The following is a 54,920-nucleotide window of genomic DNA, read 5'->3' as shown; positions in this document are numbered from 1 at the left end:
GAAAAGAAATTGCTCTCCGGCGCAGGCGCGCCGCGGCGCTGCTGTTGTTTCTGCGGCTGGCCGCCACCGAACAGGAGTTCGAAAAAATTCTGCGCGGACGCCGTCTGCGGCTGGAGCGCGACGAGGCTCATGGCCGTCAGCAGCACCAGGGGACGCACGACTCGCGACGATGTTCGATTATGACGCAACGCCAGCTCCGCGACCGCATGTCAGTGCCGGAGCGAGAACGCTCCGGTGCGGTGTCATGTTAGGGCGTCATGGTAAATGAATGGTAACCCGCGGGGCGGGCTAGATGAAAAACACCCACGTCATCACCAGGAAGACCGGGATCAGCACAGCACCCGACCACAGGATGTAACCGAAGAAGCTTGGCATTTTTATGCCCGCGTCGCGGGCTATGGCATAGACCATGAAGTTCGGCGCGTTGCCGATATAGCTGTTGGCGCCCATGAACACTGCACCTGCCGAAATCGCCGCCAGTGTCGCCGCGCCCGTCGTCATCAGCGTCTTGGCGTCGCCGCCAGCGAGTTCGAAGAACACGAGATAAGTCGGTGCGTTGTCGAGGAACGACGACAGGATGCCGGTCAGCCAGAAATAGGCGGCATTGTTCGGCGTGCCGTCGGCATGGCTAACGAGGGCTACCAACGGTGCGAACGGGCCATTGGCGCCGGCCTGCAGCATCGCCATCACAGGCACGATGCAGATGAAGATGCCGGCGAATAGCAGCGCGACTTCCTCGATCGGCCCCCATTTGAAATCGTTGGCCTTGCGGTGCTCGGACGTCGTCAGCCACAACGACGCAAACGTCACCAGCACGAAAATCACGTCGCGCAGTAGATCCTGCAGTTCGAGATCGGTGCCGAGGACCGTGAATTTGATGCCGGGCTTCCAGTTCGCGCTCATCAGGATCGCGCCGATGATGACAAGCAGCAGCAGGAGATTGATCTTGCCGTGCAAATGCAGCGGCGAATCCGGCGTCGGGTCCTTCTTCTTCGGAAAATTGCCTTCGCGATGATGCAGATAGACGTCCAGCACCATGAAGACTGCGAGCACGATGCCGGCCGCGAACAGCGTGTCCGGGAAAATATGCACGGTGGTCCAGAAGAAATCGACGCCGCGCAGGAAGCCGAGAAACAGCGGCGGGTCGCCGAGCGGCGTCAGCGAGCCGCCGATATTCGACACCAGGAAGATGAAGAACACGACGACGTGGACGTTGTAGTCGCGATCATCATTGGCGCGGATCAGTGGCCGGATCAGGATCATCGACGCGCCGGTGGTGCCGACGACACTGGCGATCAGCGTGCCGAAGCCGAGCAATGCGGTGTTGGTGAAGACACTGTCGTGAAGATTGCCTTCGACATAGATGCCGCCGGCTACGGTGAACAGCGCGAGCAGCAGCAGGATGAAGGGCAGATATTCGAGCAGCACCGTGTGGGAGAGCGTGTGCACCACCGTCGTGGCATCGGTGAAGATGAACAGCGGTACGATCACCAGCGCTGCCCAGAACGCAGCGAACTTGCCGTAGTGATGCTCCCACAGATGTGGATAGAGCACCGGTCCGGTGGCAATGCAGAGCAGGATGCCGGCGAAGGGGATCGCCCATAGCGGCGACAGTTTCGCGCCGTCGAGGCCGCCTTCGGCCGCATGCGCCATATCGGGCGCGATCATGAACGTGATGAGGCAGGCGGCGAGGGCGATGAAACGAACCAAAACGTGACCTTTCACAGCAGCTTCACGCATGAGCGGAAGTAACGGAAGGGTCAACCCTTCAGAAATTCGCCGGCCTTGTAAAGCGAGCGAAACGCCACGCCGGCCTTGGCGAAGGTCTCGGCAGCACCTTCGTCGCGGTCAACCATGGTGAACACCAGCACGACTTCGCCGCCGGCCTCGCGCACGGCGTCGAGCGCCTTCACGGCGGAGCCGCCGGTGGTGGTGACATCCTCGACAATGACGATGCGCTTGCCTTCCAGCGTCTCCCCCTCGGCGAGGCCTTCGACGGCGAGGCGCGCGCCATGCTCCTTCGGCTTCTTGCGAACGAAGAAGGCGGCGATCGGATGGTTCTTCAGCCAGGAGAGCTGTGCCAGCGCGCCGGCCAGCGGCACGGCGCCCATTTCCAGCCCGCCGACATAATCGAGATTGTCATCGCGCAGCGCGTCATAGGTCAGTTCGGCCAGCAGCGCCGCGCCTTCCGGGTCGCACATGGTGGGCTTCAGGTTGAAGTAGAAATTGCTCTTGCGGCCCGAGGCCAATGTGATCTCGCCGTAACCGAACGAACGGTCGCGAATGATCTCGAACAGGCGGGCGCGGGCGGCTGATTTGGTCAAAATGAATGTCTCTGTGCTGAACCGGGCGCAATCTATCGGCGCTTTTCGGCACATTCCAGACCGGAACGGGCGCCGTCAACACTCTCCGGGCCGTTTTACCGCCCATCGGCACGATGCTACAGACCTGACAACAAGATCGGGCAAGACCGGAAGAGGAATCGCATGACCATCGAACTGCACACCTGGAATACGCCGAACGGCCGCAAGATCTCCGTCGCGCTGGAGGAAATGGGCCTGCCTTACAAGGTTTTCCCGGTGCATATCGGCAAGGGCGAGCAGATGAAGCCCGAATTCCTGAAAATCAGCCCGAACAACAAGATCCCGGCCATCGTCGATCCGGACGGACCCGACGGCAAGCCGGTCAGCGTGTTCGAATCCGGCGCTATCCTGCTCTATCTCGGCGAAAAGACCGGCAAATTCCTGCCGAAATCCCTCGGCGAGCGGATTCCGGTGCTGGAATGGCTGATGTGGCAGATGGGGGGCTTCGGCCCGATGCCCGGCCAGGTGCATCATTTCATCGCGCTGGAGGACGAGAGCCAGCGCGCCTACGGGCTGAAGCGCTATTCGGATGAGACCCGTCGACTCTATGGTGTGCTGGATCGCCGGCTGGCCGATCATGAATTCGTGGCCGGCGCGCTGTCGGTGGCCGATTTCGCCATTCTCGGCTGGGCCTGGCGCCACGAGCGCCACAAGGTCTCGTTCGCCGATTTCCCGAATGTCGGCCGCTGGTACGATGCGTTGATGGCGCGGCCCGGCGTCAAGCGGGGCATGGACGCGAAGCTGGACTAGAGCGTTTTCGAGCGAAGTGGATACCGGTTCGCATCAAGAAAACGCGTCAAACAAAAAAGCTAGAGTCTGGGTTCTGCTTCCAGCAGAATCCAGACTCTAGGCCCGCTTCGTCTCCAGTGCCATCCGCACGGCGAGGCCGGCGAGCACCGTCCCCATCAGCCAGCGTTGCAGTTTGAGCCAGGTCGGTCGCTCGCCGAGAAACAGAGCGATCGACCCGGCGCCGAGCGCGATCAGGCCGTTGACGCCGACGCTGATGATCGTCTGCGTCGATCCGAGCACCAGCGACTGCGTCAGCACGCTGCCGACCGTGGGATCGATGAACTGCGGCAGCAGCGCCAGATAGAGCATGGCGATCTTCGGATTGAGGAGATTGGTGAGGAAGCCCATCGCGAACAGTTTGCGGGGGCTGTCGATCGCCAGCTTCTTGACCTGGAACGGCGAGCGTCCGTTCGGCTTCAGCGCCTGCCATGCCAGCCACAGCAGATAGGCGGCGCCGGCAAGGCGCAGCGCGTCATAGGCGTAGGGCACGGCGAACAGCAGCGCGGTGATGCCGAAGGCCGCGCACAGCATATAGAAGATGAATCCCAGCGCCACGCCGCCGAGCGACACCATGCCTGCCGCCGGCCCCTGCGTGATCGAGCGCGAGATCAGGTAGATCATGTTCGGCCCCGGCGTCAGCACCATGCCGAGCGAGACGAGAGCAAAACCGAGCAGGGATGTGAGGTGGGGCATGGGCGTCTCGTCAGGGAGAATACGCGGAACTTATCGCGTGCGGCGCAAGATCGCCACGTCGCAGAGGACATGGCTCGTAGTCGCATCAGTCAGCCGGGCAGGTTGCATCTTGTCACTCAATGCGAACGGCCGCTGGTCAGAGCAAACCAGATCGCAATACCGAACAGGGCGAGTGCCAGGCCGCGGCGAACCGTCCGGCGTCGGTCGGGCGTGGCGATGGTCTCCTGCAGGCTTCCGGCGAGCAGGACGATAGTCATATGGATCGCCGTGGCGATGCCGACATAGATCGCGCTCAGCATCAGCGTCTGCGTTACCACAGGGCCGCCATCGATCCGGACGAATTCCGGCAGCACTGCGACGTAGAAGATTGCCGCCTTGGGATTGAGCAGGTTGGTCACCAGCCCGCGCCGGAATGCGCGCCATGGCTGGCTGTCCTCGCCTTCACCCGCATCAGCGGTTTCGCTTTCGCTCGACCATGCATCCCAGGCGAGCCACACCAGATAGGCCACGCCGGCCCATCGCAGCATCTCATAGAACCAGCGCGAACTGTCGATCATCGCGGCTAATCCGAGCGCCGCGGCGATACCGTAGGTCATCAGGCCCAGGGCGATACCGGCAACAGCAGCGAAGCCGATCCGCAGCCCGTGCGTGAGCGACAGCGACGCGAGATAAGCCATGTTAGGCCCAGGCGTGATCTCGATGATCGTTGCGGTCAGCGCAAAGGCCAGCAGCGGGCTGATGCCTGTAAAACTCATATCCCCCCGCGACGGTTCAATCGGGTGCGGGAAGGGCCGCTGCTCAATGTGCCTCCTCCCAGTTATTCGCTGCCCGCGCGTCGACCTGCAACGGCACCGACAGCAGCACTGCCGGGAATGGCGCATCCTGCATGGTGTGCTGCACGATCGGCAGCGTGGCCGCTACTTCGTCATCGGGCACTTCGAAGATCAGTTCGTCATGCACCTGCAGCAGCATCTTGGCTGAGAGCTTCTTCTCCGCCAGCGCATCTTCCATGCGCGTCATGGCGCGGCGGATGATGTCGGCGGCGGTACCTTGCAGGCGGGCATTGATCGCGGCGCGTTCGTTGAAGGCGCGGATCGAGGCGTTCGAGGCCTTGATGTCCGGGTAATGACATTTACGCCCGAACAGTGTCTGCACATAGCCGTGTTCCCTGCAGAAATCGCGCGTCGCATCCATATAAGCGCGGATGCCGGGGAAGCGCTCGAAGTATTTCTTGATATAGGCGCCGGCTTCCTCGCGCGGGATGCCGAGCTGATTGGCGAGGCCGAAGGCCGAAATACCGTAGATGATGCCGAAATTGATCGCCTTGGCGCGGCGGCGGATTTCGGCCGGCATGTCCTTCACCGGCACCCCGAACATTTCCGACGCTGTCATGGCATGAATGTCGAGCCCGTCCTGGAAGGCCTGTTTCAGCACCGGGATGTCGGCGATCTCCGCGAGCAGCCGCAGTTCGATCTGTGAGTAATCGGCCGAGACCAGTTTGTGACCGGGCGCGGCAATGAAGGCACGGCGAATCTTGCGGCCATCCTCGGTCCGCACCGGGATGTTCTGCAGGTTCGGTTCGTTGGACGAGAGGCGTCCCGTGGTCGTTGCAGCCAGCGCGTAAGTGGTGTGAACGCGATGGGTCTGCGGATGCACGTAATTCGGCAGCGCATCCGTATAGGTCGAGCGCAGTTTCGAGACCTGCCGCCAGTCGAGGATCTTGCGCGGGAATTCGTGGCCTTGCTCGGCCAGTTCATCGAGCACCTGCGCCGAGGTCGACCATGCGCCGGTCTTGGTCTTCGAGCCGCCCGGCAATCCCATCTTGCCGAACAGGATGTCGCCGAGCTGCTTCGGGCTGCCGATATTGACCTCTTCGCCGGCAATCTCGCGGATCTCCGACTCGATGCGCGCAGCGGTCTGGGCGAAATCGGCGGAGAGTTTCGAGAGGACCTGACGGTCGATCGAGATGCCGCGACGCTCCATGCGCGCGAGCACGGAGATCAATGGACGCTCCAGCGTTTCATAGACGGTGGTCATGTGTTCGGCCGCAAGTCGCGGCTTCAGCACGTTCCACAGCCGCAGCAGCACGTCGGCGTCTTCGGCGGCGTAGGTCGTGGCGCGGTCGATCTTGACCTGCTCGAAGGTCAGCTTGCCCTTGCCGGAGCCGATGATCTCGCCATAGGTCAGCATGGCATGGCCGAGCCAGATGTCGGCGAGCGCATCGAGGCCATGGGCATTGCGCCCGGCGTCAAGGGCATAGGACATCAGCTGCACGTCGTCGGTGTTGCGCAGGGTGATGCCATGCTGCGCCAGTAACACCGCGGTGAACTTGATGTTGAAGCCGATCTTCAGGAGGCCGGCAGATTCCAGCACCGGCTTCAGCGCCTCGAGCGCGTCGGACGCCTTGATCTGGTCAGCTTCGAGATCGGCCGCGAACAGGCCGGAACCGTCGCCGGACTGGCGATGGGCCAGCGGCACGTAACAAGCATCATTCGGCCCGAGTGACAGCGCGATGCCGACCATATCGGCCTGCATCGGATCGATCGACGACGCCTTGCATTCGAACGCGACGTGGCCGGTATCGAGAATGCGCGCGATCCATTTTTGCAGTTCTGGCAGCGTGCGTACGGGCAGATAGGCGTCACGATTAACCGGCAGCTTTCGCGCGGCTTCGGCACGAGCCTTTGCCAGTGAAATCGGTGTGAGAGCCTCCTTGCCGCCGGGGCCGGTTGCGTGAGCGCTATTGCTCGTGGCGCCGGTCTTGCTCTTCGGGCTTGGCGGGGTCTCCGCGTCGCCGAACAGGTCGCCGCCCTGGCCGCCCGCTTCGCTGGTCTTGCGCGCGGACACTTTCGTCGCAGAACCGCCGTCTGCCTCCACATCAGCGATGTCGATCTGCGCATATTCAGCCACGCGCCGCGTCAGCGTCGAGAATTCCATGAACTTCAGGAACGCGATCAGCTTGCGCGCGTCGGGCTCATGCACCGCGAGGTCATCGAGCGGCACCTCAAGGGCGACCTTGTCATCGAGCAGCACCAGTTGCCGGGAGATGCGCGCCTTCTCGGCGTGCTCGATCAGCGATTCACGACGCTTCGGCTGCTTGATCTCGCCGGCGCGATTCAACAGGGTTTCGAGGTCGCCATATTCGGTGATGAGCTGCGCCGCCGTCTTGATGCCGATGCCGGGCACGCCGGGCACGTTGTCGACGCTGTCGCCGGCCAGTGCCTGCACTTCGACGACCTTGTTCGGCGGCACGCCGAATTTCTCGATCACCTCGGCGATCCCCAGGCGGCGATCCTTCATGGTATCGTACATGGTGACCTGTTCGGTCACGAGCTGCATCAGATCCTTGTCGGAGGATACGATGGTGGCGGTCGCGCCGCGTTCACCGGCTTCGCGGACATAGGTCGCAATCAGGTCGTCGGCCTCGAAGCCGCCTTGCTCGATGCTCGGCAGGTCGAAGGCGCGGACGGCGTCGCGGATCAGCGCGAATTGCGGGATCAGGTCGTCCGGCGCGGGCGGCCGATGCGCCTTGTATTCGGGATACAGCTTGTTGCGGAAGGTGACTTCGGACTTGTCGAAGATGATTGCCAGATGCGTCGGCCGGTTGTCCGGCGGCATGTCGCGGATCAGCTTCCACAGCATGTTGCAGAAGCCCAGCACCGCATTGACCTGCAGTCCGTCGGACTTGCGGTTCAGCGGCGGCAGCGCGTGATAGGCGCGAAAAATATAGGATGAGCCGTCGACCAGAAAGACATGGTCGCCCTTCGCGAGGGCCTTGACGGTGGCGGGCTTGGCGGCGGCTGTTTCTGAGGTTTTCGGCATGGCCGCAACTTAAGGATTTTCACCGGAAATGACAGTCTGTCGGCCGGTCATCCCGCCGGTTTTTGTCATGTGGTCCGGCTTGCGTCGCGCCCTGTTCCATGTGCCCTTGCGCCGGTCATTGCCAATCGAAGGATCATTCATGCCCGATCTCGCCGAACTGATGGACAAGATGAAAAGCGTCGAGGCCGAGATCGAGGCTGAGCTGACCCGCCGGCGGGAAGAGCTGCGATTTCATGTCGAGCGACGAAAGATCGTATTCGCCGAGGACATCGAGAAGCTGCAGCGCGCCATCAAGGTGAAGGCCTCAAAATACCTCTTCAGCGCCAATCCGCTGATCGTGCTGTCGGCACCGGTGATCTATTCGCTGATCATCCCCTTCATGCTGATCGACCTCTGGGTGATGGCCTATCAGGCGATCTGCTTTCCGATTTACGGCATTCCCAAAGTACGTCGTCGTGATTACCTGGTGTTCGACCGGCATCACCTGGCCTATCTCAACATCATCGAGAAGTTGAACTGCGCCTACTGCTCCTATTGCAACGGCGTAGCTGCCTTCGTGCGCGAAGTCGCCGCGCGCACCGAGGTCTATTGGTGTCCGATCAAGCATGCGCGCCGCGTGCTCGGTCCACATCCGCATTATGTCGGCTTCGCGGACTTCGGCGACGCGGAAGGCTTCCGCAAGAAGATCGAGGACATGAAGGACGGTGTGAAGCTGGACAATAGCTCGTCGCCAACGGCCGTGTGATTTTTACTCGGCCGCCTGCAGGGTCGCGCCTTTCTTCTTCGGCGCGATCCAGAAGGCGGCCGGACGCTCGAACAGGAAGTTCGCGCGAGCCATCAGCGCGAGCTTCCATATTACCAGCGCGCCGAGCACACCGCAGACGGTTACAAGCAGTGAAATCGTGCCGATATCCAAGGGACTGAACTTCAGCAGCAGCGCGCGCGACGTCGCCATCGGCAGGAAGAAGGCGAGATAGATCACGATCGAATGCTCGCCGAAGAAGCGAATGAAACCGAGCCACTGCATCTTTGCCAGCAGCGTGCCCATTACGATGATCGCCACCGCGCCGGCGAAGCCGAGCAACAGCGAGATCACAGGCCATTCGCTGCAGCCGTCGTAAACCAGCGCAGCATTGACCAGTGCCCAGGTGGCGAGACCGACCAGTGCCATGACCGGCCTGGCGCGGGCGCGATCCGACAGCGCGAAGACCTGCGTTGCGAACAGATAGCCCGAATAGAAGTAGACGAAGCGCGAGCAGAACTCATCGATCATGGTCCAGCCGGTGGTGATGTGCGCCATCTCCAGCGCCGCGGCGATGCTCCAGATCAGCAGCGGCGGCATGCGCCGCGCCAGCTTGGTGACGATGAAGAACACCGGCAGCATATAGATGAACCACAGCGTGCCGAATGGCTCGATATAAGAGAAGAGATAGAGGTTGGCGACATAGGCCCAGCCGTGTTCGGCAGCAAAGCCGGGCGCCTTGAAGCCGAACTGGATGGTGACCCACAGCACGTAGAAATACAGGAAGTGGACGACCTTGCGGTCCAGATAGGTCCGCCAGTCGCGGTCGATGACGACAGCCAGGAACAGCCCGGAGATCAGAAAGAAGTCCGGCATCCGGAACGGTTTGGCGAAGGCCACCAGCAGGTGCATGAAGCCGGTCTGACCGGCAGCCAGTTCGACGCCCAGCACCGAATGCATCATCACCACCATGATGATGCAGATGCCCTTGGCGTAATCGACCCAGTCGATTCGCTCCGTGCCTGACAGCGCTGCGCGATCGGCGAGGGCGAATGTGCCGCTGGTGGTCATTGGTATCCCCTGTTCGGCGCTTCTTTTGACGACATCATGAGGCGAGATCGGTTTCAATTGCCTTTCTCTGGACCCCAAATATGCCCCGCAAATGGTCGCGGCAGTGCGAGTTTGGTGGGGTAGTTAACGCCCGTTAAGGAATGTGGGATGGTCCGCCGCCCCGCTGCCGCGTATGACACCCGGGACCATTGCAGAGCCTGATTTGACCCGAACCTTCGATACATCCCTGCCCATCGACGCCGTGCTCGACGACCTGTCGGGCGCGCTGGAAGCCAGCAATGCCGCGGTGCTGGTAGCGCCGCCAGGCGCCGGCAAGACCACGCGCGTGCCGCTGGCTTTGCTCGATGCGCCGTGGCTGAAGGGCAAAAAGATCATCATGCTGGAGCCGCGGCGGATTGCGGCCCGTGCCAGCGCCGAGCGGATGGCCAAGACATTGGGCGAGCGCGTTGGCGAAACCGTCGGCTATCGGGTGCGCTTCGGCTCCAAGATCTCGCGCAGTACCCGGATCGAAGTGGTCACCGAAGGCATTTTCTCGCGGCAGATTCTCGATGATCCCGAGCTGAAGAATATCGGCGCCGTGCTGTTCGACGAATTCCACGAGCGCTCGCTCGATGCTGATATGGGCCTGGCGCTGGCGCGCGATGCGCAGACCGGATTGCGCGAGGATCTGCGCATCCTGGTGATGTCGGCGACCATTGATGGCGCGCGCATCGCGAAGCTTCTCGGCGACGCGCCGGTCATCGCCAGCGAGGGCCGCGCTTATCCGGTGGAGACGCGTTATCTTGGCCGCAAGCCCGATATCCAGCTCGAGCGGCAGATGGCCGACGCTATCGCCACGGCATTGCGCGCTGATCCGGGCTCGGTGCTGGCCTTTTTGCCGGGCGCCGCAGAGATCCGCCGCACGCAGAATTTTTTGGCTGAGCGCGTGCAGGATGCATCCATCGAGATCGTCCCATTGTTTGGCGCGCTCGATGCTGGCGTTCAGGATCGCGCCATCCAGCCTGCGCCCAAGGGCCAGCGCAAGGTCGTGTTGGCGACCTCGATTGCCGAGACCTCGTTGACGATCGAGGGCGTGCGGATCGTGGTGGATTCCGGCGTCGCCCGGGTGCCGCGCTACGAGCCGGATATCGGGCTGACGCGGCTGGAGACGGTACGGGCCTCGCGCGCGGCCGTCGACCAGCGCCGTGGCCGCGCCGGTCGTACCGAGCCTGGCATCTGCTACCGGCTGTGGGACGAGCCGCAGACGGCATCGTTGCCCGCTTACACGCAGCCGGAAATTCTCAGCGCGGATCTGTCCACGCTGGTGCTCGATCTCGCGCAATGGGGCGTCAGCGATCCCGCACAACTGACCTTCCTGGATCCGCCGCCGGCACCAGCGCTGAAGGAAGCGCGCGGCCTGCTCGGCGAACTCGGCGCGCTGGATGGCGATGGTCGTATCACCGGTGAAGGCCAGGCGCTGCGCGCGCTGGCGCTGCCGCCGCGGCTGGCGCGCATGATCGTGGACTCGGCACGGTTTGGTTATGGCGAGGACGCCGCCGGGATCGCCGCCATCCTGACCGAACGCGGTCTTGGTGGTGACAGTGTGGATCTCGATCACCGGCTTGATCAGTTCCGCCGCGATCGCTCGCAGCGCGCCGGTAGCGCGCGGCAGCTGGCGGAAAGATGGGCGGGGCAGGTGGAGAGCTCTTCTGCTTCCTCCCCCCTTGCGGAGGAGGGGCGGGGAGGGGAGTTAAGCACCGGCACCATGCTCGCTTTCGCTTTCCCGGATCGTGTCGCGAAGAATCGCGGCAATGGCAGTTTCGTGCTTGCCAACGGCCGCGGTGCGTCGATCGAACAGAGCGCGGCACTGGCGCGGGCACCCTATATTGCGGTGGCCGAACTCACCGGCACCGCCGCCAATGGCCGTATCCTGCTGGCAGCGCCCATCGCGCAGGCCGATATCGAGACGCGCTTCGCCGATCAGATCGAGAATACCGACGATGTCAGTTTCGATCGTGCATCGATGTCGCTGCGCGGGCGCCGCAAGCGTGTGCTGCATGCGATCACACTGTCGGAAGCGCCGTTCACGCTGAAACCGTCCGAAGCCACCGCGCGCGTTTTCGCCGATGGCCTCGTTGCCGCAGGCGTTGATCGCCTGCCGTGGTCGAAGGCGTTGCAGCAGTGGCGGGGGCGCGTGATGTTCCTGCGCGCGTCCGAAGGCGACGCATGGCCCGATCTGTCTGACACGGCACTCGCCACGGCACGCGAGACGTGGCTGATGCCGGCGCTGTTTGACAAGACCTCGCTGAAGGATTTTTCGGCCGGCGATCTGTCCGATGCCGTGATGGGCTTGCTGCCCTGGGATCTGCGTGCGCGGCTCGACAAGGAAGCGCCGACGCATTTCGAGGCGCCGACGGGGACCGTGCTGGCGATCGATTATGAAGCCGAGCAGGGGCCGACCATTGCCGTCCGTCTGCAGGAATTGTTCGGGCTGAACACCCATCCCTCGGTCGCCAAGGGTAGGGTGCCGCTGGTACTGGAATTGCTGTCGCCGGCGCAGCGGCCCGTGCAGGTGACGCGCGACCTGCCGGGCTTCTGGCGCGGCAGTTATCAGGACGTCCGCTCCGATCTGCGCGGCCGCTATCCGCGCCATCCCTGGCCGGAAGATCCCGCCAATGCACTGCCGACGCGCCGCGTGAAGCCCCGCGGGACGTGATCATCAGGCAAAGTGCCGCTCATTAACGCTTCGCTCATCCTTTTCGCGAAAATAGCAGTCTGTAAGGCCGTCCTGAACGGACGGTGGTGAGCCCGTGTGATGAACTCGCGGTTCCCCTGATTGCGTTCAGTGAGGTTGCGTATGCGTAGTATCATGTTCTTCGCGGCGATCCTGATCGGTCTGGGCACCGTGATGGCGCAGATGGCCGACAAGATGACGGCGACGACGCCGGCCATGGCGAAAGCGGCATCACTGACAACCACGACAGAAGGCAATGCAAAGGCCGGTATCCGCAGCCTGTCGATTGCGCGCGATGCGCGAGGTCACTTCCAGACTGAGGGGAGCATCGAGGGCCAGCGCATCGGCTTCATGGTCGATACTGGCGCATCTGTCATCGCATTGAATGAAAAGTCGGCGGCGCGCTTCGGTTTGCGTCCGTCGCGTGCCGATTATAACGCCACGGTGACAACGGCGAATGGAACGTTGAAGGCGGCACGCGCGCGAATCGCTGTCGTGCAGGTCGGTGAACTCACCGTGCGTGACGTCGATGCGATGGTGCTGCCCGATGAGGCGCTGTCCGAGAATCTGCTAGGATTATCGTTTCTCTCGAAGTTGAAACGCTTCGAATATGCAAATGGCCGGATGGTACTCGAACAGTAGTACCTCATATCCCCCAGGCATTCACGCCGCAGCCCAATTCTAAACAAACTCGCATCCTTGAATGCCCATGCGCCTTCCCACAGGCGTGCGCAAAGGCTAAGCCTGCGCATTCAAGATTGATCCCAATTGATGCGAGGTTCTCCGATGTTTCCGAAGCCGAAGCCCTTGCTCGTGCCGAATACCTACGCTTACGAATCCGAGCCGATGGTAAAGGCCACGGGTTTTCGCGAATATGACGCGCGCTGGCTGTTCGGCAAGGAAATCAACCTGATGGGCATTCAGGCGCTGGGCATGGGGCTCGGTGCGTTGATTGCCGAACTCGGCCAGAAGCAGGAAATCGTCACCGGACACGATTTCCGCGGTTACTCCGCCTCGATCAAATACGCGCTGATGACGGGCCTGATGGCCGCCGGCTGCAAGGTCCATGACATCGGTCTCGCGGTGACGCCGATGGCCTATTTCGCGCAGTTCGATCTCGATGTGCCATGCGTCGCCATGGTGACGGCCTCGCATAACGACAATGGCTGGACCGGTGTGAAGATGGGCGCCAGCAAGCCGCTGACCTTCGGCCCGGACGAGATGACCCGGCTCAAGGAGATCGTGCTCAATGCCGAGTTCAAGAACAAGGCTGGCGGCTCCTATCAATTCCACGAGAATTATCCGGCGCGCTACATCGCCGATCTCACCAATCGCCCGAAGCTCAAGCGTAAGCTGAAGGTTGTCGTGGCCTGCGGCAACGGCACGGCCGGCGCCTTCGCGCCGCAGGTGATGGAAGCCATCGGCTGCGAGGTGATCCCGCTCGATACCGAGCTCGATCACACCTTCCCGAAATACAATCCGAATCCGGAAGACATGGAGATGCTGCACGCGATCCGCGATGCGGTGCTCGAACACAAGGCCGATGTCGGTCTCGGTTTCGATGGTGATGGCGATCGTTGCGGCGTTGTCGACAATACCGGCGAGGAAATCTTCGCCGACAAGGTCGGCGTGATGCTCGCGCGCGACATGTCGGCGGTTCACAAGGATGCGACCTTCGTGGTCGACGTGAAATCGACCGGACTGTTCGTGACCGATCCGGTGCTGCAGAAGCAGAATGCCAAGACGACCTATTGGAAAACCGGCCACTCCTACATGAAGCGCCGCACCAATGAGTTGAAGGCGCTGGCGGGCTTCGAGAAGTCCGGCCACTTCTTCTTCAATGCGCCGGTGGGTCGCGGCTATGACGACGGCCTCGTATCGGCGATTGCCATCTGCGAGATGATGGACCGCGCGCCCGGCAAGACCATGGCCGATCTCAAGGAAGCGCTGCCGAAGACCTGGTCCTCGCCGACCATGTCGCCGCATTGTGCCGACGAGACCAAGTATGGCGTCGTTGCTGCGGTGGTGAAGCATTTCGAGGATGCGCAGAAGAAGGGCGACAAGGTTGCCGGACAATCGATCCGCGATCTCGTCACGGTCAACGGCGTGCGCGTCACCTGCGAGGACGGCAGCTGGGGCCTTGTGCGCGCATCGTCCAACAAGCCGGAACTGGTGGTCGTGGTCGAAAGTCCGGTCTCCGAGCAGCGCATGCACGACATGTTCGAAGCGATGAACGTGGTGCTGCGAACGCATCCGGAAGTCGGGGCGTACAACCAGACGATATAGAGCGTATTCGAACGACGTGGATGCCGGTTCTCGCGAGGAACGCATCACGACAAAAAGATGGAGTCTCGGCTTCGATGAAAGAGAACGAGACTTCGCGACAGGATCGTGTTTAGGGCAGCTCCAGATCGATGATGGCCGCCCGAATCTGTGCCGCCAGATCCAGAAGGGGCTGGTGTAGCCGCTCTTCCCAGATGGCAGCGGATTCGTCCGCGGTGACGCTGACATTGAGCACATAGACCGGTCGCCCTTCTATGACGATGGGCGTTGCGAGCGCTGTGACTTCGGGCTGCCATGTGGCGATGCAGTAGTTCTTTTGTTTGATGCTGGCTGCGGCTTCGGCAATTCCCCGCTCGATGAGTGGCCAGCGTTTGCGTCCCTTCGATTTCAGCCGGGCGATGAGCGCGGCTCGCTCGGGGTCCTTTGCAGCGGCCAGAAATGCGCGGCCCAGCGCCGTGAGCTCGATGGGCACCCGATGTCCGGACACGATGACGCGCTGAGAACCACGGGCATTAGAGCGAAGCGATTCGAGATACACCATCTCGTCCGAATCCTGCACCGCCAGCCCGACATTGATACGCAGGCGTCGTGCCAGCCCCGACATCAGAGGGGTAGCAATCCGCAGAACGGACGATCCTGTCCGCATGGCATGTCCCAGACTGAGAACGCCCGCACCCAGCCGGTACGCGCGCTGCATGGAATCGTATTCCAGATATCCCGCATGCGTGAGCGTTTGCGTGAGTCTGCTGACCGTTGCAGGTGATAGACCCGTTCGCTCCGATAGCTCACCGTTGCCGAGGAGCTCCGCGCCGGGCCGAAACGCTCTGAGGATCGCGATGCCCCTGTCCAATGAGCGATTTATAGGAGCTTTTTGCGGAACAAATCTCTTTGTCATGACGCCTCCAATCGCGATCCCGACATCAAATAGGGTATGTTCGCCAATTCCACCAGGTGGAAATGCGGCAATGACCGCGTTCGTGCAAGTGCTAAACAGCGCACCGTCGAGGTGGCATCGCGCTGCATTTGATGACGACGGCACGGTTCAGATGCCTCGCGCAAAAAATCGAAGGGAGATTGGCATGACTGCCAGCATGGAAGCCGCAGGCGCCCTGATCGGTCGCACATCGAAAATACCGGCCATCGCATTACGCGCCGCGCTTGGCGCCGCGGGCTTGGTCGCCTGCCTGATCGGATATCTAGCATCGGCTGCAATGTCTGCCGGACCGGCGCATGCCGAATACCCCGAAAAACTCGTCAAGATCGTCGTTCCGTTTGCGGCCGGCGGTGGAACGGATACCGTGTCACGGACGCTGGCGCAGGCTATCTCTCCGGCTCTGAAGAAATCGGTGATCATCGAGAACAGGCCCGGAGCGGGTACGATCCTTGGCACCCAGGCTGTGGCGACGAGCGATCCTGATGGCTACACGCTGCTGATGGCGACGTTCGCGCACGCGGTTAATCCGAGCCTCAACGCGAAGCTGCCGTTCGATTCGCATAAAGACTTTGCCGCGGTCTCGCTGATCGCGCGATCGTTCAACGTCGTCGTCGTCAATCCATCGTCGAGCATCAAGTCGATTGCCGACCTGATCGCCGAGGCGAAAAAGAACCCCGACAAGATGAACTATGGGACATTCGGCGTCGGAACGTCCGCCCATCTCGCCGGCGAGCTCTTCAATACGATGGCGAACGTGAAGTTGACCACCGTCTCCTACAAGGGAGCTGCGCCCGCGATCAGTGATCTTCTCGGTGGCCAGATCCAGGTCATCTTTACGACCGTGGCGAGTGCGGCTTCGCTGGTCGAGTCTGGCCAGCTTCGCGCATTGGCCGTGACGTCGTCGGAGCGTTCGCCCGCCTATCCAGATTTGCCGACCGTGGCAGAGGCTGGCGTTCCCGGATATGCGGCAGAATCCTGGTATGGCCTCTATGCACCAGCGAAGACCCCCGCTCCGATCATCGATCGCTTGAACAAGGCAGTCAAACAAGCGGTGAGCTCGGGAGCGTTCAAGCGCCTCGAGACCAACGAAGGTCTCATCATGGAGGCAAGTTCTCCGGCCGAACTCGATCGCTATGTCCAGCGCGAAGAAGGACGTTGGAGCAAGCTGATCAAGGACGCCAACATCAAGGCGGAATAGGTCGGCTCTCCACGCGCGTCCTCCCCATCTCAAACTTCAAGCACAGGCCTTTCCATGTCCTTTCAGTTGATCGAATTTTCCATTGACGCCGGCGTTGCGACGATCGCCCTCAACCGCCCGGATCGGCGTAATGCAATGAGCGACGACATGCGTAGCGAGTTCGTCAGCGCGCTCGAAACGGTCACCCGTGACAATGCGATCAAGGCCCTCGTCCTGACTGGCCGCGGAAAGTCGTTCTGTGCCGGCGGCGACATCAGCGGCATGAAGCGCCGGCTTGAAGCGCCACAGGGAGAGGTTGCGTTCAACGGCTGGAGCCGGCAGCAGGGCGTGCATCGCGCGCAATCATTGCTGCTCAATCTGCCGAAGCCGACCATTGCCGCCGTCAACGGCGCCGCCGCCGGCCTCGGCGCGGATGTTGCGCTGGCCTGCGATTTCGTGATGGGAACCGAGCACACCAAATTCACCTGGTCCTACATCAAACGCGGCCTGATCCCGGACGGCGGCGGGATGTATTTTCTGCCCCGACGCGTCGGGCTGTCGAAAGCGAAAGAGCTGATTTTTACCGGCCGCGTCGTCGAGGCCGATGAATCGCTTGCGCTCGGGATCATGGATCGCAAGGTGGGATCCGCCGAGCTGCTGACGGCCGCGCGGAATTGGGCGGCCGACCTCGCGCAGTATTCTCCGACCGCACTCGCGCTGGGCAAGAAGATCCTCAACGAAACGTTCGAACATTCTGCGCACGAGATTTTCGCGCTCGGCAGTCAGGCGCAGGGCATCTGCTACACCAGCACCGAGCATCGGGAAGCCGTGCTGGCGTTTCTGGCCCAGTCGTCGTCGAAGGAGTAGACCGATGACGATGAATGCCATCCAGCGGTTGATCCAACCGCGCAGCGTCGCCATCATTGGCGCCTCGGCGGATCCCGACAAGACGTCCGGACGACCGGTCTCGTATCTGCTCAAGCATGGTTTTGCCGGCGAGATCTATCCGGTCAATCCCAAGGTGGACAAGATCGGCGACCTTACCTGCTACCCGGACATCGCGTCGCTGCCGACCGTGCCGGACGTCGCCATTGTCCTGCTTGGCGCGGAGCGTGCCCATGGCGCGGTGCGCGAATTGTCCAAGCGTGGCACGGCCGCTGCAATCGTTCTCGCCAGCGGTTTCACAGAGACCGGATCAGACGGCGCCGAACGGCAGAAGCAACTCCTGGAGGCCGCCGGATCGATGCGTGTTCTCGGGCCGAATACGATCGGCCTGGTGAACCTCACCGACAATATCGTATTGTCCGCGTCCGGCGCGCTGGCGATGGATCACTTCACCGCAGGATCGATCGGTCTGGTCTCACAGAGCGGCGGCATTCTCGGATCCCTGCTGTCGCGCGCGGCCGCGCGCGGCATCGGACTGTCCAAGCTGGTCTCGACCAGCAACGAGGCGGATCTCGAACTCGCCGATTTCATCGACTATCTCGCCGATGACGATGCCACCAAAGTCATCGCGCTCTATGTCGAGGCGATCCGCAATCCAACGCGGTTTCGCGAAGCGGCGTTGAAAGCGCGGCGCGCCGGCAAACCGATCGTCGTCTTCAAGATCGGTCGATCGGAAGCGGGCGCTAAGGCTGCCATATCCCATACCGGAGCGCTCGCAGGGTCGGACCGCATGTATGATGCCTTCTTCAGGCAGCTTGGCATCGTTCGTGCGAAAACCTTCGAGGATCTGCTCGATATTCCCGCCGCTCTTTCGGCCGGGCGCACGCTGCGTGGTAGGCGCGTGGCGATTCTGACATCGACCGGTGGCGCCGGCACCATCGTGTCCGACTGTCTGGGTATCGCAGGCTTTGAAACGCCCGTGCCCGACCAACAGACCGCCCAGCAGTTGCGCGCCCTGCAATCGGGATCTCATGCCGTCCTGGATCGCAATCCGATCGACGTGACACTGGCGGGTCTGCAGCCGGAGCTGCTCCGGGGCGCGATTCGCACGCTGCTAGCCAGCCCTTCCTATGATGCATTGGTGATCGTCGTCGGCTCGTCCGCGGTGGGCACGCCAGCCTTGATGGCCGACGCAATCCAGGACTGCCTGCCGATGAGCGACAAGCCGGTCATCGCCTATGTCAGCCCCTACGCGCCGAACGTCGTGTCGGTCCTGACCCAGCGTGGTGTTCCCGCCTATACATCCGCAGAGAGCTGCGCCGGTGCGCTGGACGGGCTGCTGCAGGCCGGACACGTCGTGCCGCTGCAGCAAACCGGCCGCGCAGGACGGACGATCGACATCAGCGACTTTCCTGCGGGCGCGCTCGATGAAGCACAGGCGAAGACGCTGTTCGCGCGCTTCGGCGTGCCGACCGCGGTAGAGAAGATCGTCGCCACGCCTCGGGAAGCGGAAGCTGCGGCACGCGCTCTCGGCGGCCGAGTGGTCCTCAAGATCCTGTCCAGTGTGATCACGCACAAGAGCGACGTCGGCGGCGTTGCGATGAACCTGACGGCTGAGAGCATTGGCGCCCGCCTGACGGCCATGGCCGACGAAGTCGAACGCAACACGTCCGAGCGTCCGCAGCGCTTCCTCGTTCAGGAGATGGTCACGGGCGGAGTCGAGTTCATCCTCGGCATGCACAGGGATTCCCTGGGGGCGGCGGTCCTGCTCGGCATGGGTGGCGTCACCGCCGAACTCTTCAAGGATACGACGATGCGGCTGCTTCCGCCGGAGGGCGGCCTTGCCCGCAGGGAGGCGCTGGCCATGGCCCGCGACCTCGTCACATGGCCGCTGCTGGACGGATTCCGTGGCCGGCCGAAATGCGATGTCGATGCCCTCGCATCCGCGATCGTCGCGTTTTCGGAGATGGTGGCGCAGCTCGGCGAGCGTCTTGTGGAAGCAGAGATCAACCCGGTCTTCGTGCTTCCCTCAGGCCAGGGCGTGCGTGCGGCCGACGGGGTCCTTGTTCTCGGCCCCCGCTGACACTTGATTGCCGGCTGTATTCCGCAGAGCCGCGACGCAAGTCCAAGACCTCATCGCAAGATACGCCACATGCGGGCCTTGCGGTGAGCCGTTATCGCCAAAACAAGAAAGGGAGGATCTGGATGAATTTCACGCGAACAGCGAAGACTTTGGTTGCCGTCGGCGCTCTACTCGCATGTGCAGGCAATGCACGGGCAGACGACATCAAAGTCTTGACCACGGGAATCCTGAAAGGATCGTTTTCCGAAATCGCGGCTCTGTTCGAACGCGATACCGGTCACAAAGTGACGATGTCGTGGGGGCCGTCGTCCGGCAACTCGCCGGAAGCGAGCCAGGTGCGTATCAAAAACGGTGAGCACGTCGATGTGCTGATCATGGTGAATACGGGGATGGACGAGCTGGTGAAGGGCGGCTTCTTTGTGCCTCTCGAGCGCAAGGATATCGCGGTCTCCAAGATCGGCGTGGCGGTCAAGATGGGGCATCCGCTGCCTGACATATCCTCCGCGGCGGCTCTGCGCCAAGCGCTCCTGAACGCGTCATCGATCGGCTATTCGGAGGGCGCCAGCGGCAGTTACGTCGCCAACGTTCTCTTGAAGAAGCTCGGTATCGCCGACGAAGTCGCAGCCAAGAGCAAGGTCATTCTCGGCCGGAAATTCGTCGGTGAGTCGGTCGCGAGCGGAGAGGTCGAACTTGGCCTGCAGCAAATCAGCGAGCTGCGCCTGGAGCCGGGCTTGGCGATCGTGGGGCCGTTGCCGGAGGATCTGCAGAAGAACAGTGTTGTCACTGCGGCGGTTTCGTCGAAGGCCGAGCATGTGGAAGCTGCCAAGCAGTTCTTCACCTACATCTCGTCGCCCGCCGCCGTCGCTCTGATGAAGAAGAGCGGCCTCGATTGATCAGGTCGAAGCGGAGATGGGTTTTGCGACGAGGCAGGGCAATACGTCTTGCCCTGCCTCGTCGCTGGACTCATCCGATGCTCGCCTTGTTGGAATTTATGACATTGTAGAATTGGTCATTGTCGTCTCGCCTGCCATGATCATTTGCGACATTTCTCTTGCGGCTCGTGTCGCGTAGCGTTCTTTGTGCCGAAGCATGACGAAGCGGCGGGTCGGCAATTGGGCGTCGAGCGCAATCAGGTCACCGTTGCCGATCAGGGCGGTGGCGACCAGCCGGGACATAATGCTCGCGCCAGCGCCAGCCACGACGGCCGCGCAGACGGCTTCGTTCGATGGCAGCTCCATGGCAGCGCGAATGCGGTCATGCGCGATTCCTGATTGGTCCAGCACCGATTGCGCGATTGCGCGCGTGCCGGAGCCGGCTTCACGCAGCACCCAGTCTGTCTCAGCGAACTGACCCGGCATGACAGCGTGTTGCTTCGCCCATGGGTGCGATCGGCCGACCACCAGCACAAGTTCGTCGTCGCCCACGGGCTGAGTCGCGAGCGCCGGATCGTCAATCGCGCCTTCAACGATGCCGAGATCGACTTCGCCATCGCGCACCCAGCCGGCCACCTGTTCGGTATTTCCGATGCGCAGGCTGAGGTCGATGCCGGGGAAGCGCTGGCGATAGCGCGCCATGACAGGCGGCAGAAAGTAGTTGCCGACGGTCTGGCTCGCGGCCAGCGCAAGGGAGCCGCGCGTCATGCCGGCCATATCGGTGAGCACGGTCGTCGCGGTGGCAGCGCGTGCCAGCACGGCCCGGGCTTCGATCAGAAAGGCGCGGCCAATCTCGGTCAACTCGATGCGGCGGCCGACACGGTGAAACAACTGCGTCGCATAGCGCGTTTCCAGCGCGGCGATCGCTGCGCTGGTGGCGGATTGGGTGAGATGCAGGCTCTCGGCAGCCCGGGTCATGTGCTCGTGTTCGGCGACGGCGACGAAGATCCGGAGCTGTTCGAGCGTCATATGATCTCCGTCAGGTAGTCAGTGTGACCAGCGCAAGGCTGAAGCTGGCAATGAACAGGAAGGCTGCGGCGCCGAGCAGCAGCGGGCGCAGGCCCTTGGCGCGGAGCTTCTGGATATTGGTTTCCAGCCCCATTGCAGCGAGCGCCATGGTCAGCAGGAAGGTCGTGATCGGGATGATCACGCTCATAGCTGCATGCGGCACGTCAACGAGGCTATTCAGGATCACCATCGCCACGAAGCCGAAGGCGAACCACGGGATCGGCACCTTGGCGTTGCCGGATTCCGCGCTGATGCCACGTGCGCGCCGTGTCGCCAGCAGGCCAAGTGTGATCACCACCGGTGCCAGCATCATCACGCGCGCGAGTTTCGCGACGGTGCCGAATTCGCCGGCGTCGCGGCTCTGCTGGAAGGTGGCGGCGACGACCTGCGCGATCTCGTGGATCGATGCGCCGGCCCACAGCCCGAAATGATGCGGGTCGAGCTGCAGCACGTTACTGAGTAGCGGATAGACGAACATGGCGATCGAGCCAAAGATGGTGACGCAAGCGACCGCGTAGGCGACATCCTCATCGGGCGCGCGGGTCACGGTGTTGGTTGCGATCACGGCGGAGGCGCCGCAGATCGATGTGCCGGCGGCGATCAGTTCGACCAGTCTGCGGTCGATACCCATCGCGCGGCCAAGCCACGTGGTGAAGACGAAGGTTGCAACGAGCGTCGCAGCGATCACCGCAAAGCCGACGGCGCCAACCTCCAGCAATTGCGCCGCGGTGAGCTGCAGGCCGAGCAGGATGATGGCGAAGCGCAGGATGCTGCGCATGGAGAAGGTGATGCCGGCTTTGGCTGCTGCCGGCGTGCCGGACGTGTTCTGGATCGCGATACCGATGCCGATTGCCAGGATCATCGGACTGGCGAAGCCGACGTAGGGGATCTCACGCAAAGCGAATGCGGCGCCGGCGATTGCGACAGTGAGGGCCAATCCGGGCAGAAGTGGCAAGCTGCGCGCAGCAAGCGGGCCGGTGCGGTTCGCATCTTGGGCAAGAACGGTCATGGGCCAAACTCCGGTTTGGCCACATCCTCATGCCGTTTGATCAATAAATCTAATTGATCGTTATTGTCATTTCAATCGATAGGGATGATCAATTTTTCCCTTTTACCTGTCATCGCCCGGTCCAAGCGCACAATTGCGCGCAAGGCCGGGCGACGACAATATCCTGCTCAGGCAGCCGGCATGGGCGGCACCGGCAGCGCCGTGACCGACTTGATCTTCTCCATGGCGAAGCGGGAGGTGACGTTCTTCAGGGCCACGGCGCTGATCAGTTTCTTGTAGAAGACGTCATAGCTCTGCATGTCCGCGACCACGACGCGCAGCATGTAGTCGACGTCGCCGGCCATCCGGTAGAATTCCATGACTTCGGGCATCGCGCTGACGGCGTCGGCGAATTTCTTCAGCCAGACATCGGAATGGTCGCCGCTTTCCACGGAGACGAACACCGAGATGCCCAGGCCGATCTTGTTCTGATCGACCAGCGCCACCCGGCGGAGGATCACGCCGTCGGCCTCGAGGCGCTGGATGCGCTTCCAGCACGGTGTCGACGAAAGCCCCACGCGGTCGCCGATCTCGGCTACCGACAGCGAGGCATCTTCCTGCAGGACGGTCAGGATCTTGCGATCAATCGCATCGAGGCGGCGGGTGGATTCAAGGGGCTGGTCGGCGACATCGGTCATGGGAAGAACTTTGTTCTAATTATGGGGTAGATGAACCTCATATATAGAACATTCTTCCAAAGCAAGCCCTGTGCCGCCTCAGCTAAGGGCGCCGACCCTGGATTCCCTCAAAAGCTGTTCGACTTCAGCACGTTGCGGGCAGGCGAAAGCACCGCCATAGCGGGTGCATTTCAGGGCCGCGGCGGCGGACGCGAAGCGCAGCGCCTCCGGTACCGGCTTGCCGCCCGCGAACTCCAGCGCGAAGGCGCCATGGAAAATGTCGCCGGCGCCGAGCGTGTCCACGGTGTGAACGGGGAAGGCGGGGGTTTCTTTCGGATGTCCCTGCTCGTCGAGCCACAGGGTGCCGCGGGGGCCGCGGGTGACGGCGAGGAAGGACGAGGTCAGCGTTGCCATCTTCTGCAGCGCCTTGAGATTGTCGGTGATGCCGGCGGTCGATTGCAGCGCGTCGTCCGAGAAGATCAGGTGCGAGGAAGCGGTCAGCAGGCCCTCGCGCTGCGACAGCGTGCTGTCGATGTCGACGACGACGGGAATGCCGCGATGACGTGCCTCGATGCAAAGCTCGGTGGCAAAGCCCGCGCAGCGGCTCTCGACCAGAATGGCGTCGCAGTCTTTCAGCAGCAGGTCGTGATCGGGCAGCTTCACTTTCCAGAGCTCGGGATCGCGAAAGGTCACGATGGTGCGTTCGCCCGAAGGGTCGATCATGACGGCCGATATCGGTGTCACTAGTCCCGGCATATGCACCAGATGCGCGGAGTCGATGCCTTCCCTGGCGAGATCGTCGAACAGAAACTGGTCGGCGGTCTCGTTCTTGTCGCCCATCGGCCCGGTCATCGATGCCCGGCCACCCAGCCGGCTGACGCCGATGGCAGCGTTGAGCGCATTTCCGCCGATGATCTGGGCGAACCGCTGGGAAGGGAATTTCTGGCCACGCCCGGGGACGGATTCGACGGCAAAGGTCAGGTCGCGAACCGGCAGGCCGATACACAATACGTGGACAGGCTTGGCACTCATGAAGGATTCCCCGTGTGGTCAGGCTTAGTCGGGATGCAGCCAGCGACCGAGCAGATGATGCGCGATGGCGAATGGATGCGGTCCCGCGAGCCCGTCGGGGTGTTCGCGTTTCCACATCAGCATCGCCTCGTCACGGTCAAACCACCGGGCGTCCTCAAGTTCCATTTTGTCGACGGTAATCTCGTCGCTGATGGCGCGGGCCGAGCAACCGATCATCAGGGATGACGGATAGGGCCAGGGCTGCGTCATATAATAGGTGACGTCGGTGCAGCGGATGCCGGATTCCTCGAAGATCTCGCGCTTCACGGCGTCTTCGATAGTCTCGGCCGCTTCGACGAAACCGGCGAGGCACGAATACATGCCCGGCGCGAACTGCTTCTGGCGGCCCAGCAGGCACTTGTCGCCCTTCTCCACCAGCATGATGACGACGGGGTCGGTGCGCGGAAAATGCTCGGTCTTGCAGCTCGGGCAGACACGTTTCCAGCCGCCTTCGGCCATTCCTGATTTGGTGCCGCAATTGGCGCAGAAGGCATGGCGCTGATGCCACGACACCAGCGACTTTGCCTGTGCGATTGCCGATAGCTGGTCCGGCGGCACCACGCCCTGCATCGCCATGCCGCGCAATTCGGAGACGACGACATCGTCGCGCGTCAGTAACTTCTCGACCGCCGGCGCACCGATACCCATGCCGAACACGGCATCGCCATCACGCAGGCCAAGAAAAATCGTGCCGGGATTGGCGCCGAATTTCAGCGCTTCGTCGATGGTCAGCAGCGCGCGCTGGCTGTCGCCTTCCTTCTTCATCACCAGTGAGTCGCGGTAGATGACGTAAGCGCGCGAGGAACTTTTGTTTTCCAGCGCGAACAGTTTTTCGTCGCTGAAGCGTAGATGCGCAGCGCGATCGAGCACGTTGGAGATGAAGGCCGGATGGCCGAGCGGAAACATGGTGCTTGTCATGATGGTCAACCGAGCCAGATCTTGCGGCGGAGCTCTGAGATGAAGCGCTGCACTTCGGCGGCGTCATGGGCGAGTGGCGGCATTACGCCCCAGATCGGCCGCGGCCAGGCAGCATCGGTCTTGCGGCGCGCGATGACGTGGACATGAAGCTGCGGCACCATATTGCCGAGCGCTGCGACATTGAGCTTGTCGCATTTGGTGATGTCCTTGAGCGCGCGGCCGACGCGGTTGATCTCGGTCATCAACTGGCTCTGCGCGACCTCGTCGAGATCGATAATCTCGGTAATGTCGGCACGGCGCGGCACTAGCATCAGCCAGGGGTAGTGCGCGTCTTTCACCACCAGCACGCGACTGAGGGGCAGGTCGCCGATGTCGATGGTGTCTTGTTGCAGCTGCTCGTGCAGTGACCAGGAATCTGAGGGGGGCATTCGGACTCTCAATGAAGGCGCGCAGCGTCGCAGGAAGCGGCAGCGCAGACAACTCCCGTCATGGCTGCTTTTGCCTGTTTGAACCACGTTTTCTTGCGACTTTGTTGCGCAAATCTTGCGGCGGACTTGCGACACGCGCCGCGCTTGCTTTCCGACCATTTTGGCCCCAAATAAGCATCGGGAGATTGGCGGTGGACGAGCCACTCGCCAATCGGGTCAGGTCCGGAAGGAAGCAGCCCTAACGAGATCCGGATCGGGTCGCTCGTCAGTCTCCTACTTGTTTTATCGAGCAAATTCAGCGCCCTGCACAGGGGTCGTTGCTCGGAGGACAGGCGGCCTCGAAGGCAGGAACCAGTGCGTGGTCTGCCAAAGATGCGCCAGATGTTCCGCAAGCCGGCTTTACGAGACAACACATTGCGGATTCCTCGATGACCGACGCTGGCACGTCCCCTCCCGATGATCACCAGAGCGGTTTCGATATGGGCGCTGCCCCGCCTCCGGCCGCTGCAACGCCCTATCGCGTGCTCGCGCGCAAATACCGTCCCGGCAGTTTCGACGATCTGATCGGCCAGGACGCGCTGGTCCGCACCGTTTCCAATGCATTCGAGACCGGCCGCATTCCGCAGGCCTGGATCCTTACCGGTGTCCGCGGTGTCGGCAAGACGACGACGGCGCGCATTCTGGCGCGCGCGCTGAATTATGAAATGGCCGATGGCTCGGTCAAAGGCCCGACCATCCATATGCCGACGCCCGGCATCCATTGCCAGGCGATCATGGAAAGCCGGCATATCGACATCCTCGAGATGGATGCCGCGTCGCATACCGGTGTCGACGATGTCCGCCAGATCAATGACAGCGTGCGCTATGCGCCGTCCAGCGCGCGCTACAAGGTCTACATCATCGACGAAGTCCACATGCTGTCGACCGCCGCCTTCAACGCGTTCCTGAAGACACTGGAAGAGCCGCCGGAACACGCCAAATTCGTGTTCGCCACCACTGAAATTCGGAAAGTCCCGGTGACGGTGCTGTCGCGCTGCCAGCGCTTCGATCTGCGCCGCGTCGATGCCGACGTGCTGATGAGCCATCTGTCGAACATTGCCGGCAAAGAGAATGTCGAGGTCGAGCCGGAAGCGCTGGGCATCATCGCGCGCGCGGCCGAAGGCTCGGTGCGCGATTCGCTGTCCCTGTTCGATCAGGCCATCGCCCATGCCGCGGGTACCGTGCGCGCCGATGCGGTCCGGCAGATGCTCGGCCTCGCCGATCGCACCCGTGTCATCGATCTGTTCGATTCGCTGGCGCGTGGTGACATCGCCAGCGCGTTTAAAGAGTTTCGCGAGCAATACGACGTCGGCGCCGATCCGATCGTGGTGCTGAGTGACCTTGCTGAATTCGTCAATTTTGTCACCCGTGTGAAGATCGTGCCGGCGACCGCCGACAATGTGGCATTCGGTGAGACCGAGCGGCTGCGCGCGAGGGATTTTGCCTCGAAACTGTCGATGCGCGTGCTGTCGCGGATGTGGCAGATGCTGCTCAAGGGCATCACCGAAGTGCAAGGCGCGACGCGTCCCGCCGCCGCTGCCGAAATGGTGCTGGTGCGCATCGCTTATGTCGCAGATCTGCCGACGCCGGATGAAGCGATCCGGATGCTCGATCAGAATGGCGGTTCGTCGCCGATGATCTCTGGCAATGGTGGCGGCCGCGCGGCGCCATCGTCTGCCAATGCTTCAACTGCTATGTCGGCGCCCTTGCCGTCGGCTCAAATGCCGTCAACGATGCCGACGATGTCAGCGGGCGCATCGCGTGGTCCGACCATGCAGCGTGGCAGCGCAGAACCATCGCCGCGGCCGCAAGTCGGCATGGCAGACGCGCCGCCTGCAGCGGTGCTGAAGATTTCGACATTCCCTGAGCTGGTGGCTTTGGCCGGCGAGAAACGCGACCTGATGGTGCGCGGAGCACTCGAAGCTGATGTGCGCCTGATCAAGATCGAGGACGGGCGGCTTGAGCTGGCGATGGAGCGCACGGCGTCGCGCACGCTGATCAACGATCTGTCGCGCAAGCTCGAACAGTGGACCGGTCGCCGCTGGGCCGTGATCGTGTCCAACGAGCAGGGACAGCCGACGTTGCGCGATCAGGAGCTCGAGCAGAAGAACGAGCGGCAGCGCACGGCGGAAGCCGATCCGCGGGTCAAGGAAGTGCTGGCACGGTTTCCGCGTGCGAAAGTCGAGGTTCGTGTCATCGCCCCCGAGCCGCCGGATTTCAACGGGAGCGATAGCGACCTGATCAACGATGACGCGACCGACGGTCTCAACGACGACGATTAATCGAACTGCGAAGGATAACTCATGGCTGATTTTCTCGGCATGATGAAACAGGCAGCGCAGCTGCAATCGAAGATGAAGGCGATGCAGGACGAGCTCGACCATGTCGAGGTCGAAGGCATTTCCGGTGGCGGCCTCGTGTCGGTGCGGATGACAGCGAAGACCGAAGTGAAGGCCGTGAAGATCGATCCGTCGCTGGTGAAGGCCGATGAAGTCGAGATACTGGAAGATCTGCTGGTCACAGCACTGGGCGATGCGCGCCGCAAGGCGGAAGCCGCGATGCAGGAGAAGATGCAGGCGCTGACCGGCGGCCTCGGCCTGCCACCGGGGATGGGCCTCACCTGAGATGGCGTCCACCGCTGGCCCGGAAATCGAACGCCTGATTCAACTGCTGGCGCGGTTGCCCGGGCTTGGCCCGCGCTCGGCCCGGCGTGCTGCGCTGCATCTGATCAAGAAGCGCGAGGCGCTGATGACGCCGCTGGCTGGTGCGTTGCAGGTGGCGATCGACCGGATCCAGGTCTGCAAGGTCTGCAGCAATATCGACACGCAGAATCCCTGCACGATCTGTACGGACCCGCGCCGCGATCCCTCGACCATCGTGGTGGTCGCCGATGTTGCCGATCTGTGGGCGCTGGAACGCGCGCATGCGACGACGGGAAAATACCATGTGCTCGGCGCGACATTGTCGCCGCTCGACGGCGTCGGTCCGCAGGATCTGACCATCGACGCATTGGTGTCACGTGCACATGATTCAGAGGTAAGCGAAATCATCCTGGCGCTGAATGCGACGGTTGATGGGCAGACCACGGCACATTACATCACCGACCTCCTGCAGGAGGCCAATGTGAAGGTGACGCGGCTGGCGCATGGCGTGCCGGTCGGCGGTGAACTCGATTATCTCGACGAAGGCACGCTGTCGGCCGCGATGCGGCAGCGGACGCTGTTTTAGGACTGGAAGAGCATTGATGACACGACACGACTTGAAGGCTTTGCCGACCTGGGCCGCTGCGATTTGTGCGGCCGGCCTGTTTGCTACGGCTGCCAGCGGTGCGACCGAAACGCCGGCTCCGCCGGCGACGCCCGTGGCACCGAAGACGATGAAGATCGGCGACGTGCTGACCGGGCAGCTCAATGCCATGCGCAGCCGCGACGCCAAGGGCAAGCGCACCAATGTGTATCAAGTGGTCAGCGAGCCTCGTCGCCTGCCGGCGCCGGCCGGACTGTGTAATCTCGAAACTGGCCCCGAGACCTTCGAGATCGTGGCGGCAAGCGAAGCGCAAGCCACGCAGTTGCAGAAACTCGTCGGCAAGGAAGTTGCGCTCAAGGTTGCCGAGGTCGCCTGCGCCGAACAGGCCGGGCAGATGAGCGAAGCGCTGGTCACGAAGTGGAGTGTGGTATCGAAGCCGAACTGAGTTCGCTTTGGCTAGACCCGCACCGGCCCCAGCATTTTGAAATGCTCGCGGCGCTGCAGCCAGACCAGCAGGATCAGGCTCGGCACCGCGACGATGACGCTGATCGCGAAGAAGATCGGCCATCCCGTGGCCTGTGCCACGTAGCCTGCGCCTGCCGACAGATAGGTTCGCCCGACAGCGGCCAGCGCCGTGAGCAGCGCATATTGCGTGGCGGTATGCAGTGGATTTTTGCAGAGCGCCGACAGATAGGCGACGAAGATCACCGTGCCGATGGCGCTGGTGAAATTCTCCACGGAGATCGCCAGCGCCAGTGCCCATTGATTGACGCCGACAATGGCCAGCCACGAGAACGCCAGATTGGACACCGCCTGCAGCACGGCGCCTATCCACAGGCTCGCCGCCAGCGAATAGCGCCGCGCGACGAAGCCGCCGGCAAAGCCGCCGATCAGTGTGGCGGCGAGGCCAACGCCTTTGACGATGGCGGCATAGTCGTTCCGGGTGAAGCCGAGGTCGATCACGAACGGCGCCGTCATGGTGCCGGAAAATGCATCGGTGAACTTGAACAGCACCACAAACGCCAGCGCGGCCCAGGCATCCTTGCGGGTGAGAAACTCGGAGAATGCGCCGATCGCTGCCTGCAGTACACGATTGAAGGCGCTCTCGCCGCGCGTGGCCGCTTCCGCTTGCGCGGATTGCTCGGGCTCGGTGGCGGCGAGCGCCGTGACCGTGCCGACCAGCACCATCGCAGCCATCGCCACATAGCCCCACATCCATGCGGTGGAGCGCGCGATGCCGATGCTCTCGAAGGCGCTGACCAGAAACAACACACCAGCCGTCGAGATCAGCATGCCGATGCGATAGGCCGCCACATAGGACGCCATGCCGGCGGCCTGTTCGCTTTCCGGCAGGCTCTCGACACGAAACGCATCGACAACGATATCCTGTGTCGATGACATCGCCGCCACCAGCAGTGCGCCAAGGGCCACGAACAGCGGCGAGCGCGCGGGATCGGTCAGCGCCAGCAGCAGGATCGCACCAATCAGCAACAGTTGTGAAAACACCAACCAGCCACGGCGGCGTCCGAATTGACGCGTAAAGAACGGCACATGCAGCGCGTCGACCAGCGGCGCCCAGAGGAATTTTAGCGTGTAGGGCGTGCCGACCAGTGCGAACAGCCCGATGGTGCCGAGATCGACGCCGGATTCGCGCATCCACACCAGCAGCGTCGAGCCGGACAGCGCCAGCGGCAGGCCCGATGACAGGCCGAGCAGCAGCACAATCAGCACGCGCGGCTGCAGATAAACCGCCAGGCTCTCGCGCCAGGTCGCGCGAGGCTTCAGGGCGAGGGCGGCTTCGGAGGAGTCAGGCGCGCTGGTCATGGGGAAGGGTTAGCAGATTCGGGAGGAAGCGGCCCGTGGCTTCGTATCCCCCCTCTCGGTTGTCATCGCCCGGCTTGACCGGGCGATCCAGTAGCCGGCGGAGCTTGTGTTTTGCTGTGGGGTGTAAATTTTGAGGACGGTGTATACTGGGTTCACCCGGTCAAGCTGGGTGACGACAGACTGAGTTGGCTACAATTGCAGTCGCGAGTTTTCGTGATGAGGACGTACACATTTTACGTCTACATTCTCGCCAGCGGGATTGGCGGGACGCTGTATATCGGCGTAACGAACGATCTCATTCGCCGCGTATACGAACACAAAACGAAAGCCGCAGAGGGATTCACGAAGGCCTATGGCATCGACCGGCTCGTCTACTACGAACGCTTCGACAATATCGAATACGCCATGCACCGCGAGAAGCGGCTCAAGAAGTGGATGCGGGAATGGAAGGTCGTATTGATCGAGAAAGATAATCCCAACTGGGATGATCTCTATCCGCTGATTTGCCGGTGAGCGAACGACTTTTCGGCTGTCATCGCCCGGCTTGACCGGGCGATCCAGTATGCGGCAGTGCTTGTATTTTGCTGCGGCGAGTAAATGTGGCGACGGCGTTTACTGGGTCACCCGGTCAAGCCGGGTGACAACAAATTGAGCTCTACTCCCCAGCCTGCAGCTTGCGCGGCAGCGGCGCGAACATGTCGGGGGCGGCGGTCTTGGCAATGACGGGCGCCACCTCGGTGGCGGGCTCACTCTTGCTGAAGTCCAGTTCCTCGATGCGGCCGGCGCGCTTCTCGATCTTGTCGGCGGAAATCAGGATCTGGCGAACGTCTTCATTGGCCTGTCCGAAATGAGTCTGAAGCTTCATCACGCGATCGCGCAGACGGGTGAGGTCGTCGCCCAAATTCAGTACCTCGGTGCGGATCTGGTCGGCGGCGTCGCGCATCCGCGCGTCCTTCAGGATCTGCTGCATCACCTGGATCGCCAGCATCAGCAGCGATGGCGACACCAGCACCACGCGGGCGCGATAGGCCTTCTGGATGATGTCGTCGAAACCGTCGTGAATTTCGGCATAGACCGACTCCGACGGCACGAACATCAATGCCGTGTCCTGCGTTTCGCCGGCCACCAGATACTTCTCGGCGATATCGGTGACATGCTTCATCACGTCGGTGCGCAGGCGCTGCGCCGCGTATTTCTTCTCCTCGTCGCTGCGCGCATCATGCAGCGCGGTGACGGCTTCCAGCGGGAACTTAGCGTCGATGCACAGCGGGCGCTGGTCCGGCAGGAAGATCACGCAATCCGGCCGTTTGCCCGATGACAGCGTGTGCTGGAACGCATAGGCACCGCTCGGCATGCCGTCCATGACGATGCTTTCCATCCGCGCCTGGCCGAAGGCGCCGCGCGACTGCTTGTTGGCGAGCACGTCGCGCAGCGTCGTCACCTGCGAGGTCAGGTCGGTGAGGTTCTTGTGGGCGTTGTCGATGATGCCCAGGCGCTCATGCAGTGCGCTCAGGCTTTCCATGGTGTTGCGCGTGGTCTGTTCCATGGATTGGCCGACGCGATGCGTCACCGAATCCAGCCGCTCGGATACCGCACGCGCCATGTCGGCCTGACGGCCTGCCAAGGCCTGACCCATGGCATCGACGCGGCCGGTGGCCTCGTTCTGTGCCTTCAACACCTCGCTGAGGCGTTCTTCGAGTTCGTCGGCGCGGATCGCCTGTGCCATGGCCATCGCCGCGCCATGGTTGCCGGAGCGGGCGATGATAATGGCGATGACCAGCAGCAAGGTCAGCGCCAGCGCGCCGAAGCCGGTCAGTGCCACACCCACGGTAACCGGCATGTCGCCGATCAAGAAAAGGATCTCGTTCATCCCGTTACTCTAGCCGATTCGGGCAGTGAAGCGAACGAAGAGGGAACATTTATGGTTAATGCAAGGTGAATTTTCGTGGTTAACCCAAGCTTAAGAAACGAGGTTAAGCTGACCTTAACTGGCATGGTTAACCCTGCCTTAATGGTCATGGTTAGCGAGGGGTTAACGCCCTTCGAAGCGCTGCTTTTCCAACGCATTGACCCAGGCAGGCGCGCAGATTAAATCGCCCGACATGGCCATTCGTGAAATTATTATCCTGCCGGACAAACAGTTGCGGCTGATCTCCAAACCTGTCGAGAAGGTGACGTCGGAGGTGCGCAAGCTCGCCGACGACATGTTCGAGACGATGTATGACGCACCCGGGATCGGGCTGGCGGCGATCCAGATCGCGGTCCCGCTGCGGCTGATCACCATGGACATCGCCAAGAAGGACGATGAGGAGGACGGCAAGAAGCCGCGTGTCTTCATCAATCCGGAGGTCATCTCGGCTTCGGAAGAATTCTCGGTCTACGAGGAAGGCTGCCTGTCGATTCCGGAATATTACGAGGAAGTGGAACGCCCGGCGACGGTGCGCATCCGCTATCTCGATCTCGACGGCAAGACGGTCGAGGAGGAGGCCAGCGGGTTGTTCGCGACCTGCATCCAGCATGAGATCGATCATCTCAATGGCGTGCTGTTTGTCGATTACCTCTCCAAGCTGAAGCGCGACCGCGTGCTGAAGAAGTTCACCAAGCTCGCCAAGCGCGCGGAGTAGGTTTCTCCGCGTCACGCTGCAACAGATCGGCTCCGACCTATGTCGCTTCGTTTGATCTTCATGGGCACGCCGGATTTCGCGGTGCCGACGCTGCTCGAACTCGTGGCTCATGGCCATGAGATCGTGGCCGTCTATACCCGCGAGCCGAAGCCTGCCGGCCGTGGCATGAAGCTGCAGCCAACGCCGGTGGCGCGCGAAGCCGAACGGCTCGGCATTCCCGTGTTCACGCCGAAGACATTGCGGACGCCGGATGCTGAAGCCGAGTTCCGGTCGCATGAGGCCGAGGCGGCGGTGGTCGTCGCCTATGGCATGATCCTGCCGCAGAACATTCTCGATGTGCCGCCCCTGGGTTGCTTCAACCTGCACGGCTCGTTGTTGCCACGCTGGCGCGGCGCCGCGCCGATCAATCGCGCGATCATGGAAGGCGACGCCGAAAGCGGTGTCATGGTGATGAAGATGGATGTCGGCCTCGACACCGGCGATGTCGCCATGGCCGAGCGCTTGCCCATCACCGATGCGATGACCGCGCTGGACCTGCATGACGCGCTGGCGCCGCTCGGTGCCGACCTGATGGTGCGTGCCATGGGCGCGCTGGAAAGGGGCCGGCTGAGCCTGACGCCGCAAAGCGATGTCGGCGTGACCTACGCTGCCAAGATCGACAAGGCCGAGGCCAAGATCGACTGGTCGAAGCCGGCGCGCAACGTGCTGCGACATATCCACGGTCTGTCGCCGTTTCCCGGCGCGTGGTGCGAGATGCCGATCGAAGGCGAGGCGGTGCGCGTGAAGATTCTGCGTTGCGAACTCGCGAAGGGATCGGGCGCGCCCGGCGATGTGATCGACGACCAGCTCACCATTGCCTGCGGCGACGATGCGATCCGGATCATCGACCTGCAGCGCGCTGGCAAGCAGCCGATGAAGGCCATTGAATTCCTGCGTGGCACGCCGCTGAAGCCACCGCTGCGCCTTTCATGAGCATGATCTTGTCCGAAAACCGGTGGCCACTTTTCGGGATCATGCTCTGATGCCGCGCTACAAGATGATCATCGAATATGACGGCACGCCATTTTCCGGATGGCAGGTGCAAGCCAACGCAACGCTGACCGTGCAGGGCGCGCTGGAGCGTGCCGCGGAGGCCATTTGCGGCGAGCCGATCCGCGTTCACGGTGCCGGGCGCACCGATGCGGGCGTCCATGCGCTCGGTCAAGTCGCGCATTGTGATGTGCCGAAAGCGTTGGTGCCCGGTCGCTTTCGCGATGGCATGAACGCGCATCTGCGGCCGCACCCGGTCGGCGTGCTGTCCGCTGATATCGTGCCGGATGATTTCGAGGCGCGGTTCTCGGCCGTCAAACGCCATTACGTCTATCGCATCAGCAATCGCCGCGCGAACCTCGCGGTAGACGCCGGCCGTGTCTGGCGCGTGCCGCGTCCGCTCGATGTCGCAGCGATGCACGAGGGCGCGAAGCGCCTGCTCGGCCGACACGACTTCACGACCTTCCGCGACACCGAATGCCAGGCCAAGTCGCCGATCCGCACGCTCGATCAGCTCGACGTGGAACAGGATGGTGAGGCGATCACGATCACGACATCCGCGCGATCTTTCTTGCACAGTCAGGTGCGCTCGATGGTCGGCTCGCTGGTCTGGGTCGGCAACGGACGTTGGACGCCGGACGACCTGGCTGCGGCGCTGGCCGCGAAGGACCGCAGCGCCTGCGGCATCGTCGCGCCGCCGGATGGGCTGTATCTGGTAAAGGTCGACTACTAGACCTTCACGTCCTTTATCGCGTCCCAGAACAGATCCTGTCCATTGGCGACATTTGCCGTCCAATGCTCGTGCGCGAAATCGTTGGCATCGTCGGTGATGAACTTGAAGGCGCGCCAGCGGATGCCGTGGCGCAGGCAGACCTGCGCGATGGCAAACAGTTCCATGTCGACGATGTCGACATTGTTCGCCACCAGCCAGGGATCGGTGGAGGTGACGAAACTGTCACCACTGCCGCAGATCACGCCTGATTGGCCCGAAACCAGGCGGTCGAGATCGGGCGCAAAAGGTGTGCGGCCGCGCGGCGCCAACGGCTCGGCATTCATGTCGCGCTGGATCACGTCGCTGACCTCGACGAGGCCGCTGAGTCTGGTGTTCAGCTTGCCGGCGGTGCCGTAGTTCACGACGAGCTTGGGCTGCATGGCCTGCACCGCCTGAAGCGTTGCGATCGTCGTGTTGATCTTGCCGACGCCCGTGAAAATCACCTCGATCTCTGACGGGGCACGTGATTTGTCCAGCTCGCTCTCAAGCGCAGTGAGAACGAGAATTTTGCCGCTCATGTGAAATACCGATCCAGTACGCCGCGATAGATTTGGGTGAGCTTTTCCAGATCGGACACCTTCGTGTGTTCGTCAATCTGGTGCATGGTCTGGCCGACCAGGCCGAATTCGATCACCGGGCAGTAGTTCTTGATGAACCGCGCGTCAGACGTGCCGCCACCGGTGTTGAGGTCTGGGGTGCGTCCCGTCACATCCTTGATCGCGGCGGCGACGAGATCGGTAAATGCGCCCGGCTTGGTGACGAAGGAATCCGAATTGCTCGGCTCCCAGATGACATGCGCCTTTATCCGGTTGCCGGCCGCGGCCGCAACGCGCGCATCGATCAGGTCGCGCAGCGTTTCCTGCGTGTGATGGTCGTTGAAGCGGATGTTGAACTTGGCTCGGGCCTGAGCGGGGATCACGTTGCTGGCGGTGTTGCCGACATCCACCGAGGTAAATTCGAGATTCGACGGCTGAAACTGCGCATTGCCCTGATCCAGCGGGTCGCCGCTCAATGCCACGATCAGCGCAGCGATGTCCGGCACCGGATTGGACGCACGATGCGGATAGGCGACATGGCCCTGTACGCCGTCGACCACGAGCGTGCCGGATTGCGAGCCGCGGCGGCCGATCTTGATGGTGTCGCCCATCTCCTCGACATTCGAGGGCTCGCCGACGATGCAGTGATCGAACTTTTCGCCGCGCTCGGCGGTCCATTGCAGCAGCTTCACGGTGCCGTTGACGGCGATGCCTTCCTCGTCACCGGTGATGAGGAACGAGATCGAGCCTTTGGGCTGCCCGTCATTCGCCGCGAGATAATCCAGCACGGCGGCGACACTGGCGGCGATGCCGCCCTTCATGTCCACCGCGCCGCGGCCGTAGAGCACCCCGTTCTTGACGTCGCCGGAGAAAGCGCCATGGGTCCATGCCGCCTCGTCGCCGGGCGGCACCACGTCGGTATGGCCGGCGAAGCAGATATGCGGCGCGGACGTCCCGATGCGGGCATAGAGGTTTTCGATATCCGCGCTGCCTTCCTCGCTGAAAGTGACGCGCTGCACCGTGAAGCCCGCGGACGTCAGCAACTGCTCGAGCACGCCGAGCGCGCCCGCGTCAGCAGGGGTGACGGAGGGGCAGCGAAGCAGATCTTGAGCAATCGAAAGAGCGGTGGTGGACATCAGACCCTTGGTGCAGTGGCGAGTTCGGCAAGCGGATCGGGGCCGTATTCGTTCGGCCCGGGGGTGCCGCGCAGGAAGCCCAGTTCGACGATGGCCCAGATGGTGACGGCGAAGCTGGCAATATGAAAGACGAAGCTGGTGCTTGCGCTGCTGGTGCTGCCGATGCCGCTCAGGACGCTCGGCCCGAGCCAGAACACCAGGATCCACCAGCCGCTTTTTTCGCGGTCATGCAGCCGCTTGATGCCGGTAGCGACCCCGGACCATGTGCCGGCGACGATGAGGACGATGGCAGCCAGCCACAGCAACAGTGCGCCGCCGACCATGCTGAACAGGCGATCGGTGTCAAAGCCGCCGAGCCACATGACGGCAGCAGCCACGAAGGCGACCCAGGCCACTATGTAAATAAGGATCGCGAGCCAGTATTTGCCGCGATTGATCCGTCCCTTGAAGCTGAAAAGCAGCGTGGTCCAGTCCATGGCAGCCCCCAGGTCAACGGATCGGTCCGGTCTGCGCGATGCTACGCGCAAACCGGCCTGAACGTAAACCGGAGCTTCGGCTCCGATAAGAATCAGAACTGAAGCTCCATTTTTATTCCGGCGGGTTTTCCCGATGCGAACTGGTGTCCACTTCGCGTGAGAACACTTTAGTCGCGCAGCAGCTCGTTGATGCTGGTCTTGGAGCGGGTGCGCTCGTCGACGCGCTTCACGATCACGGCGCAAGCGGTGGACGGGCCGATCTGGCCGTTCTTCATCGGCTTGCCGGGCAGGTTGCCGGGGACCAGCACGGCATATTCCGGCACTTCGCCGACGAACACTTCGCCGGTTTCGCGGTCGACAATCTTGGTCGATGCGCCCAGGAACACACCCATGGCCAGCACCGCGCCCTTGCGGACGATGACGCCTTCAGCGACTTCCGAGCGGGCGCCGATGAAGCAGTCGTCCTCGATGATGACCGGGCCGGCCTGTAGCGGCTCCAGCACGCCGCCGATGCCGACGCCGCCGGAAATGTGCACGCGCTTGCCGATCTGGGCGCAGGAGCCCACCGTCGACCAGGTGTCAACCATCGAGCTCTCATCGACATAGGCGCCGAGATTGACGAAGGACGGCATCAGCACGACGTTCTTGGCGATGAAGGCCGACTTGCGCACGATGGCGCCCGGCACGGCGCGGAACGCCGCACTACGGAACTGATCGTCGCTCCAGCCGTCGAACTTCGAGGGCACCTTGTCCCACCACGGTGCGCCGCCGGGGCCGCCCGAGATTGTGGTCATGTCGTTGAGGCGGAACGACAGCAGCACAGCTTTCTTCAGCCACTGATTGACGGTCCACTTGCCATCGTCGGCGCGGACGGCAACGCGGGCCTCGCCCTTGTCGAGCAGGTTCAGCGCCTGATCGACGGCGTCGCGCACTTCGCCCTTGGTCGAGGCGTTGACATTGTCGCGCGCATCGAAGGCGGCATTGATGGTGGATTCGAGGGCGGTCAGCGACATCGCGATTTCCTTGGGCAGATCGAGGGTAAAAAGGTGATTTCTTGGAGCTTTTGTCGGGATTCGGCCGGGGAGAGTCAAGACGCGCCAGCGGCCATCCCGCCTTAGCGGGCCTTGTTTAGCGCCGCCAGAAACCCGGTCAGATCGTCGGTGACGTGATCGACATGGTCGTCATCACGGCCTTCCAGCTCCCAGTCCTCGCGGACAACTTCCTTGGCGCCATCAGGCACGATCAAGACGGTCGTCATGCCGAGCTTGTGCGGCACCACGAGGTTGCGCGACAGGTCCTCGAACATGGCCGCCTTCGAGGGATCGACGCCGTGATCGCGCAGGAACTTGTCGTAGGTCTGCTGCGCCGGCTTTGGCTCCAGATCGGCCGCGATGATGTCGAAGATTGCTTCGAACTGATCGGCGAAGCCGAGACGCTCCAGCACGGAGCCGGCATGGGCGACCGAGCCGTTGGTCAGGATCAGCTTGCGGCCGGGTAGTTGCGCGATGGCGGTCCCCATCACCGGATTGGGCTCCAGCGGCGAGTGATCGATCTCGTGGACAAAAGCGAGGAAGTCGTCGGCGCGGACACCGTGCTCGGTCATCATGCCGCGCATGGTGGTGCCGTAGCGCTTGTAATAGTCCTTCTGAACCTTGAAGGCCTCGTCGGGCGATACCTTGAGAAAGTTCGCGACGAAGTCGCGGATCTTGCCGTCGACCTGCTGCCACAGATTGACGTGATGCGGATACAGCGTGTTGTCGAGATCGAACACCCATGTCTCGACATGAGTGAAGGCACGCGGCGATTTGGTCGGCAAGGTCATTGATTGTCTCTGTTGTCTGGCCGTCACGGTGTCGCAAAACGCAGCGTTCTGCCGCCGCCCGACATATCGACGATGGCGAAGCCCGCGCTGGTGAGGCCGCGGGTATTGCAGTCGTTGTGTTCGCGAATTTCGAACTTGCTCTCACGTGTGCACAGCATGCGAACGCCGCCCCAGTTCAGGGGCTTGTCGTTGAGCTTGATAGCGCGCCCGTTGTCATCGACGGCTTCGGCGAAACTGAGGATCTGTCGGGGTTGGCCGACAACATCCGGCCGCAGGCACTTGCCGGGCTCGATGCGATACCAGCCGCGGCTGACAACACCCTTGCCGTCATCGGCCGCGACCGAGGCCATGACCTTGTAGGAGGTGTCGTTGCACCAGGTGAGGCCGGTCGCAGAGGGAGCCTGCACGGCGGTGATCATGGTTTCGAAAAAGTTCGGCGTCGACACCGCGTCGGCGGTGAGACCGCGGCTCTTGAGAAATGATGAGAGCGCGTTTTGAGTCTTCGGCCCGTCCACGCCGTCGATCGGCGCGGCGTCATAGCCGGCGATCACAAGCAGGCGCTGGATCGCAGCGAGCTTGGCCTGCTCGTCGTCATATTCGCTGTCTTCGGCGAGATAGGCGACCATGTTGCCGTCGTCAGTCTGCGTCGGTTTGATCATTGTGAACGGCACTTGCGACTGTCCGGCGCGGCACTGCCGGGCGGCGGCGATGACGAAGTTATCCGGCGCAATGCAAAGATTGTCGGTGCCGTTCTGCGCCACGGGTGAGGCGCCATAGATGCTGAGCGCGCGGGCATGCAGCAGGATGCGGTCGGCGGTCAGCGTGCCCTGCACGACGAAGCGGCACTGCGCGGGGTCGATGCGAAACCAGCCGCGCGTCGCGGTGGCGCTCTTGTCGTCGATGCCGATGGCGGCTTCGACGACATAGCTCATGCGGTTGCAGAGTTTGAGATCGGCGCGAGCAGCTGTGTTGGCAAACAGCCCGAGGACAGTGGCGACAAACGCCGCAGATCTCTTTCGCGTCCACCAGCCAGACGCGAATGGCCGGGACAAGCCCGGCCATAACGACGTGTGGTGTGCGGTGTCTATCACTTGTGGATCAGCGTGCCCGTGCCCTGATTGGTGAAGAGTTCGAGCAGCACTGCGTGAGGCATCTTGCCGTCGATGATCACGACGCCTTCGACGCCCTGCTCCAGCGAGTAGATGCAGGTCTCGACCTTCGGGATCATGCCGCCGGAAATGGTGCCGTCGGCGATCAGCTTGCGGGCGTCCTTGACCGAGAGCTGAGGGATCAGCTTCTTCGACTTGTCGAGCACGCCTGGCACGTCAGTCAGCAGCAGCAGGCGCTTGGCCTTCAGGGCGCCAGCAACGGCACCGGCAAAGGTGTCGGCATTGACGTTGAAGGTCTGGCCGTCTCTGGACGTGGCCAACGGCGCCAGCACCGGGATCAGCTCATGGCCGATCAGCTGGTTCAGCAGCGTCAGGTCGACCTTGTCGGGCTCGCCGACAAAACCGAGATCCACTACCTTCTCGATGTTGGAATCCGGGTCGACCATGGTCCGCGTCGCCTTCGACGCCGTGACCATGTTGCCGTCCTTGCCGCACAGACCGACGGCCTTGCCGCCGGCCTCGTTGATGTAGCCGACGATCTGCTTGTTGATCGAACCGGCCAGCACCATCTCAACGATCTGGATGGTCGCGGCATCAGTGATGCGCAATCCGGCGGCGAATTCCGATTTGATGCCGAGGCGCGTCAGCATCTGGGCGATCTGCGGGCCGCCGCCATGCACGACCACCGGATTGATGGCGGTCTGCTCCAGCAGCACGATATCGCGTGCGAAAGCGCGGGCGGTATCCTCGGCGCCCATGGCGTGCCCGCCATATTTGATGACGATCGTCTCTTCGTCATATTGCTGCATGTGGGGCAGCGCCTCGGACAGGATGCGGGCCTGGTCGAGAGCACTGATGATGGGCGCGTCGGTCATGAAGCGGATCTCACGGTGAGCAATCTGCGGCGCGTTCTAGCCGATTGATCGGCGCGGCGCAAAGCATCGCTGCTCTGACAGTAGCCCGACGTCAGGCGCTTCTTGGCCAGGCCGCCGATACCGCCAGCGCCAGCCAGCTCAGGATCAACAGGGTGCCGCCGGTCGGTGCGGCCATTGTGAACAGTCCGTGACCGACATACTGGCGCAGGGTCAAATCGCCCGCGAAGATCGCAGCCGCAACGACGAAGCCGAAGGCCGCGGTGAGGCCGATCTGCAGATGGGCGACACCGCGCTCGATCAGAGCGACCGCACCGAGAACGGCGGCCGCGTGGAACAGGAGCATTGAGGACGCCGAGGCCAGTCGCGTGGCATCCGGCTGGTGCGCGGAGGCGGCGGCGAGAATGACGCCGTCGGCGCCCATCACGCCGGCCAGGATGACAAGAATGCGAAACAGGCTAAAGCGGGACATCAGTTGCGCTCGTTCAACAGGCGAACCATCGCGGCGCGCAATTCGGCCATGCCATCGCCGGTGCGCGACGAGGTCACCAGGACGTCGGGAAAGGCGGCCGGATGAGTCCGCAACTCGGTGCGGACCTCTTCGAAGGTCTTTTCGAGTTCGCTCTTCTTCACCTGATCGGCCTTGGTCAGCACGATCTGGTAGCTGACCGCGGAGCGATCGAGGGATTTGAGCACGTCGAGATCCACGTCCTTCAGGCCATGCCGGGAGTCGATCAGAACATAGACGCGTGCGAGGCTCGCGCGGCCCTGCAGGAAATTATAGATCAGCTTGGTCCAGGACGCGATCTTGACCTTCGGCGCGGAGGCATAGCCATAGCCGGGCATGTCAACGAGCCGGAAGTCGGAACCGTCGGGACCTTCGAAGAAGATCAGCTCCTGGGTGCGGCCCGGCGTGTGCGAGGTCCGCGCCAGCGCATTGCGGCCGGTCAACGAATTGATCAGGCTGGATTTGCCGACATTGGAACGACCCGCAAAGGCCACTTCCATTCCTGCCATAGGTGGCAGCGTCTCGATCGAGGGTGAGGCCCAGATGAACTTCCATTCGCCTGCGAATAGCAGGCGACCCTGTTCGATCAGCTTCGCATCGGTGTCAGTGGTCATGCGAAGTCTTTCCGGCGTGCGCCCCGGCTTACGCCGGGGACGTCAGCCATTTGGTTTGATCAGGTGGTCTTCTTCTTCGCGAAGGTCGACTTCACGTTGTCGAACAGTTCGACCTTCACGCCGTTGCGATTCATGATGTAGGCCTGCTGCAGCACCGAGAGGGTGTTGTTCCATGCCCAGTAGATCACGAGGCCTGCGGGGAAGCCGGCGAGCATGAAGGTGAAGATCAGCGGCATCCAGTCGAAGATCATCTTCTGCGTCGGATCCGGCGGCGTCGGATTGAGCTTCATCTGGAACCACATCGTGATGCCCATGATGATCGGCCAGATGCCGAGCGCGAGATAGTGGCCGAACACCGGAATCGTGGTCGGATCGACGGGGATCAGGCCAAACAGGTTGAACAGGTTGGTCGGATCATGTGCCGACAGATCCTTGATCCAGCCGAAGAACGGCGCGTGGCGCATTTCGATGGTGACGAACAGAACCTTGTAGAGTGAGAAGAACACCGGGATCTGCAACATGACGGGAAGACAACCGGCGATCGGGTTGATCTTCTCCTTCTTGTAGATCTCCATCATCTCCTGCTGCTGCTTCATCTTGTCGTCAGGGAAGCGCTCCTTGAGCGCCGCCAGCTGCGGCTGCACGGCCTTCATCTTCGCCATCGAGGCGTAGGACTTCGAGGCCAGCGGGAAGAAGATGATCTTCACCAGCACGGTGACGAGCAGGATGGCGATGCCGAAATTGCCGAACAGGTGGAAGAACCAGTCGAGCGCCAGGAACATCGGCTTGGTGATGAAGTAGAACCAGCCCCAGTCGATCAGAAGGTCGAAGTGGTTGAGGCCGAGCGCCTGATTGTAGCCGCCGAGGCCGACGGCCAGCGGGAAGTTGATGCCGACGGTCGCGGCTTCCTTGGCACCGGCGAACAAGCGGGCATTGGCCGTGCCGGTGCCGCCGATTGCGATGGTCTGCGCATCCTGCAGATAGTCGGTCTGGTAGGTTCGCAGGGCGCCTGTGAGTTTCGACGAGAACCGTGCCTGCAGCTGCGCATTGGTGTCAGGCAGCAGCGCCGAAGCCCAGTATTTGTCGGTAATGCCGAGCCAGCCATTGGTGACCTTGAAGTTCACCTCCTTGGCGTCGTCGATCTTCTTGTATCCGTATTCCTGCAGGCCCTGGTCGCCGAGATAGCCGACGAGGCCTTCATGCAGGATGTAATAGCCTTCGACATGCGGCGTGCCGTGGCGCGAGATCAGCGCGAACGGATACAGCGTCACCGGTGCATTGCCGATATTGCTGACGTCGTCCTTGACCGAGAACAGGTAGCGGTCGTCGATCGAGATCGTGCGGGTGAAGGTCAGGCCGTCGCCGTTGTTGTACTTCAGAACGACAGGTGTGGTCGGCGTCAGGGCGTTCGCGCCTTCCTGCTGCCACTGGGTGTTCTGGTCGGGAATCTTGGTATTCGAGCCAGCCGCAGCGACCCAGCCGAACTCGGCATAATAAGGTGCGGCAGTGCCCGAGGGGGAGAACAACACGATCGCCGGCGACTTCGGATCCACGGTGTCGCGGAACTTGGTCAGCGAGATATCGTCGATGCGCGCGCCCTTCAGCGCGATGCTGCCGGAGATGCGCGGGGTGTCGATCTTGACGCGCTGCGAGGCTGCGATGGCGCTATCGCGGCTGACGATCGGAGCATTGGCCGGAGCTACATTCGCCGGTGCGCCTCCTGCGGCGGTGGAATTCGCGGTCGGCGTCGTGCTGCCGGGCGTGGCGTTTGGCTGTGCGGTCGGATTGGCGAGCTGGGTCTGCGTCGCGGTCTGTGCGCGCTGCTTCTCCATCTGCGGAATGTTGTAAAAATATTGCCAGCCGATCAGCACCAAGCCGGACAGAATGACGGCAATGATGGTGTTGCGATTATCGATCATCGTTCAGGTCTCGTCATTCAAATGCGGGTGCGGCTCTCGCGGCCAGCTGCGCGCTTGTGGCAGGCTGGAAGCGTCAGGTCACGTCAGTTTTAGAAGATTGCATCTTAGCGGATTGCCGATCGAGGCGGTGCAGCGCCGAGCGGAGATCGTCGAGCATGGTCGTGAAGTCGCGTTGGAGCGCGACACGACGGCCGACTAGCACATAATCGCTGTGGGGTCGCATGGATAAGACATCGACGCGCTTCACCAGTTCGCGAAGCCTGCGTCGGATCCGGTTCCGCTCGGTGGCGGTTCCGTTTTTTTTGGTCACGGTGAAGCCGACCCGGATCGGGCCGTCATCGTCACGCCGCCGGGTCTGCATCACAAAGGCAGGGCTGTTCACCCGCGGCCCATTGGCAGCGGCGAGAAAGTCCGCCCGCTGCCGTAACCGGTCCATGATGAACTCTCGAGAGAGATCCGATCAGGCGCTGAGGCGCTTGCGGCCACGTGCGCGGCGCGCAGCCAGAACCTTGCGGCCGCCCACGGTCGCCAAGCGAGCGCGGAAGCCGTGACGGCGCTTGCGCACCAATTTGCTGGGTTGATAAGTCCGCTTCACGGGTCGTTCTCCGCTGACCGGGCAATTCGCCGAGTAATTTGAGGTAAGTCCTAAGATGTTGACTCAATGAGCCATTTCCGGCCCAAAGATGAGCCGCGCCCGATCCAAGATCGGGCCATCGCGGACAGTTGGCGGGCTTATACGGGAGCGTCCTGATTTCGTCAATGTTGGCCTGTAGCGGTGTTCTGGTCTGCTAAATTCCTGGAACAATGGGATTAATCTCATTTGTTCGGTGTTTTCAGGTTGTTGGCGGTTCTGAAATTGCTCTATGGCTTGAGTGCGTTCGCTTGGCGGACGGATTTAAGAGATGGAGACAAAATTCACCGTAACAAATCGTCGTTGGACGCGTATCTCCCGATAGTTCAGCGTCAGACCGTAAGATCAGAGGCTAATATTGTGTCTTCGGCCGGCGAAAAGCCCATCGAGCCCGCATTCAGGCTCGGCCCCATGCGACGGCTGGGGCTGTCGGGTAAGCTTTTGCTGCTCACCATCCCACTGGTGCTGATTGCCGAAGTTCTCATTTATGTCCCGTCGATCGCCAATTTCAGGATTAACCGACTGAATGACAGGCTGGCCGCCGCCAATACGGCAGCGCTGGTACTGGACGCCGCGCCGCTCGGCATGGTGCCGGAATCGCTGTCGCGACAAATCCTGAGCAGTATCGGCGCCCGTGCGGTGGCCATCAAGATGGGCCAGCAGCGCCGTCTGCTCGCCAGTGCCGATCTGCCGGCGCAGATCGACCATGACATCGATATGAGGTCGATCACCGTATGGTCGGCGATTGTCGATGCATTCGAAGTCATGCTGGAGAGCGGCGATCAGACGATGCGGATCATCGGGCCGGCGCCTGGCGGGGCGCAATTCATTGAAGTAGTGGTCGATGAATTGCCGCTGCAGCAGGCGATGTATCGTTTCTCAAGCAATCTTTTATGGGTGTCGCTGGGACTGGCGATTCTCTCGGCGGGGCTGGTCTATCTGGCGCTGCATTATCTGTTCGTGCGGCCGATGCGGAATTTGACGGCCAATCTCGTCGCTTTCCATGAAAACCCCGAGAGTTCGGCGCGGATCATCGTGCCGAGCCAGCGTGCCGACGAAATCGGCGTGGCGGAGCGTGAGTTGTCCGACATGCAGCGCGATCTCGTTTCGATGCTGCATCAGAAGAGTCGTCTTGCCGCACTCGGCCTCGCGGTCTCGAAGATCAATCACGACCTGCGCAACCTGCTTGCGTCATCGCAATTGCTGTCGGATCAGCTCGCCAGTGTGCCAGATCCGCGCGTGCAGCGCTTCGCCCCGAAGCTGATGCGCTCGCTGGAGCGCGCTATCGCCTTCTGCCAGTCAACGCTCTCTTATGGCCGCGCGCAGGAAGCTGCTCCCGATCGCAAAATGATGCTGGTCGAACCGGTGGTCAATGAAGTCCGCGAATCGGCGGGACTTGCGACCGACGCGTCGATCGGCTGGGTCAACGCTATCGAGCGCGGGCTGACGATTGACGCCGATCCCGACCAGTTGTTTCGCATTTTGCTCAATCTGGTCCGCAATGCGGCCCAGGCGCTGGAGGGGCAGCCGCAGAGTGATGGCGCCCCGCAGCAGATTCGCATCACTGGCCGGCGCGAGGGTGCTGTCACCATTCTCGAAGTGTCCGACACGGGCCCCGGCGTCCCGCAACGTGCGCGCGACCACCTGTTCGAGGCATTTCAAGGCTCATCTCGCCCCGGCGGTAGCGGGCTGGGCCTGGCAATCGCAGCCGAACTGGTCCGTGCCCATGACGGCGACATTAATCTGGTGGAAGGCACTTTGGGCGCCACCTTCCGCATCAGCCTTCCGGACCGGCCGGTGGAGCTGCACAGTATCCGCACCGAGCGTGCCCGGGCCTGAGCAGTCTTTTTCTGGCATGTCACGGGAGTGAAATAAGCGACTCAGGGCGCTTGCCAAGCCGGGTCCGACCCGGTAGCTATGGCCCGCTTTCGCAAGCCCTGCTTCGGGGTTTCCGAAACGCATCCGATGTTGGTGGTTTGGGTCTTTCCCTGCTCCACATCGTGGCACGCGCCCGTAGCTCAGCTGGATAGAGCACGTGACTACGAATCACGGGGTCAGAGGTTCGAATCCTTTCGGGCGCGCCATTCAGAATAAAACCGCGAATGCTTACGTCATTGAGTCGTCTTCATAATTGACCTCTGACAGGCGTCGGTCAGATGAATTGGAAGCCGGCGCCCGCTCATCTGCACAAGGTTTTTCTCACAAACGGCGCTCGCATTGACGTTGGTCGTCGCGCTGCCAGCTCTCGCCGTTGGAGTCCTTACAATTGTTAGAGCGCTTGTCGTCTTTTTCGCCCGGTTTCAGGTGCCGACGATAGGTATCGTTCTTGGCCGGCATGGGTTCGATCCCCCCAAAATCGCGATACTACGGCGGTAGGCGCGAAATGCGAATCGGACCTGAAATTATAGGGGAAAGCGAACGTTGGCGGGCGAGGCCGAATGCCCGAATGGTGCCCCTGGCCGGAATCGAACCAGCACTCCTTGCGGAACTCGATTTTGAGTCGAGCGCGTCTACCAATTCCGCCACAGGGGCATTCGGGCGCCGGCCGAAGCCAAGGGTCGCGAAGCGGGCGGAATATAGCGGGCGCTCCGGGTGGGTCAACCTGCGGTTTTGCCAAGTTGGCCGTCGCGCACACTCCAGTGTGATCCGGGCTGTCTCGACAGGGTGGTGTGCCACGGGATAGGACCCAACAGCCACTCCGGAGAGCATCGTGACTGCCCAGACCGCCCCGACATCCGCGCCCGTGCATGTTTCGTCGAACCCGGCACTGGTCGCCGCCCTTGCGGTTGGCCTGATCGCTATGGCCACATTGGCGGGGGCCTGGTTCTTCCAGCTCGTGCTGGATATCCGGCCATGTCCGCTCTGCCTCGAGCAGCGCTATGCCTATTATCTCACGATCCCACTGGCGGTGCTGGTGGCGATTGCCGCCGCGAAGGACGCGCCGCGCGGTCTGGTCGTTACTGGACTGATGCTGCTGGCGCTGGCGGCGCTCGCCAATGCAGTACTCGGCGGCTATCACGCCGGCGTCGAATGGAAATTCTGGCAGGGGCCGACTGACTGTTCCGGTCCGGTGGTCGATCTCGGCAAGGCCGGCAGCCTGCTGGAGCGTCTCGACACCGTGAAGGTGATCCGCTGCGACGAGGTGCAGTGGCGTTTCCTCGGCCTGTCGCTGGCCGGCTACAACGTGTTGATCTCGCTGGCGATGGCCGCGATCGCAATATGGGGCGCCGGCCGGACCGCGCGCCGCTAGGGTCCGGTAAATCGGCCCCTAGCATTTCTCGTTGAGCATGATCTTGTCCGAAAACCGGTATCCACTTTTCGGGATCATGCTCAGTCGTCGATGTCGTCCTGTGCCTTGCCGAACAGATGCACGATGCCGGGCGTGACGATCGACACATAGATGAAGCGCGACAGATGATGCGCGCCGACGAATACCGGATCGATATGCAGCGTCAGTGCGAGCGCAAGCATCGCGTCCATGGCACCGGGCGCGAAGGCGACGACGACATCGCTCAGCTTCACGGTGGTGGTCAGCGCGATGATCGTCACGAACACCGCCGAGATCGCGATGGCCACCGTGAACGAGCCGAGCGCGGCCCAGACATGGCTGAGAATGGTGCGCGGCGAGATCTTGCCGAAGCGCGAACCGATCAGGCTGCCGATGCCGACGAGCGCGGTGATATAGGCCCATTGCGGCAGCGTGCCGTGGACCCAGCCGGTGCCGTGCAGCACCGATGACGCCATCATTGCGCCGAACATCCAGCTTGCCGGAAATTTGATCCAGCGCATGAACAGCGAGACCGCGACGGCCGCAGCGGCGAGTTCGGCGAGCGCCAGCGGCGAGGCTTCCGGCCCACGCGACGGCAGCGGGCCGTGGGCCATCAGGCCCGTAGCGGCGAGTAACAAGGGGACCATGCCGGTGAGGATGATGACGCGAAAAATCTGCACGACCGCGATGCCCGGCACGTCGGCGTTGCGCTCGGTGGCCAGCATGATGATCTGCGACAGCGCGCCGGGGCTGCCCGCCAGCAGGGCCGAGGTGCGGTCCCAGCCATGCACACGCTGCAGATAGATGCTGCTGCCGAAGGTGGCGCAGAACGTGGCCAGCGCCAGCAGCCCGATGGTCACTGGATAGGCGCTGAGATTGTGCACCATCTCCGGCGACACCATCGAGCCAAGCGACAGACCGAGTGTCATCAGGATGACATGGGCCATCGGCTGCGGCAGGCCGACCGGGCGGCCGAAGATGCCGTAGGCGGCGACCGCGATCATCGCACCGGAGATCAGTCCGCCCGGCAATTCCGCCAAATAGAATAGCGCGCCGCCGATCGTGCCGATGACGAGCGTCTCAAGGGTCGTGCGAATTTGCAGGGAGCTGGGAAGGGCGATGGCCATTTGCACGGGAAGCTGAAGGAGCCAGCTTTATGGCAAAGTCCGCACCTGCCGACAAATGCGGTGTGGTCTACCTGTCCCTCGCTTTCCGGGCGAGAGACAGGCAGTCCGGGCTGGTTAGTTCGCCTTCGTGCCCTTTTTGCAGTCCGAGCGGAATTTGCGGCGCTCGGTGCCATGCAGACCCTTGGCGTCGGCCTGTTTCGAACATTCAAGCGACGCCGCCGTGCGGGGCTTTTCCGCGGTCTTGTCCGCAGGCGCCATCTTGTCGGCTGGGGCCGCTTTCGCAGGCGCAGTCTTGGTGGCCGTCGGCGCAGGTGTCTGTGCAGTGGCCGCGCCGACCAGCAGGAAGGAGGCGACGGCAGCGGTGGCTAGGCTGGAAGCAAATCGGATCATGGCAGCACCTCGGATTGAACGGGAAATCAGCGTGGGCGCCCCGGGCTGAACGGGAGGTGAATGAGTTGAAATATATCTGATGGTGTGATCACGATAATTTTTCGCAGGGAGCTGCGGTCCCGTTGCTACGTGCAGCGGTCGCGATAGGATGCCGTCGTCTGCTTTTACTTAGTGTAGCAAAGGGAGAGAACGCCATGACGATGCCTGTCAAATTCGCCTGCGCGATTGCAGTATCCAGTTTTGCTCTGCTTGCCTTCGGTCCGGCTCATGCACTCACCGCGACCGAATGCAGTGCAAAATATCAGGCGGCCAAGACCGCCGGCACGCTGAACGGCCAGAAATGGAATGACTTCCGCAAAGCTGAATGCGGGACGGATGCCGCTGCGACGACGCCCGCCGCTGCACCTGCAGCAACTGCCGCGCCGAAGGCTGCCGAGGCTAAACCGGCGGCGGCTCCCAAACCTGCCGTAGCCCCCAAGCCGGCTGCCACGACAGCCGCCGCTCCGGCAGGCCCTGCCACCTTCCCGTCGGCGGTCGATCCGAAATACGCCAAGGAAACGGCGGGCAAGGCACGGATGCACACCTGCGTGGATCAGTACAATGCCAACAAGGCCGGCAATGCCAACGGTGGCATGAAGTGGATTGAAAAAGGCGGCGGCTACTACAGCGAATGCACCAAGAAGCTGAAGGGCGCCGCCTGATCGCGTCAGCCGCGCGCTGGGGTTGATCGACATCACTTGCTTCGCGGGCGATAACAATCCGTCACCCGCGGAGTCCCCATGATTGCCAGTCTGTCCCTGATCCTGCTGTGCCAGCTTGCCGGCGAGATTGCCGTCCGTGCCTTTGCATGGCCGGTGCCCGGTCCGGTGCTGGGCATGTTGTTGTTGCTCGTTCTGCTGTTGCTGCGGGACCGCGCCGTGCTGTTCGCGCAAGGGCCGCTGCAGGGCGGCGGCGTGGAAAATGCCGCCAAGGGCCTGCTCGCGCATCTGTCGCTGATGTTCATTCCCGCCGGTGTCGGCGTGGTGCAGAAGCTCGATCTGCTGGCCGAGCATGGCACCGCCATCGTCGGCGTTCTGGCGATCTCGGTTGTGATCACGCTGCTGGTGACGGTGGTGACATTCCTCATCATCAGCCGGGTCATGACGCGCGGGCGCAGCGTGTCATGACCGCCAATCCATTCTCACTCTGGGTCTATCTCTCGCAGCAGCCGCTGCTGTGGCTGACCGTGACGCTGCTGGTCTATGCGACGGCGGATGCGCTGTCGCTGGCGACCGGCCGGCATCCGTTCGCCAATCCGGTGTTCCACTCGATGTGGATCATCGCCGTGTTCCTGCTGCTGACCGGGACGTCCTACACGACCTATTTCAGCGGTGCGCAATTCGTGCACTTCCTGCTCGGTCCGGCGACGGTGGCGCTGGCCGTACCACTCTATGAGAATCGCAAGATCGTGGCGGCAGCGATCGTGCCGATGCTGGCTGCGCTGGTGGTCGGCTGTGCCACGGCGATCGTCTCGGTCGTGTTGCTGGCAAAGGCCTTCGGCCTGCCGCAAAATGTCGTGTTGTCGCTGGCGCCGAAGTCGGTCACCGCCGGCGTCGCTATGGGCATCAGCGAGTCGCTCGGCGCTGACGCATCGCTGACCGCGGTGGCGGTGGTGCTGACCGGCATCATGGGCGCGATCATCGTCACGCCGATGATGAACCGCATGGGCATCACCGATTATCGCGCGCGCGGCTTTGCTGTCGGGTTGGCGTCGCACGGCATCGGGACTGCCCGGGCATTTCAGGTGGATGCCGTGGCCGGCGTCTTTGCCGGCATTGCCATGAGCCTGAATGCGCTGGTGACCTCCCTGCTGGTGCCGCTCGCCGTCACCCTTCTGGTGCGCTGATGGTCACGACAGCGTTTTCCCGGCAAGTGGATTTGTGATGCTGACTGCATGGAGCCGGGCCAAAAAGGCCATTATGGTCGTGTCGTCGTCAACGAGAATCGGCCGTTCATGATTACTGTGATGCAAGGGGCGCTCGGCCTGGCTTCGGGCGCACTGGTCGGCTTCTCGCTCGGCCTGGTTGGTGGCGGCGGCTCGATTCTCGCTGTGCCGCTGATGGTCTATGTCGTCGGTGTGCCTGAGCCGCATGTCGCCATCGGCACCAGCGCCATTGCGGTCGCGGCCAATGCGGCGGTCAATCTCGGCAATCATGCGCGTGGCGGCAATGTGCACTGGTCCTGCGCGCTGGTGTTTGCCGCCGCAGGAATCGCCGGTGCGCTCGGAGGTTCCATCCTCGGCAAGCGGGTGGACGGGCAGAATCTGCTGGCGCTGTTCGCGGTCCTGATGCTGGTGATTGCCGTGCTGATGCTGAAGACGCGGGCCCATGTCGGCGAGCACCGCGTCGAGATCAGCATGTCGAACACGCCTTCGCTGCTTGCGCTGGGTCTTGTCACCGGTGCGCTGTCCGGTTTCTTCGGGATTGGTGGTGGCTTTCTGATCGTGCCGGCGCTGATGGCGGCCACGGGCATGTCGATCATGAGTGCGATCTCGTCGTCGCTGGTGGCGGTCACCGCCTTCGGTCTCACCACGGCATCGAGCTATGCCTGGTCCGGGCTGATCTCCTGGAAACTCGCGCTGGTGTTCATTCTCGGCGGGTTGCTCGGTGGACTGGTGGGAACCAGTCTGGCGCAGCATCTGTCGCTGCGGCGCGGCGCGTTGAATACCGTTTTTGCGTCTATCATTATCGTTGTGGCGCTCTATATGTTGGCCCGCAACATCTACATTACCTGAGCGCTGGCGCATGATGCGTCTTCGGAGAACATCATGACCGCCGCAACCCGCGATAGCTCGAAGACCGCCACGACGCGCCGCGCTGCGCTCGGGCTTTTCGGCGGTGCCATGCTGCTCGGTGCATCCGGCAAGGTGCTCGCGGCGGCCGGAGCTACCAAGGATCAGGATGTGTTGAACGAAGCCGCGGTGCTGCGCGATCCGGATATCCCAGCTGCGGGCAATCCGAAGGGTGACATTACCATTGTCGAATTTTTCGATTATCAGTGTCCCTATTGCCGCAAGATCGCGCCCGATCTGCGCGCCTTGGTGAAGGAAGACGGCAAGGTTCGCCTGGTGTCGAAGGATTGGCCGATCCTGGGGCCGGTATCCGTCTATGCGGCCCGTCTCGTGCTCGCTGCCAGATACCAGAACAAGTTCATCGAGGCGCAGGACGCCCTGATCAGCCTCGATACCAAACTGACCGAAGCGATTGCTCGTGACCGGCTCGCAAAGGCCGGCATCGACGTGGATCGCGCCGTCGCCGATCTGCAGAAAAATCAGGATGCGATCGTCGCCAAGCTGAAGCAGATCGATGAGCAGGCAACGGCTTTCGGCTTCAATGGCACGCCGTCCTTCATCGTCGGCAAGTTCCGCATTCCCGGCCCGATCACCAAAGAACAGTTTGTTCTCGCGATCGCCGATGCGCGCAAAGCCGCGGCTGCGAAGAAGTAAAGCCGGCACATTCAAGACGGAAAAGCGCCCTCGCTCATGAGCGAGGGCGCTTTTGGCCGGCTTCAGCGGGCCTTTTTGTTGGCGATGTGTCGTCTTACGACTTCACTTGCGAGGTCAGTTTGGCCCAATCCTGCTTGGTGCGCGTTTTTAGCGCTTCCCATTCATTGGCGGCCACGTCCCAGTTGACGATGGTTCGTCGCTCCTGCGCCGTCTGGCCGTTCGCCACAGACGATGTCGACATCGAATCGTAAATGTAAACGCCGATGCCCAGGATCAGCGCACCCAGGATCATTCCAAAAAACGTCCGCATGGCGGTAGCCTCCATTGAACGCAAACAACGCGACATCCGGGGCTTTGGTTCCAGGTTGCATGGTGCGCTATTGCCGCAGCGTATTCATTGCCAGCATTGATCTTGCAGTCACGCCGTGGTGATCCTTGGGAATTATGACCGTTCATCTCACCGATCAGTCCGTGCTCGACGACGCCATTATGGAGTTGGTGAAGCGCGATCCGCGCCTGCAGCCGATCCTGGCCATGGCAGGGATGCCGGCGCTGCGCCAGCGAGCCCCGGGCTTTGAAGGACTGGCTCAGATCATCTGCGGGCAGCAGGTCTCGGTGGCATCGGCCTCGGCGATCTGGGGCCGCGTCTCCGGTGCTTTCTCGCCGTTCGATCATCACGCCATCCGCAAGGCGCGCACCGATCGCCTGGGTCGGCTTGGCCTGTCGGCGGCGAAGATCAAGACGCTGAAAGCGCTGGCGCGCGAACTCGTCGAGGAGCGGTTGAACCTCGATGTGCTCGCCGAGGAAGACGCCGATGCTGCGCATAACACGCTGATCGCATTGCACGGCATCGGTCCGTGGACGGCCGACGTCTATCTGCTGTTTTGTCTCGGCCATGGCGATGCATGGCCGGCGGGCGATGTCGCCATTCAGGAATCCATCAAGGTCGGACTCGGTCTCAAGGAACGCCCGACCGTGAAGCAGATGGCACCGCTGGCAGAACCGTGGCGCCCGCTGCGTGGTGCCGCTGCGCATCTGTGGTGGGCTTACTATCACGCCATCAAGAAGCGCGAAGGCGTGATCGGCAAGCCCGCAACTTAACAAGGCGGCGGCATAACACGGCTTGTCTTAAATCGCGTTTGAAACGAACGTTGTTTTAAACAACTCCACTGTCGCAAAACAGACATTAGCGGCGGGAATGATCGCAGCAGCAAAAGCTGCGGAGTTCGAACGATGAGCACATGCACCCAATTCAATGTCGTGAAGAACGATTTTCAAGGAACGGCGCTGGTGCAGATGTCGCTGCCGCGACTGGACGAACTATCCGACGGCTGCCTGCTGGTCGAGGTCGAGCGTTTTGCTTTCACCGCAAACAACATCACTTACGCGATGCTGGGTGACATCATGAAGTACTGGCAGTTGTTCAAGGCGCCTGACGGATTCGGCAATATTCCGGTCTGGGGTTTCGGCAGAGTGATTGCCTCGATGCATCCGCAGATCGCCGCAGGTGAGCGGTTGTTCGGCTATTTCCCGATGGCCTCGCATCTGGTGATCGAGGCTACGGATGTCAGCAAGCGCGGTCTGCGCGATGGCGCGGCGCACCGGCAAGGCGTGGCGCCGGTCTACAATGCCTATGCGCGGGTGACGGATGACCCGGCCTTTGCCGGGCGCAATGGCGACTATCAGGCGCTGCTGCGACCGCTCTTCATGCTCTCGTTCCTGGTCGATGATTTTCTCGCCGAGGAGGCCTTCTTCGGTGCACGTACCGTCATTCTATCCAGTGCCTCCAGCAAGACCGCCTTCGGTCTCGCGCATTTGCTGCATAGCAAGCGCAAACCGATCCGCGTGATCGGCCTCACCTCGGCGGGGAATGCCGATTTCGTGCGGTCGCTCGACTGCTACGACGACGTCGTGCTC

58 protein-coding genes, 2 tRNA genes and 1 other RNA gene (2 of these 61 only partly in view) are annotated in these 54,920 nt (G+C 62.2%); 28 read left to right on the top strand and 33 right to left on the bottom strand.

What is annotated here, in order from left to right; all coding sequences use genetic code 11:
• The 3 genes from CIW50_RS23655 to pyrE all read right to left on the bottom strand — a co-directional run.
• Positions 1–188, bottom strand: partial view of a DUF2865 domain-containing protein gene (locus CIW50_RS23655; RefSeq protein WP_502707533.1) — the 5' portion only. 640 nt of this gene lie to the left of the window's left edge; only the first 188 of its 828 coding nucleotides appear in the window; it begins with the start codon at positions 186–188; its stop codon lies off the left edge, out of view.
• Positions 189–288: 100 nt separating this feature from the next.
• Positions 289–1,740, bottom strand: coding sequence for a sodium:proton antiporter (locus CIW50_RS23650; RefSeq protein WP_172980443.1), 1,452 nt, complete (start codon positions 1,738–1,740; stop codon positions 289–291).
• A 20-nt stretch (positions 1,741–1,760) separates the two neighbouring features.
• Positions 1,761–2,324, bottom strand: coding sequence for an orotate phosphoribosyltransferase (gene pyrE, locus CIW50_RS23645; protein WP_172980442.1), 564 nt, complete (start codon positions 2,322–2,324; stop codon positions 1,761–1,763).
• 162 nt (positions 2,325–2,486) lie between these two features.
• On the opposite strand from pyrE, the gene CIW50_RS23640 reads away from it, so the two are divergent.
• Positions 2,487–3,113, top strand: coding sequence for a glutathione S-transferase family protein (locus CIW50_RS23640; RefSeq protein ID WP_149533616.1), 627 nt, complete (start codon positions 2,487–2,489; stop codon positions 3,111–3,113).
• 96 nt (positions 3,114–3,209) lie between these two features.
• On the opposite strand, the gene CIW50_RS23635 is transcribed toward CIW50_RS23640, so the two are convergent.
• The 3 genes from CIW50_RS23635 to polA form a co-directional block, all read right to left on the bottom strand.
• The gene (locus CIW50_RS23635) at positions 3,210–3,845 is read right to left on the bottom strand and encodes a LysE family translocator (protein ID WP_149533615.1); all 636 of its coding nucleotides are present in this window, start codon (positions 3,843–3,845) and stop codon (positions 3,210–3,212) included.
• Between the two features lie 116 nt (positions 3,846–3,961).
• A complete protein-coding gene (locus tag CIW50_RS23630) occupies positions 3,962–4,600 on the bottom strand; it encodes a LysE family translocator (RefSeq protein WP_172980441.1) in 639 nt (212 codons plus the stop codon).
• 43 nt (positions 4,601–4,643) lie between these two features.
• Positions 4,644–7,667, bottom strand: a complete 3,024-nt coding sequence (polA, locus tag CIW50_RS23625) for a DNA polymerase I (RefSeq protein ID WP_149533614.1) — start codon at positions 7,665–7,667, stop codon at positions 4,644–4,646.
• A gap of 139 nt (positions 7,668–7,806) precedes the next feature.
• Here polA and CIW50_RS23620 point away from each other — a divergent pair, with 139 nt between their 5' ends.
• Complete coding sequence (locus CIW50_RS23620; protein ID WP_149533613.1) at positions 7,807–8,412, top strand: hypothetical protein; 606 nt, start codon at positions 7,807–7,809, stop codon at positions 8,410–8,412.
• Positions 8,413–8,415: 3 nt separating this feature from the next.
• Here the strand turns inward: CIW50_RS23620 and CIW50_RS23615 are convergent, their stop codons facing one another.
• Positions 8,416–9,480, bottom strand: a complete 1,065-nt coding sequence (locus CIW50_RS23615; protein ID WP_149533612.1) for an acyltransferase family protein — start codon at positions 9,478–9,480, stop codon at positions 8,416–8,418.
• Between the two features lie 202 nt (positions 9,481–9,682).
• On the opposite strand from CIW50_RS23615, the gene hrpB reads away from it, so the two are divergent.
• The 3 genes from hrpB to CIW50_RS23600 all read left to right on the top strand — a co-directional run bounded on the left by hrpB (position 9,683) and on the right by CIW50_RS23600 (position 14,479).
• Entirely contained in the window at positions 9,683–12,175 is a 2,493-nt protein-coding gene (gene hrpB, locus CIW50_RS23610; RefSeq protein WP_172980440.1) for an ATP-dependent helicase HrpB, read from the top strand.
• A gap of 141 nt (positions 12,176–12,316) precedes the next feature.
• Positions 12,317–12,835: a TIGR02281 family clan AA aspartic protease gene (locus CIW50_RS23605; RefSeq protein WP_068732748.1), complete on the top strand. Its 519-nt coding sequence runs from the start codon at positions 12,317–12,319 to the stop codon at positions 12,833–12,835.
• Positions 12,836–12,979: 144 nt separating this feature from the next.
• On the top strand, positions 12,980–14,479 hold the full coding sequence (locus CIW50_RS23600; RefSeq protein WP_149533611.1) for a phosphomannomutase/phosphoglucomutase: 1,500 nt from the start codon (positions 12,980–12,982) through the stop codon (positions 14,477–14,479).
• Between the two features lie 109 nt (positions 14,480–14,588).
• Here CIW50_RS23600 and CIW50_RS23595 read toward each other — a convergent pair whose 3' ends face one another.
• Positions 14,589–15,371, bottom strand: a complete 783-nt coding sequence (locus CIW50_RS23595) for an IclR family transcriptional regulator (protein WP_149533610.1) — start codon at positions 15,369–15,371, stop codon at positions 14,589–14,591.
• Positions 15,372–15,555: 184 nt separating this feature from the next.
• On the opposite strand from CIW50_RS23595, the gene CIW50_RS23590 reads away from it, so the two are divergent.
• The 4 genes from CIW50_RS23590 (at position 15,556) to CIW50_RS23575 (ending at position 20,448) form a co-directional block, all read left to right on the top strand.
• Positions 15,556–16,608, top strand: a complete 1,053-nt coding sequence (locus CIW50_RS23590) for a tripartite tricarboxylate transporter substrate binding protein (protein WP_246664432.1) — start codon at positions 15,556–15,558, stop codon at positions 16,606–16,608.
• Positions 16,609–16,662: 54 nt separating this feature from the next.
• Positions 16,663–17,454, top strand: coding sequence for an enoyl-CoA hydratase/isomerase family protein (locus CIW50_RS23585; protein ID WP_149533609.1), 792 nt, complete (start codon positions 16,663–16,665; stop codon positions 17,452–17,454).
• Between the two features lie 10 nt (positions 17,455–17,464).
• Positions 17,465–19,555 (top strand): acetate--CoA ligase family protein, encoded by a 2,091-nt coding sequence (locus tag CIW50_RS23580; protein ID WP_172980450.1) that lies wholly within the window; start codon positions 17,465–17,467, stop codon positions 19,553–19,555.
• 212 nt (positions 19,556–19,767) lie between these two features.
• A complete protein-coding gene (locus CIW50_RS23575) occupies positions 19,768–20,448 on the top strand; it encodes a molybdate ABC transporter substrate-binding protein (protein ID WP_246664431.1) in 681 nt (226 codons plus the stop codon).
• A gap of 96 nt (positions 20,449–20,544) precedes the next feature.
• Here the strand turns inward: CIW50_RS23575 and CIW50_RS23570 are convergent, their stop codons facing one another.
• From CIW50_RS23570 to CIW50_RS23545, 6 genes are all read right to left on the bottom strand, one after another.
• Positions 20,545–21,456, bottom strand: coding sequence for a LysR substrate-binding domain-containing protein (locus tag CIW50_RS23570; protein WP_149533606.1), 912 nt, complete (start codon positions 21,454–21,456; stop codon positions 20,545–20,547).
• 10 nt (positions 21,457–21,466) lie between these two features.
• Positions 21,467–22,441, bottom strand: coding sequence for a YeiH family protein (locus CIW50_RS23565; protein WP_502707534.1), 975 nt, complete (start codon positions 22,439–22,441; stop codon positions 21,467–21,469).
• A 230-nt stretch (positions 22,442–22,671) separates the two neighbouring features.
• The gene (locus CIW50_RS23560) at positions 22,672–23,181 is read right to left on the bottom strand and encodes an Lrp/AsnC family transcriptional regulator (RefSeq protein ID WP_149533604.1); all 510 of its coding nucleotides are present in this window, start codon (positions 23,179–23,181) and stop codon (positions 22,672–22,674) included.
• A 78-nt stretch (positions 23,182–23,259) separates the two neighbouring features.
• Positions 23,260–24,192 (bottom strand): sugar kinase, encoded by a 933-nt coding sequence (locus CIW50_RS23555; RefSeq protein ID WP_149533603.1) that lies wholly within the window; start codon positions 24,190–24,192, stop codon positions 23,260–23,262.
• A gap of 24 nt (positions 24,193–24,216) precedes the next feature.
• Positions 24,217–25,149 (bottom strand): NAD(+) diphosphatase, encoded by a 933-nt coding sequence (nudC, locus tag CIW50_RS23550; RefSeq protein ID WP_149533602.1) that lies wholly within the window; start codon positions 25,147–25,149, stop codon positions 24,217–24,219.
• Positions 25,150–25,154: 5 nt separating this feature from the next.
• On the bottom strand, positions 25,155–25,577 hold the full coding sequence (locus CIW50_RS23545; protein ID WP_149533601.1) for an HIT domain-containing protein: 423 nt from the start codon (positions 25,575–25,577) through the stop codon (positions 25,155–25,157).
• 180 nt (positions 25,578–25,757) lie between these two features.
• Here CIW50_RS23545 and ffs point away from each other — a divergent pair.
• The 5 genes from ffs (at position 25,758) to CIW50_RS23520 (ending at position 29,307) form a co-directional block, all read left to right on the top strand.
• Positions 25,758–25,854, top strand: an RNA gene (ffs, locus tag CIW50_RS23540) — signal recognition particle sRNA small type.
• Between the two features lie 151 nt (positions 25,855–26,005).
• On the top strand, positions 26,006–27,898 hold the full coding sequence (locus tag CIW50_RS23535; protein WP_149533600.1) for a DNA polymerase III subunit gamma/tau: 1,893 nt from the start codon (positions 26,006–26,008) through the stop codon (positions 27,896–27,898).
• A gap of 21 nt (positions 27,899–27,919) precedes the next feature.
• Positions 27,920–28,240 (top strand): YbaB/EbfC family nucleoid-associated protein, encoded by a 321-nt coding sequence (locus tag CIW50_RS23530; protein WP_089262819.1) that lies wholly within the window; start codon positions 27,920–27,922, stop codon positions 28,238–28,240.
• A 1-nt stretch (position 28,241) separates the two neighbouring features.
• Positions 28,242–28,844 (top strand): recombination mediator RecR, encoded by a 603-nt coding sequence (gene recR, locus CIW50_RS23525; protein ID WP_089262818.1) that lies wholly within the window; start codon positions 28,242–28,244, stop codon positions 28,842–28,844.
• 16 nt (positions 28,845–28,860) lie between these two features.
• A complete protein-coding gene (locus tag CIW50_RS23520; protein ID WP_246664430.1) occupies positions 28,861–29,307 on the top strand; it encodes a hypothetical protein in 447 nt (148 codons plus the stop codon).
• 11 nt (positions 29,308–29,318) lie between these two features.
• On the opposite strand, the gene CIW50_RS23515 is transcribed toward CIW50_RS23520, so the two are convergent.
• Positions 29,319–30,686: an AmpG family muropeptide MFS transporter gene (locus CIW50_RS23515; protein ID WP_149533599.1), complete on the bottom strand. Its 1,368-nt coding sequence runs from the start codon at positions 30,684–30,686 to the stop codon at positions 29,319–29,321.
• A gap of 216 nt (positions 30,687–30,902) precedes the next feature.
• Between CIW50_RS23515 and CIW50_RS23510 the strand changes: the two genes are divergently transcribed.
• The gene (locus tag CIW50_RS23510; RefSeq protein WP_149533598.1) at positions 30,903–31,199 is read left to right on the top strand and encodes a GIY-YIG nuclease family protein; all 297 of its coding nucleotides are present in this window, start codon (positions 30,903–30,905) and stop codon (positions 31,197–31,199) included.
• Positions 31,200–31,341: 142 nt separating this feature from the next.
• Here the strand turns inward: CIW50_RS23510 and CIW50_RS23505 are convergent, their stop codons facing one another.
• The gene (locus tag CIW50_RS23505) at positions 31,342–32,556 is read right to left on the bottom strand and encodes a DNA recombination protein RmuC (RefSeq protein WP_149533597.1); all 1,215 of its coding nucleotides are present in this window, start codon (positions 32,554–32,556) and stop codon (positions 31,342–31,344) included.
• Positions 32,557–32,788: 232 nt separating this feature from the next.
• Between CIW50_RS23505 and def the strand changes: the two genes are divergently transcribed.
• The 3 genes from def to truA are packed head-to-tail and all read left to right on the top strand — an operon-like array spanning position 32,789 to position 35,072.
• On the top strand, positions 32,789–33,310 hold the full coding sequence (gene def, locus CIW50_RS23500; RefSeq protein WP_149533596.1) for a peptide deformylase: 522 nt from the start codon (positions 32,789–32,791) through the stop codon (positions 33,308–33,310).
• 39 nt (positions 33,311–33,349) lie between these two features.
• Positions 33,350–34,282: a methionyl-tRNA formyltransferase gene (fmt, locus tag CIW50_RS23495; protein WP_149533595.1), complete on the top strand. Its 933-nt coding sequence runs from the start codon at positions 33,350–33,352 to the stop codon at positions 34,280–34,282.
• A 49-nt stretch (positions 34,283–34,331) separates the two neighbouring features.
• Positions 34,332–35,072: a tRNA pseudouridine(38-40) synthase TruA gene (gene truA / locus CIW50_RS23490; protein ID WP_149533594.1), complete on the top strand. Its 741-nt coding sequence runs from the start codon at positions 34,332–34,334 to the stop codon at positions 35,070–35,072.
• Here truA and CIW50_RS23485 read toward each other — a convergent pair.
• The 12 genes from CIW50_RS23485 to rpmH form a co-directional block, all read right to left on the bottom strand.
• Positions 35,069–35,629: a phosphorylase family protein gene (locus CIW50_RS23485; RefSeq protein ID WP_149533593.1), complete on the bottom strand. Its 561-nt coding sequence runs from the start codon at positions 35,627–35,629 to the stop codon at positions 35,069–35,071. The genes truA and CIW50_RS23485 overlap by 4 nt on opposite strands.
• Complete coding sequence (dapE, locus tag CIW50_RS23480; RefSeq protein WP_149533592.1) at positions 35,626–36,783, bottom strand: succinyl-diaminopimelate desuccinylase; 1,158 nt, start codon at positions 36,781–36,783, stop codon at positions 35,626–35,628. Before dapE ends, CIW50_RS23485 begins: the two co-directional genes overlap by 4 nt.
• On the bottom strand, positions 36,783–37,259 hold the full coding sequence (locus tag CIW50_RS23475) for a DUF805 domain-containing protein (RefSeq protein ID WP_149533591.1): 477 nt from the start codon (positions 37,257–37,259) through the stop codon (positions 36,783–36,785). Before CIW50_RS23475 ends, dapE begins: the two co-directional genes overlap by 1 nt.
• A gap of 167 nt (positions 37,260–37,426) precedes the next feature.
• A complete protein-coding gene (dapD, locus tag CIW50_RS23470; protein ID WP_149533590.1) occupies positions 37,427–38,272 on the bottom strand; it encodes a 2,3,4,5-tetrahydropyridine-2,6-dicarboxylate N-succinyltransferase in 846 nt (281 codons plus the stop codon).
• A gap of 101 nt (positions 38,273–38,373) precedes the next feature.
• Positions 38,374–39,081 carry a pyrimidine 5'-nucleotidase gene (locus CIW50_RS23465; protein WP_149533589.1) on the bottom strand — a complete coding sequence of 236 codons (708 nt, stop codon included), beginning with the start codon at positions 39,079–39,081 and terminating at the stop codon, positions 38,374–38,376.
• A gap of 23 nt (positions 39,082–39,104) precedes the next feature.
• Entirely contained in the window at positions 39,105–40,061 is a 957-nt protein-coding gene (locus CIW50_RS23460) for a DUF1036 domain-containing protein (RefSeq protein WP_246664441.1), read from the bottom strand.
• A 107-nt stretch (positions 40,062–40,168) separates the two neighbouring features.
• A complete protein-coding gene (gene argB / locus CIW50_RS23455) occupies positions 40,169–41,065 on the bottom strand; it encodes an acetylglutamate kinase (RefSeq protein ID WP_149533588.1) in 897 nt (298 codons plus the stop codon).
• Between the two features lie 91 nt (positions 41,066–41,156).
• Complete coding sequence (locus CIW50_RS23450; RefSeq protein ID WP_149533587.1) at positions 41,157–41,534, bottom strand: DUF423 domain-containing protein; 378 nt, start codon at positions 41,532–41,534, stop codon at positions 41,157–41,159.
• Complete coding sequence (yihA, locus tag CIW50_RS23445) at positions 41,534–42,184, bottom strand: ribosome biogenesis GTP-binding protein YihA/YsxC (RefSeq protein WP_149533586.1); 651 nt, start codon at positions 42,182–42,184, stop codon at positions 41,534–41,536. Before yihA ends, CIW50_RS23450 begins: the two co-directional genes overlap by 1 nt.
• A gap of 59 nt (positions 42,185–42,243) precedes the next feature.
• Positions 42,244–44,103 carry a membrane protein insertase YidC gene (gene yidC / locus CIW50_RS23440; protein ID WP_149533585.1) on the bottom strand — a complete coding sequence of 620 codons (1,860 nt, stop codon included), beginning with the start codon at positions 44,101–44,103 and terminating at the stop codon, positions 42,244–42,246.
• Positions 44,104–44,176: 73 nt separating this feature from the next.
• Positions 44,177–44,539 carry a ribonuclease P protein component gene (gene rnpA, locus CIW50_RS23435; protein ID WP_149533584.1) on the bottom strand — a complete coding sequence of 121 codons (363 nt, stop codon included), beginning with the start codon at positions 44,537–44,539 and terminating at the stop codon, positions 44,177–44,179.
• Positions 44,540–44,563: 24 nt separating this feature from the next.
• Positions 44,564–44,698: a 50S ribosomal protein L34 gene (rpmH, locus tag CIW50_RS23430; RefSeq protein WP_011471298.1), complete on the bottom strand. Its 135-nt coding sequence runs from the start codon at positions 44,696–44,698 to the stop codon at positions 44,564–44,566.
• Between the two features lie 447 nt (positions 44,699–45,145).
• Here rpmH and CIW50_RS23425 point away from each other — a divergent pair, with 447 nt between their 5' ends.
• Together CIW50_RS23425 and CIW50_RS23420 are read left to right on the top strand one after the other, a co-directional pair.
• Positions 45,146–46,573: an ATP-binding protein gene (locus tag CIW50_RS23425; protein WP_149533583.1), complete on the top strand. Its 1,428-nt coding sequence runs from the start codon at positions 45,146–45,148 to the stop codon at positions 46,571–46,573.
• Between the two features lie 168 nt (positions 46,574–46,741).
• Positions 46,742–46,818, top strand: a tRNA-Arg gene (locus CIW50_RS23420).
• A 115-nt stretch (positions 46,819–46,933) separates the two neighbouring features.
• Here the strand turns inward: CIW50_RS23420 and CIW50_RS29195 are convergent.
• Positions 46,934–47,071: a hypothetical protein gene (locus CIW50_RS29195; RefSeq protein WP_172980439.1), complete on the bottom strand. Its 138-nt coding sequence runs from the start codon at positions 47,069–47,071 to the stop codon at positions 46,934–46,936.
• 110 nt (positions 47,072–47,181) lie between these two features.
• A tRNA-Leu gene (locus CIW50_RS23415) sits at positions 47,182–47,266 on the bottom strand.
• Positions 47,267–47,444: 178 nt separating this feature from the next.
• Between CIW50_RS23415 and CIW50_RS23410 the strand changes: the two genes are divergently transcribed.
• Positions 47,445–47,984, top strand: a complete 540-nt coding sequence (locus CIW50_RS23410) for a disulfide bond formation protein B (protein ID WP_502707532.1) — start codon at positions 47,445–47,447, stop codon at positions 47,982–47,984.
• A gap of 80 nt (positions 47,985–48,064) precedes the next feature.
• Here CIW50_RS23410 and CIW50_RS23405 read toward each other — a convergent pair whose 3' ends face one another.
• Both CIW50_RS23405 and CIW50_RS23400 read right to left on the bottom strand, forming a co-directional pair.
• Entirely contained in the window at positions 48,065–49,129 is a 1,065-nt protein-coding gene (locus CIW50_RS23405; RefSeq protein WP_149533582.1) for an AbrB family transcriptional regulator, read from the bottom strand.
• A 114-nt stretch (positions 49,130–49,243) separates the two neighbouring features.
• A complete protein-coding gene (locus tag CIW50_RS23400; RefSeq protein WP_149533581.1) occupies positions 49,244–49,519 on the bottom strand; it encodes a PsiF family protein in 276 nt (91 codons plus the stop codon).
• Positions 49,520–49,713: 194 nt separating this feature from the next.
• Between CIW50_RS23400 and CIW50_RS23395 the strand changes: the two genes are divergently transcribed.
• From CIW50_RS23395 to CIW50_RS23375, 5 genes are all read left to right on the top strand, one after another.
• Positions 49,714–50,220 (top strand): hypothetical protein, encoded by a 507-nt coding sequence (locus CIW50_RS23395; protein WP_149533580.1) that lies wholly within the window; start codon positions 49,714–49,716, stop codon positions 50,218–50,220.
• A 78-nt stretch (positions 50,221–50,298) separates the two neighbouring features.
• Positions 50,299–50,685, top strand: coding sequence for a CidA/LrgA family protein (locus CIW50_RS23390; RefSeq protein WP_149533579.1), 387 nt, complete (start codon positions 50,299–50,301; stop codon positions 50,683–50,685).
• Positions 50,682–51,404, top strand: coding sequence for an LrgB family protein (locus tag CIW50_RS23385; RefSeq protein ID WP_149533578.1), 723 nt, complete (start codon positions 50,682–50,684; stop codon positions 51,402–51,404). Before CIW50_RS23390 ends, CIW50_RS23385 begins: the two co-directional genes overlap by 4 nt.
• A 108-nt stretch (positions 51,405–51,512) precedes the next feature.
• A complete protein-coding gene (locus CIW50_RS23380) occupies positions 51,513–52,292 on the top strand; it encodes a sulfite exporter TauE/SafE family protein (protein ID WP_149533577.1) in 780 nt (259 codons plus the stop codon).
• A 33-nt stretch (positions 52,293–52,325) separates the two neighbouring features.
• Entirely contained in the window at positions 52,326–53,003 is a 678-nt protein-coding gene (locus CIW50_RS23375) for a DsbA family protein (RefSeq protein ID WP_149533576.1), read from the top strand.
• A 94-nt stretch (positions 53,004–53,097) separates the two neighbouring features.
• On the opposite strand, the gene CIW50_RS23370 is transcribed toward CIW50_RS23375, so the two are convergent.
• Positions 53,098–53,313, bottom strand: a complete 216-nt coding sequence (locus tag CIW50_RS23370) for a hypothetical protein (RefSeq protein ID WP_068730379.1) — start codon at positions 53,311–53,313, stop codon at positions 53,098–53,100.
• Positions 53,314–53,447: 134 nt separating this feature from the next.
• Here CIW50_RS23370 and CIW50_RS23365 point away from each other — a divergent pair, with 134 nt between their 5' ends.
• Entirely contained in the window at positions 53,448–54,104 is a 657-nt protein-coding gene (locus CIW50_RS23365) for a DNA-3-methyladenine glycosylase family protein (RefSeq protein ID WP_172980438.1), read from the top strand.
• Positions 54,105–54,236: 132 nt separating this feature from the next.
• Positions 54,237–54,920, top strand: the 5' portion of a protein-coding gene (locus CIW50_RS23360) for a DUF2855 family protein (RefSeq protein ID WP_149533575.1). It continues 411 nt past the right edge of the window; only the first 684 of its 1,095 coding nucleotides appear in the window; the start codon lies at positions 54,237–54,239; its stop codon lies beyond the right edge, outside the window.

This window comes from Tardiphaga sp. P9-11, assembly GCF_008329525.1.
In the GTDB taxonomy this organism is placed as follows: Bacteria; Pseudomonadota; Alphaproteobacteria; order Rhizobiales; family Xanthobacteraceae; genus Tardiphaga.
Note: the sequence above shows the minus strand (reverse complement) of the source record. Positions and strands in the feature narration are given on the sequence as shown.

What these genes read in the sequence shown, in the direction of transcription:
- CIW50_RS23650 (WP_172980443.1), bottom strand. Translation starts at nt 1,740, where the DNA reads ATGCGTGAAGCTGCTGTGAAAGGTCACGTTTTGGTTCGTTTCATCGCC.
- CIW50_RS23640 (WP_149533616.1), top strand. Translation starts at nt 2,487, where the DNA reads ATGACCATCGAACTGCACACCTGGAATACGCCGAACGGCCGCAAGATC.
- CIW50_RS23635 (WP_149533615.1), bottom strand. Translation starts at nt 3,845, where the DNA reads ATGCCCCACCTCACATCCCTGCTCGGTTTTGCTCTCGTCTCGCTCGGC.
- CIW50_RS23630 (WP_172980441.1), bottom strand. Translation starts at nt 4,600, where the DNA reads ATGAGTTTTACAGGCATCAGCCCGCTGCTGGCCTTTGCGCTGACCGCA.
- polA (WP_149533614.1), bottom strand. Translation starts at nt 7,667, where the DNA reads ATGCCGAAAACCTCAGAAACAGCCGCCGCCAAGCCCGCCACCGTCAAG.
- CIW50_RS23620 (WP_149533613.1), top strand. Translation starts at nt 7,807, where the DNA reads ATGCCCGATCTCGCCGAACTGATGGACAAGATGAAAAGCGTCGAGGCC.
- CIW50_RS23615 (WP_149533612.1), bottom strand. Translation starts at nt 9,480, where the DNA reads ATGACCACCAGCGGCACATTCGCCCTCGCCGATCGCGCAGCGCTGTCA.
- CIW50_RS23605 (WP_068732748.1), top strand. Translation starts at nt 12,317, where the DNA reads ATGCGTAGTATCATGTTCTTCGCGGCGATCCTGATCGGTCTGGGCACC.
- CIW50_RS23600 (WP_149533611.1), top strand. Translation starts at nt 12,980, where the DNA reads ATGTTTCCGAAGCCGAAGCCCTTGCTCGTGCCGAATACCTACGCTTAC.
- CIW50_RS23595 (WP_149533610.1), bottom strand. Translation starts at nt 15,371, where the DNA reads ATGACAAAGAGATTTGTTCCGCAAAAAGCTCCTATAAATCGCTCATTG.
- CIW50_RS23590 (WP_246664432.1), top strand. Translation starts at nt 15,556, where the DNA reads ATGACTGCCAGCATGGAAGCCGCAGGCGCCCTGATCGGTCGCACATCG.
- CIW50_RS23585 (WP_149533609.1), top strand. Translation starts at nt 16,663, where the DNA reads ATGTCCTTTCAGTTGATCGAATTTTCCATTGACGCCGGCGTTGCGACG.
- CIW50_RS23580 (WP_172980450.1), top strand. Translation starts at nt 17,465, where the DNA reads ATGAATGCCATCCAGCGGTTGATCCAACCGCGCAGCGTCGCCATCATT.
- CIW50_RS23570 (WP_149533606.1), bottom strand. Translation starts at nt 21,456, where the DNA reads ATGACGCTCGAACAGCTCCGGATCTTCGTCGCCGTCGCCGAACACGAG.
- CIW50_RS23560 (WP_149533604.1), bottom strand. Translation starts at nt 23,181, where the DNA reads ATGACCGATGTCGCCGACCAGCCCCTTGAATCCACCCGCCGCCTCGAT.
- CIW50_RS23555 (WP_149533603.1), bottom strand. Translation starts at nt 24,192, where the DNA reads ATGAGTGCCAAGCCTGTCCACGTATTGTGTATCGGCCTGCCGGTTCGC.
- nudC (WP_149533602.1), bottom strand. Translation starts at nt 25,149, where the DNA reads ATGACAAGCACCATGTTTCCGCTCGGCCATCCGGCCTTCATCTCCAAC.
- CIW50_RS23545 (WP_149533601.1), bottom strand. Translation starts at nt 25,577, where the DNA reads ATGCCCCCCTCAGATTCCTGGTCACTGCACGAGCAGCTGCAACAAGAC.
- CIW50_RS23535 (WP_149533600.1), top strand. Translation starts at nt 26,006, where the DNA reads ATGACCGACGCTGGCACGTCCCCTCCCGATGATCACCAGAGCGGTTTC.
- CIW50_RS23530 (WP_089262819.1), top strand. Translation starts at nt 27,920, where the DNA reads ATGGCTGATTTTCTCGGCATGATGAAACAGGCAGCGCAGCTGCAATCG.
- recR (WP_089262818.1), top strand. Translation starts at nt 28,242, where the DNA reads ATGGCGTCCACCGCTGGCCCGGAAATCGAACGCCTGATTCAACTGCTG.
- CIW50_RS23520 (WP_246664430.1), top strand. Translation starts at nt 28,861, where the DNA reads ATGACACGACACGACTTGAAGGCTTTGCCGACCTGGGCCGCTGCGATT.
- CIW50_RS23515 (WP_149533599.1), bottom strand. Translation starts at nt 30,686, where the DNA reads ATGACCAGCGCGCCTGACTCCTCCGAAGCCGCCCTCGCCCTGAAGCCT.
- CIW50_RS23510 (WP_149533598.1), top strand. Translation starts at nt 30,903, where the DNA reads ATGAGGACGTACACATTTTACGTCTACATTCTCGCCAGCGGGATTGGC.
- CIW50_RS23505 (WP_149533597.1), bottom strand. Translation starts at nt 32,556, where the DNA reads ATGAACGAGATCCTTTTCTTGATCGGCGACATGCCGGTTACCGTGGGT.
- def (WP_149533596.1), top strand. Translation starts at nt 32,789, where the DNA reads ATGGCCATTCGTGAAATTATTATCCTGCCGGACAAACAGTTGCGGCTG.
- fmt (WP_149533595.1), top strand. Translation starts at nt 33,350, where the DNA reads ATGTCGCTTCGTTTGATCTTCATGGGCACGCCGGATTTCGCGGTGCCG.
- truA (WP_149533594.1), top strand. Translation starts at nt 34,332, where the DNA reads ATGCCGCGCTACAAGATGATCATCGAATATGACGGCACGCCATTTTCC.
- CIW50_RS23485 (WP_149533593.1), bottom strand. Translation starts at nt 35,629, where the DNA reads ATGAGCGGCAAAATTCTCGTTCTCACTGCGCTTGAGAGCGAGCTGGAC.
- dapE (WP_149533592.1), bottom strand. Translation starts at nt 36,783, where the DNA reads ATGTCCACCACCGCTCTTTCGATTGCTCAAGATCTGCTTCGCTGCCCC.
- CIW50_RS23475 (WP_149533591.1), bottom strand. Translation starts at nt 37,259, where the DNA reads ATGGACTGGACCACGCTGCTTTTCAGCTTCAAGGGACGGATCAATCGC.
- dapD (WP_149533590.1), bottom strand. Translation starts at nt 38,272, where the DNA reads ATGTCGCTGACCGCCCTCGAATCCACCATCAATGCCGCCTTCGATGCG.
- CIW50_RS23465 (WP_149533589.1), bottom strand. Translation starts at nt 39,081, where the DNA reads ATGACCTTGCCGACCAAATCGCCGCGTGCCTTCACTCATGTCGAGACA.
- argB (WP_149533588.1), bottom strand. Translation starts at nt 41,065, where the DNA reads ATGACCGACGCGCCCATCATCAGTGCTCTCGACCAGGCCCGCATCCTG.
- CIW50_RS23450 (WP_149533587.1), bottom strand. Translation starts at nt 41,534, where the DNA reads ATGTCCCGCTTTAGCCTGTTTCGCATTCTTGTCATCCTGGCCGGCGTG.
- yihA (WP_149533586.1), bottom strand. Translation starts at nt 42,184, where the DNA reads ATGACCACTGACACCGATGCGAAGCTGATCGAACAGGGTCGCCTGCTA.
- yidC (WP_149533585.1), bottom strand. Translation starts at nt 44,103, where the DNA reads ATGATCGATAATCGCAACACCATCATTGCCGTCATTCTGTCCGGCTTG.
- rnpA (WP_149533584.1), bottom strand. Translation starts at nt 44,539, where the DNA reads ATGGACCGGTTACGGCAGCGGGCGGACTTTCTCGCCGCTGCCAATGGG.
- CIW50_RS23425 (WP_149533583.1), top strand. Translation starts at nt 45,146, where the DNA reads ATGCGACGGCTGGGGCTGTCGGGTAAGCTTTTGCTGCTCACCATCCCA.
- CIW50_RS29195 (WP_172980439.1), bottom strand. Translation starts at nt 47,071, where the DNA reads ATGCCGGCCAAGAACGATACCTATCGTCGGCACCTGAAACCGGGCGAA.
- CIW50_RS23405 (WP_149533582.1), bottom strand. Translation starts at nt 49,129, where the DNA reads ATGGCCATCGCCCTTCCCAGCTCCCTGCAAATTCGCACGACCCTTGAG.
- CIW50_RS23400 (WP_149533581.1), bottom strand. Translation starts at nt 49,519, where the DNA reads ATGATCCGATTTGCTTCCAGCCTAGCCACCGCTGCCGTCGCCTCCTTC.
- CIW50_RS23395 (WP_149533580.1), top strand. Translation starts at nt 49,714, where the DNA reads ATGACGATGCCTGTCAAATTCGCCTGCGCGATTGCAGTATCCAGTTTT.
- CIW50_RS23390 (WP_149533579.1), top strand. Translation starts at nt 50,299, where the DNA reads ATGATTGCCAGTCTGTCCCTGATCCTGCTGTGCCAGCTTGCCGGCGAG.
- CIW50_RS23385 (WP_149533578.1), top strand. Translation starts at nt 50,682, where the DNA reads ATGACCGCCAATCCATTCTCACTCTGGGTCTATCTCTCGCAGCAGCCG.
- CIW50_RS23380 (WP_149533577.1), top strand. Translation starts at nt 51,513, where the DNA reads ATGATTACTGTGATGCAAGGGGCGCTCGGCCTGGCTTCGGGCGCACTG.
- CIW50_RS23375 (WP_149533576.1), top strand. Translation starts at nt 52,326, where the DNA reads ATGACCGCCGCAACCCGCGATAGCTCGAAGACCGCCACGACGCGCCGC.
- CIW50_RS23370 (WP_068730379.1), bottom strand. Translation starts at nt 53,313, where the DNA reads ATGCGGACGTTTTTTGGAATGATCCTGGGTGCGCTGATCCTGGGCATC.
- CIW50_RS23365 (WP_172980438.1), top strand. Translation starts at nt 53,448, where the DNA reads ATGACCGTTCATCTCACCGATCAGTCCGTGCTCGACGACGCCATTATG.